The sequence below is a fragment of the Pseudomonas sp. P135 genome (assembly GCF_020312125.1).
Taxonomy (GTDB): Bacteria; Pseudomonadota; Gammaproteobacteria; order Pseudomonadales; family Pseudomonadaceae; genus Aquipseudomonas; species Aquipseudomonas fragariae.
Genome location: NZ_JAGPYR010000002.1, coordinates 1 through 57671, shown reverse-complemented (window position 1 = coordinate 57671; position 57671 = coordinate 1). Strand labels below are relative to the sequence as shown.

The following is a 57671-nucleotide window of genomic DNA, read 5'->3' as shown; positions in this document are numbered from 1 at the left end:
ACAGAACAGCCTGTGCGCTCGATCAGCCGACGAACCACGGCACTGCCCACGAAACCTGTCGCACCTGTTATTGCAACCAATGCAACATCACCGCTCATGCAAACACGCCCTTCCAAATCGACCAAATATTGCTCAAGTAACGCTTTTTGACAACTGAAATATCGTCAATCCATTTTATAACTTTCATGATGACGCTCAACGTGCACCAGGAACGATTCACAATAATCAGGCCCGGGCACTCACTTGCAAACATTCGATTATCGCGTCAGCCGACAACTAAGGTGCTCATCGTGCTTTTCAAGGGATGAGCAGTTCCAACGGGCGTTTTTCGAGCGAGTACTTACGACTCAGAATATTACCCAGCACCTTTTTCGCCACCGCCTCGCCATGCACCAAGCGAATCTGCGTCGGCCACTCTTTCATCCCCGTGACGAACTCGACCAGTTCGACCTGATCGGCGTGGGCAGAATAGCCTTTTGCGGTATGGACCCCCGCTTTTATATCAAAGCGCTCGCGATCCAGCTCTACATAGCCACCCGACGGGCCGTGCAACTGAATGGCCTCGCCCGGTGTTCCCTTGCCCTGATAGCCGACAAATACCACGTTATGTCGCGTGTCGCCGAGCATGGCTTTCAGGTAATTGACGATTCTGCCTCCGGCACACATACCGTTACCGGCAATCACGATGGCCGGACGCGCCGTGCTGGCCAGGTAGTTGACCGTGCGCAGGTGCTCCTCATGAGTATCGACGGTAACCAGTTGTTCGAAACCCAACGGCTTTCTGCCGACGTCGAGCCTCAGCCGGGCATCCTCATCCCAATAGTCTTCGAACGACTGATAGACCCTGGTAAAACGACTCGCCAGAGGCGAATCAAGGATGATCGGCAACCTCGACCAGTCTGCGCACGGTACGTCACCATCACCCAGGTGCTCACTGTTCCCGGCGCAATGATCCAACGGCATCTTGCGTCGCAGTATGTCTTCCAGCTCGTAGAGCAATTCCTGGGTTCGGCCGATGCTGAACGCTGGTATCAGGACGGTCCCGTTATCCTCCAGCGCCTTGTCTATGATGCGCTCCAGCCCTTGCTGACGAATGCTGCGATCTTCATGAATACGATTGCCATAAGTGCTTTCCAGGACCAGCACATCCGCGCGCTCGGGCGGCTTCGGCGCAGGCAGAAACGGTGTATGGCTTGCCCCCAGGTCACCGGAAAATACCACCCGCACAGAACGCCCTTGTGCAGGGTATTGAAGATCACACTCTATATAGGCCGAACCCAGTATGTGTCCGGCACGCTGCAAGCGGACCCGGCAATGCAGGGATTCGTTGTCGACCAGACTGAACCATTCATTGAATGGCAAAGCGATGATTCTCTTGTTGATGACGTCCAGGTAGCGCGCGACTTGCCCGGGGTCGTGTGCAAATTCGATTTTCAGGAGATCTTCCATGACCAGTGGCAACAGATGGGCACTGGGCTCACTGCACAGTATCGGCCCCTTGTAACCGGATGCCAGCAACTCGGGAATACGCCCGACATGGTCATTGTGTACATGGCTGATCAACAGCGCCCTGATAGCCTCGGGATCGAATCCGAATGAAGCCGTCCCGGACCGCCTGCCGCGCTCCTGCACCGACCCACAGTCAATCAGCAGGCTGCTCGATGCATTCATGTGCAGTTGATGACACGAGCCCGTTACTGTATCGACAGCGCCGTGATGAATGATTTGCGGGTAGGACATGCAGTCACCTTTTCTTGCCAGCCTGCTCTGAATATGCGGAACATCCGGTAGCAGGTCTGAACATTAAGTTTCGGCGCATTCTGCACTTGAACGATTCATTTTCAAGCCTTGACACAAGGCGGTCAGGGCAGCAGTAAACGACGCTGAAAATGAATATAACCCGCACCCCCTTTAAAATGGGTGCGCGAATTAAAAAAGCGAATATTCCTACACGGCGAAGTAACTACTCTTCATATAAGCGAAGAATAAACCGACAGAATTATAAGGCTATTTTTTCGAAAAAAATCGTTTGAAGACACAACGAAGCGCGCCAACTCAGCGGCAGCGCATGTTGCTTCATGAACAAAAGGGAGTAAAAGACGCGCGCTATCGTGTCGCCAGATCGATCTCCGACGACGAATATCATCAACGCTGCTCAGACAGAGCGAGGGGAAGGTGTGCGCTTTTTACGAAGGCTGGCTATCCACGCCAGTACCGGGCCGATGACCATGCCCACGAGCAAGGCAAGGACAACAGGCAATGCCAGAGGAAGCTGAGGCGCCGACCAACCGAAAAACGTCACGGCGACAGACTGCCGATTTTCAAGTACAAACACGGTCGTTGCCAAAACAACGAGCAACACGGCGACGATCAAAATGACTCGTTTGAAGATACGCATCTGGTGATCCTGTGGTGAATGGCTTTAAAAGCCCTCTTCTTCATCCTCGTTGACCCGATCCCGCAGCTCTTTGCCCGGCTTGAAATGCGGGACAAACTTGCCATCGAGACTGACCGACTGACCGGTCTTCGGGTTGCGCCCTACCCGCGGTGCGCGGTAATGCAGCGAGAAGCTGCCAAAGCCCCGAATCTCGATTCGGTCTCCGGTTGCCAGGCACTGGGACATTTGTTCAAGCATGGTCTTGATGGCCAGCTCGACATCCTTGGATGAGAGCAGCCCTTGATGGGTGACAATTCGTTCGATCAACTCCGACTTCGTCATATTTTTCCCTTCTTTTTCAAGCAGCTAGATCAGCGCTTGGAAGGTTTTAGCATGACCGGATGAATTTGAACAGCCCATCTATTGACTTATGTTCAACACCGTCTAACCAGGCATGAACAGATTACAGCGACATGACAGGAGAGCGGTACCGGAAGGGAGCTGGAGCAATAGACGAATAAGACGGCCTGAGAGGCCACTGGAGGCGTTTAATGACTCGGACTGTGCGTGAGAGCAAGCCAGAAGCATCCGAATCCGTAGGGCCTGAACGGCATAAACAAAAAAGGACGACCGAAGTCGTCCTTTTTTTGGTCAAGCAGAACTTAGTTCTGTTTTTCCATTTGCGCGCGCAGCAGGTCACCAATAGTGGTAGGACCAGTGCTTTCAGCGACTTCAGGCTTGCTACGCAGGCTCTGGATCGCTTCTTTCTCGTCTTCAACGTCTTTCGACTTGATGGACAAGCTGATTACGCGGCTCTTGCGGTCAACGCTGATGATCTTGGCTTCGATCTCTTCGCCTTCCTTCAGAACGTTACGCGCGTCTTCAACGCGGTCACGGCTGATTTCGGAAGCCTTGAGGGTCGCTTCGATGTCGTCGGCCAGAGTGATGATGGCGCCTTTGGCGTCAACTTCTTTAACGATACCGCGAACGATGGCGCCCTTGTCATTGACAGTGACGTACTCGGAGAACGGATCGCTTTCCAGCTGCTTGATACCCAGCGAGATACGCTCACGCTCAGGATCAACCGACAGGATCACAGTGTCGAGCTCGTCGCCCTTCTTGAAGCGACGTACGGCTTCTTCGCCCACTTCGTTCCAGGAGATGTCGGACAGGTGAACCAGACCGTCGATGCCGCCGTCCAGACCAATGAAGATACCGAAATCGGTGATCGACTTGATGGTGCCGGAGATTTTATCGCCCTTGTTGAACTGGCCAGAGAAATCTTCCCATGGGTTGGATTTGCACTGTTTGATGCCGAGGGAGATACGACGACGCTCTTCGTCGATGTCCAGAACCATGACTTCCACTTCGTCGCCAACCTGAACGACTTTCGAAGGGTGGATGTTCTTGTTGGTCCAGTCCATTTCGGAAACGTGTACCAGGCCTTCCACGCCTTCTTCCAGCTCTGCGAAGCAGCCGTAGTCGGTCAGGTTGGTCACACGCGCGGTAACGCGGGTGCTTTCCGGGTAGCGAGCCTTGATAGCAACCCATGGGTCTTCACCCAGTTGCTTCAGACCCAGGGAAACACGATTGCGCTCGCGATCGTACTTCAGGACCTTGACATCGATCTCGTCGCCAACGTTGACGATTTCCGATGGATGCTTGATGCGCTTCCAGGCCATGTCGGTGATGTGCAGCAGGCCATCGACGCCACCCAGATCGACGAATGCGCCGTAATCGGTGAGGTTCTTGACGATACCCTTGACTTGCTGACCTTCCTGCAGGGACTCGAGCAGAGCTTCGCGCTCGGCACTGTTCTCGGCTTCCAGGACACTGCGACGGGAAACGACAACGTTGTTGCGCTTCTGGTCCAGCTTGATGACCTTGAACTCGAGCTCTTTGCCTTCCAGGTGAGTCGTGTCACGCACAGGGCGGACGTCAACCAGAGAACCAGGCAGGAACGCACGGATGCCGTTAACGTCGACAGTGAAGCCGCCTTTAACCTTACCGTTGATAACGCCCTTGACCACTTCTTCAGCTGCGAAAGCCGCTTCCAGAACGATCCAGCACTCGGCACGCTTGGCTTTTTCGCGGGACAGCTTGGTTTCGCCAAAGCCATCTTCGACCGCGTCCAGCGCAACGTGAACTTCATCACCGATCTTGATGGTCAGCTCGCCAGCGTCGTTGTGGAACTGTTCCAGCGGGATGAGGCCTTCAGATTTCAGACCGGCGTGAACCGTAACCCAACCTGCCTGGTAGTCGATATCAACGATGATCGCGGTGATGATCGAACCGGCCTGAAGGTTGAGGGTCTTTAGGCTTTCTTCAAAAAGTTCTGCAAAGCTTTCGCTCATTTTAATTCCTGTTGATCAAGGGCGAAGGATACGCCCATCTGCCACGCTCCAGACAACGTGGGTTTCGTTCAAGTAAAAGAAAGCCTGCGGGACTATGACTGGTCTCCCACACGCCTCTTCGTCATCCGGCAATACCGCGAAGCGCGATTTCACTCAGAATGCGTTCCAGCACCTGTTCGATGGACAATTCAGTGGAATCCAGCTGTATGGCGTCGTGCGCCGGCTTCAACGGTGCTACCGCTCGCTGGGTGTCACGCTCGTCGCGTGCACATATCTCATCTAGCAGACTCGACAGACTAACATCATCGCCCTTGGCCTTCAACTGCAAGTAACGTCGACGCGCACGCTCCTCGGCACTGGCGGTGAGGAATATCTTCAGCGGTGCATCCGGGAAGACCACGGTGCCCATGTCTCGACCGTCCGCGACCAGGCCCGGCTCTTCCTGAAACGCGCGCTGGCGCAACAGCAACGCATCGCGCACCGCCGGCAGCGAGGCCACCTGCGATGCGCCGCTGCCGACCTGTTCGTTGCGAATGGCGTGGGTGACGTCCTCGCCTTCCAGAATGATGCGCTGCCCCTGCCCTGCCGCAGTCGCCTCGAACTGAACATCCAGATGAGCGGCCAGGAGCTTGAGCGCTTCTTCATTGGTCAGGTCGACACCGTGATTGCGCGCCGCGAAAGCCAGCAGGCGATACAACGCGCCGGAGTCAAGCAGGCACCAGCCGAGCTTTCTGGCCAGCAACCCGGCGACCGTGCCCTTTCCGGAACCGCTGGGTCCGTCGATGGTAATAACAGGAGCTTTGATTTTCACTTTTTGTCCTCTTGCGCTACACGCATGCCAACTTGAGCGCACAGCGCCAGAAAATGGGGAAACAATGCGGCGGCATCCGCGCACGCCTGAATACGGATGGGCGCCGAAGCCCTCAACGATGCAACGCGAAACGCCATGACGATACGCTGATCACCGCGAGCATCAACCTCGCCGCCACCCGGCACACCGCCTTCGATAATGATGCCATCCAGCACGGATTCGACCTCGATGCCGACAGCCAGCAAACCGTCAGCCATCAGCCTGACGCACTCTGCCTCATCGGCTTGCAGGGCCTGCGCGCCGCGCAGAATGGTACGCCCTTCTGCGCAGGCTGCGGCAACAAGAAGCACCGGAAATGCATTCAGCGCCAGAGGCACCAGCGCTTCGGGGATGTCAGCGCCTTTGAGCCGGGCCGAGCGAACGTGCAGGTCAGCGACCGTTTCATCCGCCAGCTTGCGGACGTTCTGCAGCACGATATCGCCGCCCATCAGGCGCAAGATATCGATCGCCCCCTCGCACGAGGAACTGACGGAAACGTCCTCTAGCAGCAGGTCACAGCCTTCACTGATCGACGTCGCGACCATGAACAGCACCGCCGACGTCACATCCACCGGCCCTTTGATGCGATGACTGACACCCTCCGCAGCCCCGCCGTGAATCGCACGAGGCTCGCCAGCTGCGCTATCGACACGGGCACGGCTGGCGAGGATTCTGCCAAAGTGCTCTCTCGCTGCGCGCGCGCGGGTAAATACGTCCATCAACTGCGCGCCGTCACCGGCATCCACTGCGTCGCGCAAGGCGTCGAGATCGGTGCGAAAGCTGTCCAGAGTGCGCAGTACAGCATCACGGTTGGCCATGAAAATGTCATGCCACATGGTCGGATCGCTGCCTGCGATGCGCGTGAAATCACGAAACCCGCCTGCGGCATACCTGAATATGTCCAGGTTTTCGTTGCGCTTGGCCAGCGAATCGACCAGACCGAATGCCAACAGGTGCGGCAGATGGCTGGTGGCAGCCAGCACCTCATCGTGGCGCTCGACCTGCATGCGCTCTACGTCAGCCCCCAGGGCAGACCACAACTGGTCGACAATCGCCACCGCATGAGGATCGGTTTCAGCCAGCGGCGTGAGAATGACCTTATGGCGACGAAACAGCGCCGCATTGGACGCCTCGACGCCGCTCTGCTCGGAACCGGCAATCGGATGGCCGGGCACGAAGCGCGACGGCATGTGCCCGAACGCCTGACGTGCAGCCCTCACCACATTGCCTTTGGCGCTGCCGACATCGGTCAGGATTGCCTGCCCCAGATCGATAGGCGCCAGCAGCGCAAGCAGCTTTTCCATGGCCAGTATCGGCACTGCCAGCTGAATCACGTCAGCGCCACGGCAGGCTACAGCAAGATCGGCCTCACAACGGTCCACGACCCCCAGCTCGACCGCAAGCCGTCGCGACTGTGGATCAAGATCGACACCGACCACCTCGCGACACAGCCCGCTTTCGCGTACGCCCTTGGCAAAGGAACCGCCAATCAGCCCAAGCCCGACGACCACCAGTCGACCGATCACCGGCCGTACTGAATGTTCTGCAATCACATCAACCACGCGAACATACCTGACAGCCCGGCAAGGTAAAAAACAAATGCATCATGGAGCGCGCCCTCAGAGAACCGCCTTCGGGTAGGAACCCAACACCTTCAAGGCCACCGCCTCACTGCTGATTTGCTCCAGCACGGCCTTGACCAGCGGATCCCTGTGATGCCCGACGAAGTCGATGAAGAACACGTAGGTCCACTTGCCACTGCGCGAAGGACGGGTCTCGATCCGTGTCAGGTCCAGGCCATTCTCGTGGAACGGCACCAGCAGCTCGTGCAGCGCGCCCGGCTTGTTGCTCATCGACACAATGATCGAGGTCTTGTCATCCCCGGTCGGCGGGACTTCCTGATTGCCGATAATGAGAAAGCGCGTGGAATTGTCCGGACGATCTTCGATCTTTTCCGCCAGCCGGGTCAGGCCATACAGACCTGCCGCCATATCGCCGGCGATGGCCGCCGAGTTCCACTCGCCCTTGACCCGTTTGGCAGCCTCGGCGTTGCTGGCAACGGCGACGCGCTCGACATTCGGGTAATGGGCATCCAGCCATTTACGGCACTGGGCCAGTGACTGAGCATGGGAATAGATGCGCGTGATGCTTTCGGTCTTGGTGCTTTCGCCCACCAGCAGATGGTGGTGAATGCGCAGTTCGACTTCGCCGCAGATCACCATGTCGTGCTCAAGAAAGCTGTCGAGGGTGTGATTGACCGCGCCCTCGGTGGAGTTTTCCACCGGAACCACGCCGAAATTCACGGCACCGGCGACCACTTCGCGAAACACTTCGTCAATTGCGGCCATCGGCAGACTGATGACTGCGTGCCCGAAATGCTTCATCGCGGCGGCCTGGGTGAACGTCCCCTCAGGGCCAAGATAGGCGACCTTGAGCGGCTGTTCCAGCGCCAGGCAGGAAGACATGATTTCGCGGAACAGACGCGCCATTTCTTCGTTGCTCAACGGTCCGCGATTGCGTTCCATGACTCGCCTGAGCACCGCAGCTTCTCGCTCCGGACGATAGAATACAGGCACCTCGCCTTCAGCCAGCGAGGACATCTTGACCCTGGCCACCTCCTGGGCACAGCGGGCACGCTCGCTGATCAGTTCCAGAACCTTCTCATCGAGGCTGTCGATACGGACGCGAAGCGCCTTGAGTTCTTGCTCGGACATCAGCCGTGCTCCTTCTCGAAGTCTTTCATGTAGGCCACCAGCGCATTGATGGCGTTGATATCGATCGCGTTGTAGATGGATGCACGCATGCCGCCTACCGAACGATGGCCCTTGAGGTTGAGCAGGCCGTTTGCATCGGCACCGGCCAGGAACGACTTGTCGAGACGATCGTCAGCCAGACGGAACGGGACGTTCATCCACGAACGATCAGGCTTGTTGATCGGGTTGCTGTACAGCTCGCTGGCGTCGATGAAGTCATACAGCGTGCGCTGCTTGATTTCGTTGCGCTTGCCGATCGCTTCGACACCGCCCTGCTCTTTCAGCCATTCGAAGACCAGCCCGGACAGATACCAGGCCAGGGTCGGCGGCGTGTTGTACATCGAACCATTGTCGGCCGCGACCTTGTAGTCGAGCATGGTCGGGCACAGCGAGCGAGCGCGGCCCAGCAGGTCTTCGCGAATGATCACCACCACGATACCGCTGGGGCCGATGTTCTTCTGGGCGCCGGCGTAAATCATGCCGAAACGCGAGATATCGAGCGGACGCGAGAGGATGTCCGAAGACATGTCGGCCACCAGGGGCACGTCGCCGGTTTCCGGAATCCAGTTGAATTCCAGGCCGCCAATGGTTTCGTTCGGCGCGTAGTGGACGTAGGCAGCGTCCTTGGACAGCTTCCACTCGTTCTGGCCGGGAATGGCGAAGTAATCGTAGGCCTTGGCGCTGGCCGCGACGTTGATTGCGCCGTAGCGCGAAGCCTCGTCGATAGCCTTCTGCGACCAGATGCCGGTGTCGATGTAATCGGCCTTGCCATTTTCAGGCAGCAGGTTCAGCGCAATCTGGGCGAACTGCTGGCTGGCACCGCCTTGCAGGAACAACACTTTGTAATTCGAAGGAATGGACAGCAGATCACGCAGATCCTGCTCGGCCTTGGTGGCAATGGAGACGAACTCATCACTGCGGTGGCTCATTTCCATGACGGAAAGGCCTTTGCCATGCCAGTCGAGGAGTTCCGCCTGGGCACGCAGCAGAACAGCTTCAGGAAGCGCAGCAGGACCTGCGCAGAAGTTAAAGGCTCGCTTGCTCATATCCACTCTCGTCAAATACGTTGGGTCTGTACGCGCTTGTTTCTGGTTACTTGCCACGAGCAGACAGACGCCGCAGCGACTGGCAGCTCCTTGCGGGAATCTTGATCCGGCCGCCGGGCTGGCCGAATGCCGCAAGGGCTGGACTTGCCTGGAATGCAGATGCATGCACAGACGAGCCAGCCCTTACCTGATTTACGTTAGCGCTTAGTTCTGTGGTTCGTCTTCGTCTGACGCAGCATCCGCCTGCAGGTCTTCACCGGCATCGTCCACTTCAGCGGCATCGACGATCACGCCGTCGACAAGCTCACCCTCAAGCTCTTCGCCTTCGACTTCCGACGGCTCCTGAACACGCTCCAGACCAACCAGCTTCTCGTCGCTGGCCAGCTTGATCAGGGTAACGCCCTGGGTGTTACGACCCAGACTGGACACTTCACCAACGCGGGTACGAACCAGCGTGCCCTGGTCGGAAATCAGCATGATTTCTTCGCCATCAAGCACCTGAACCGCGCCGACCAGACGGCCGTTACGCTCGTTGCTGACCATGGCGATAACACCCTGACCACCACGCTTGTACTCGGGGAACTCGGAAATCGCCGTACGCTTGCCGTAGCCGCGCTCGGAAGCGGTCAGAATCTGGCTGCCTTCTTCCGGGATCAGCATCGAAATCAGCTTTTGCCCTTCCGGCAGACGCATACCGCGAACACCGCGGGCGGTACGGCCCATGGCGCGGACGTCGGATTCCTTGAAGCGGGTCACCTTGCCGCCGTCGGAGAACAGCATGATTTCCTGCTCGCCATCGGTAATGGCTGCGGAGATCAGGATGTCGCCCTCGTCCAGCTCAAGGGCGATGAGGCCCGAGCTGCGCTGACGGCTGAATGCGACCAGCGGGGTCTTCTTGACAGTACCGTTGGCGGTGGACATGAAGATGAACGGCGCCTTCTTCTTGTCGGCAGCCTTGATACGGGCCTTGCGCTCTTCTTCGGTCTCGCTGCTGTTTTCCGCGTCGTCCAGCTCGCCTTCCAGGGCCTCGCCTTCTTCATCGGCACGCTTGCGCATGGCTTCGAGGTCGACCGGCAGCATGGTGGTGATGTATTCGCCATCGCTCAACGGCAACAGGTTGACCAGCGGACGACCACGAGCAGCGCGGGACGCTTCCGGAATCTCGTAGGTCTTGAGCCAGTAGACCTTGCCCTTGCTGGAGAACATCAGCAGCGTGGTGTGGCTGTTGGCGACCAGCAGGTGAGCGATGTAGTCCTCATCCTTGATGCCGGTGGCCGACTTGCCCTTGCCGCCGCGGCGCTGAGCCTGATAGACCGCCAAAGGCTGAGTCTTGGCATAACCGCCGTGGGAAATGGTGACCACACGCTCTTCTTCGGTGATCAGGTCACCCAGCGTCAGGTCCAGGCGCGCATCGAGAATTTCGGTGCGACGGGCATCGCCGTATTCGGAGCGGATCAGTTCCAGTTCTTCGCGGATCACTTCCATCAGGCGCGTTGCGCTGTTGAGGATGCGGATCAGCTCGCCGATCTGGTTGAGGATTTCCTGGTACTCGCCCAGCAGCTTCTCGTGCTCCAGACCGGTCAGGCGGTGCAGACGCAATTCCAGAATGGCCTGAGCCTGTTCCGGCGACAGGAAATATTTGCCTTCACGCAGACCGTATTGCGGATCGAGGTTCTCGGGGCGGCACGAATCGGCACCGGCACGCTCGACCATCTCGACCACTGCGCTCGACTCCCAAGGCGTCTTGATCAGCGCTTCCTTGGCTTCGGCAGGTGTCGGAGAGGCCTTGATGAGGGCGATGACCGGGTCGATGTTGGACAGCGCAACAGCCTGACCCTCAAGGATATGGCCACGCTCGCGCGCCTTGCGCAGTTCGAACACGGTACGGCGGGTCACCACTTCGCGGCGATGACGAACGAAGGCTTCCAGCAGGTCCTTGAGGTTCAGGATGCGCGGACGACCGTCGATCAGGGCAACGATGTTGATACCGAAAACGCTTTGCAGCTGGGTCTGGGCATAAAGGTTGTTGAGGATAACCTCAGGCACTTCGCCACGACGCAGCTCGATGACCACGCGCATACCGTCCTTGTCGGACTCGTCGCGCAGCTCGGTGATGCCTTCGAGTTTCTTTTCCTTGACCAGCTCGGCGATCTTCTCGATCAGACGTGCCTTGTTCAGCTGGTAAGGCAACTCGGTGATGACGATCTGCTGGCGACCGCCAACCTTGTCGATGTCTTCGACGATGGAGCGGGCACGCATGTAAATGCGTCCGCGGCCCGTGCGATAGGCTTCGATGATGCCGGCGCGACCGTTGATGATTGCCGCAGTCGGGAAATCCGGGCCGGGGATGTATTGCATCAACTCGTCGACCGTCAACTCGGGGTTGTCGATCAGCGCCAGGCAACCGTCGATGACTTCACCGAGGTTGTGCGGCGGAATGTTGGTCGCCATGCCCACGGCGATACCGCTGGAACCGTTGACCAGCAGATTGGGAATACGGGTCGGCATGACCGCCGGGATCATCTCGGTGCCGTCGTAGTTCGGCACCCAGTCCACGGTTTCCTTGTGCAGGTCGGCCAGCAGCTCGTGCGCCAGCTTGGTCATGCGCACTTCGGTGTATCGCATGGCGGCGGCGTTGTCGCCGTCGACCGAACCGAAGTTGCCCTGACCGTCTACCAGCAGGTAGCGCAGCGAGAATGGCTGAGCCATACGAACGATGGTGTCGTACACGGCGGTGTCGCCGTGCGGGTGATACTTACCGATCACGTCACCAACCACACGGGCGGATTTCTTGTACGGCTTGTTCCAGTCGTTACCCAGCTCGCTCATTGCGAACAACACGCGCCGGTGCACGGGCTTCAAGCCGTCGCGTGCATCGGGCAGTGCGCGACCGACGATTACGCTCATCGCGTAGTCGAGGTAGGACTGCTTCAGCTCGTCTTCGATATTGACCGGGAGGATTTCTTTGGCCAGTTCGCCCATGAGAAGCCTGATTCCTTTTTCTGGTGAAACCTCGCAAACCCATTCGGGGTATACGAAGCTCGCCGCTGCCAGCATGTGCGGGGCAGCGACTTACGACAAATCAACGAGTTATGCCATGAATCTACGCAGCGTGGGCGACCACAATCAGTGTCCCCGATAACCGCCGGATATTACCACAATCGCCGAGGCGCTCACATCCTTTGCAGGCGCTGAAAGCGAGCCGCAGACGCATAACACGCCTGAGAAACGCTTACAGGCCCGTCCAGCCGCATTGCACAACGGCGAAGGGTCGGGCCTGTCAGCCTCAGTGAAGGTGTTTACGGCTCATCAATTGAGCCATGCGCGCGGTATCGGGACGCTCGACAATGCCCTTTTCAGTCACGATGGCGTCGATCAGGTCTGCCGGCGTCACATCGAACACCGGGTTGAAAGCCTCGACCTCGGCGCCGACTCGCTGACCGCCTACTTCAAGCAGTTCGCGACCGTCACGCTCTTCGATGACGATGTCGTCGCCACTGGCCATTTCCATGTCGATGGTCGAACTCGGCGCGACCACCATGAAGCGCACCCCGTGGTGCATGGCGGCAACGGCGAGCTGATAGGTACCGATCTTGTTCGCCACATCACCGTTGGCGGTGATGCGGTCGGCACCGACGATGACCCAGGTGATGCCCTTGGTACGTATCAGGTGCGCCGCGGCGGAATCTGCGTTCAGGGTCACCGGGATGCCCTCGTTGGCCAGCTCCCAGGCGGTCAGACGCGAGCCCTGCAGCCAAGGCCGGGTTTCGTCGGCGTAGACCCGCTCGATCATGCCTTCCAGATGCGCCGCGCGAATCACCCCCAGCGCCGTGCCAAAGCCCCCAGTGGCCAGCGCCCCGGTATTGCAGTGGGTGAGCACCGTCTGCAGATTGCCCTGGTGCTTGCGGATCAGGTCGGCGCCCAGCTGCGCCATGGTCAGATTGGCCTCGCGGTCGCTCAGGTGAATCGCCACGGCTTCGGCCTCGAGGGCTGCCAGTGGGTCATCGCCATCCTTGACGCGCATCAGCCGATCACGCATCCGGTTCAGCGCCCAGAACAGGTTCACTGCAGTCGGGCGCGAATCGGCCAGCAACTGCATGTCCTCTTCCAGCGCCGGATACCAGTCTGCACCCTGCGCGATACGCGCACGTGCGGCCAGCACAGCACCATAAGCGGCACTGATGCCGATAGCCGGCGCCCCGCGCACGACCATCGTGCGAATCGCTTCGGCGACTCCCTCGGCGGTGGTATAGCGGTGCCAGACTTCCTCGAACGGCAGTACCCGCTGGTCCAGCAGGTACAGAGCGTCGTCCCGCCAATCGATGGCCTTAACTTTCTCCGCAGCCAACAGTCGATCGCGCATCGCCAACTCCATCTTGAACATCCGAAACCCAGCATCAAAAGCCGCTGATTATAGCGAGCCGCCTGCGAAGACGCTCGGGTATACTTCGTCATCAACGTAATAAACGATGGAAACCTTCTCATGCCGAACGCTACAGCACCGCTCGACCTTTTGCTCCTGCCCGCCTGGCTGGTGCCGGTCGAGCCCGCAGGCGTCGTGCTCAAGGACCACGGCATCGGCATTCGCGATGGCTGTATCGTCTATATCGGTCCCCGTGCCGAAGCGCTGCGGCAGAACGCCGTGCAGGTGCAGGAACTGCCCGGCATGCTGCTCAGCCCCGGCCTGATCAACGCCCACGGCCATGCGGCGATGACCCTGTTTCGCGGGCTGGCCGACGATCTGCCGCTGATGACCTGGCTGCAGGACCACATCTGGCCTGCCGAAGGCAAGTGGGTCGATGAAGACTTCGTGCGTGACGGCACCGATCTGGCCATCGCCGAGCAGCTCAAGGGCGGCATCACATGTTTTTCCGACATGTATTTCTACCCCAAGGTGGCCGCCGAACGCGTCCATGCCAGCGGCATGCGCGCGCAGATCACCGTCCCGGTGCTGGATTTTCCGATCCCAGGTGCCCACACCACGGCTGAAGCCCTGCACAACGGCATCGAACTGTTCAACGACCTCGCTCACCATCCTCGCATCAAGATCGCCTTCGGCCCGCATGCGCCCTATACCGTGAGCGATGAGAACCTGGAGAAGGTCCGGGTGATCGCCGACGAACTGGACGCCACGATCCAGATGCACGTGCACGAGACCGCATTTGAAGTCGAGCAGGCTGTCGAGCAGCGCCGGGAGCGCCCCCTCGCCCGCCTCAACCGGCTGGGCATGCTCGGGCCGCGCTTCCAGGCCGTGCACATGACGCAGATCAGCGACGACGATCTGGCCCTGCTGGTGGAAAGCAACACCAACGTCATTCATTGCCCGGAATCCAATCTCAAGCTGGCCAGCGGTTTCTGCCCGGTCGAACGACTGTGGCAGGCGGGTGTGAACGTTGCGGTGGGCACCGACGGTGCCGCCAGCAACAATGACCTGGACCTGCTCGGCGAAACCCGCACCGCCGCCTTGCTGGCCAAGGCTGTCGCCGGCTCGGCCACGGCGCTGGATGCACACCGCGCGCTGCGCATGGCAACGCTCAATGGCGCTCGCGCCCTGGGTATTCAGGCCGAAATCGGCTCGCTGGAGATCGGCAAGGCGGCGGACATGGTCGCTTTCGACCTGTCGGGCCTGGCCCAGCAACCGATTTACGACCCGGTGTCGCAGCTTATATATGCCACTGGCCGCGATTGCGTGAGTCATGTCTGGGTGGCCGGCAAGCAATTGCTCGACGCTCGCCGGCTGACCCGCATGGATGAGCCCGCACTGCGCGACACCGCGATTGCGTGGGGCCAGCGTATTTCCGGTAAAGCCGAATAATTCGATTCGGACCGAACACATGTCAGTCAGGCTTATCTATAAGCCTGACTGACGAAAAAGAATTTTGAGTTCAAGAGGGACACCCATGAGCAACGTCGACCGCGCAGAAATCGCCAAATTCGAGGCCCTGGCCCATCGCTGGTGGGACCGCGAAAGCGAATTCAAGCCGCTGCATGACATCAACCCGCTGCGCGTCAACTGGATCGACGAGCGCGTCGGTCTGGCGGGCAAGAAAGTGCTGGACGTCGGTTGCGGCGGCGGCATCCTCAGCGAGGCGATGGCCCTGCGCGGCGCAACGGTGACCGGCATCGACATGGGCGAAGCGCCGCTGGCAGTCGCACAGCTGCACCAGCTCGAATCGGGTGTCAGCGTCGAGTACCGGCAGATCACTGCCGAGGACATGGCCGAAGAAATGCCCGAGCAGTACGATGTGGTGACTTGCCTGGAAATGCTCGAGCACGTGCCGGACCCGTCCTCGGTGATCCGCGCCTGCTACCGCATGGTCAAGCCTGGCGGTCAGGTATTCTTCTCGACCATCAACCGTAATCCGAAAGCCTATCTGTTCGCTGTGGTCGGCGCCGAATACATCCTCAACCTACTGCCGCGCGGCACCCACGACTTCAAGAAATTCATCCGCCCTTCCGAGCTGGGCGCCTGGAGCCGTGACGCCGGCCTGCAGGTCAAGGACGTCATCGGCCTGACCTACAACCCGCTGACCAAGCATTACAAGTTGACCTCCGATGTCGGCGTCAACTACATGATCCAGACCCTGCGGGAGGCATGACAGATGCGCCTTAGAGCGGTTTTATTCGACATGGACGGCACTCTGCTCGACACCGCACCGGACTTCATCGCCATTGCCCAGGCGATGCTTGCCGATCGCAACCTGCCGGCGGTGCCGGACAAACTGATCCGCGACGAAGTTTCCGGTGGCGCCAGAGCCATGGTCGCGGCCACCTTTGCGATGTCCCCCGAAGATCCACAATTCGAGGCGTTGCGTCTGGAGTTTCTGGAACGCTATCAGCGTGACTGCGCCGTCCACAGCAAACTGTTCGACGGCATGGACGAATTGCTGGCCGACATCGAGAAGGCCGGCCTGATCTGGGGGGTGGTGACCAACAAGCCGGTGCGCTTCGCTCAGCCCATCATGGAGCGGCTCGGCCTGGCGGAACGCTCGGCGCTGCTGATCTGCCCTGATCACGTCACACACAGCAAGCCACACCCGGAACCGATGATCCTGGCCTGCCGGATGCTCGACCTGGACCCGGCCAGCGTTCTGTTCGTAGGCGACGATCTGCGCGACATCGAGTCCGGGCGCGACGCCGGCACAAAAACCGCCGCCGTGCGCTACGGCTACATCCACCCCGACGACAATCCCGATCACTGGGGTGCCGACGTGGTGGTCGATCATCCGCTGGAATTGCGCAAGGTGCTGGATAACGCACTGTGCAGCTGCTAAACGAGGCTTTACATGTTTGATTACTCCGCGCACCCGGAACTGCTCAAGGGCCGGATCATTCTGGTCACCGGTGCCGCTCGCGGCATCGGTGCCGCAGCCGCCAAAGCCTATGCAGCACATGGCGCCACCGTCTTGCTGCTGGGCAGGACCGACGCCAGCCTGGCTCAGGTTCATGACGAGATAAAGGCAGCAGGTCAGTTGCCGCCACTGGTCATACCCTTCGATCTGCAAAGCGCCGACCCGGCGCAGTACCACGCGCTGGCGGCCATGATCGAGCGCACAGTCGGCCGTCTAGACGGGCTGCTGCATAACGCCTCGATCATCGGCCCGCGTACTTCGGTGGAACACCTGCCCGGCGAAGACTTCATGCAGGTCATGCACGTCAACGTCAATGCCACCTTCATGCTCACCCAGGCACTGCTGCCGCTGCTTCAGCGTTCGGCGGATGCGTCGATAGCCTTCACCTCCAGCAGCGTAGGTCGCAAGGGGCGCGCACAATGGGGCGCTTACGGCGTGTCGAAGTTTGCCACCGAAGGCCTGATGCAAACCCTTGCTGACGAGCTGGAGGGCGTCAGCACGGTCCGCGCCAATAGCATCAACCCTGGCGCAACCCGCACAGGCATGCGCGCGCAGGCCTATCCGGATGAAAATCCACAGAACAATCCGGCGCCTGAAGAGATCATGCCGGTCTATCTGTACCTGATGGGGCCGGACAGCAAAGGCATCAATGGGCAGGCATTGAATGCCCAGTGACAGGGACAGGCTGTTGTGACGAAAAACCGTCACAACGGCCGTTCAAAACGGCTTTTTAAGTCAAGGAATTGCCGATTTTTCGCCACTGTCAGAGAGATGGCGTCAGCTAAACCACTGATTTTAATAAGTCTGGCCAAAAATGAACCGAATGGCACCGCGTCCCCTCTAACCCAGCCAAGCCAGCAATATGTGCTGAGGAGCGAAGAGATGAATTTTCCTACCCAGACCCATGCAATCGACTTCGATACGGCTGAACTGCAACGCCTCGGGTTTAGAAATCGACCTGACGCCGTGCTTCCACCCCCGTCACTGCCCGAGCTGATCTATCAGCTTGGGCGACAATTGCAGACCAGTCTGGAAGCCGAGCGGATACTGACCCTGTTTTTTCAGGGTGTACAACGCTTCCTGCCATTGAGCGGTCTGATGTATCGACATATCGAAAGCGACTTGCACCTGCGTCTGGGCGAGATGTCATCCGACAGCGCCAGTTTTCACCTGCGTCACGAAGGCAAATGCATCGGCGAACTGGAGTTTCAAGGCGCCAGGCCATTCGACACGCGGCAATTGAGCGACCTTGAATCGCTGCTGGTCTGCCTGGTGTACCCGCTGCTGAATGCGCTGCTATACCGCATTGCCACGCAAACTGCCCTGCGTGATCCGCTGACCAGCACCGGCAACCGCATCGCCATGGATCAGGGCCTGGCCCGAGAAATCGAAATTTCACGGCGCCACAAGCAACCGCTGTCACTGCTGATGCTGGATATCGACCACTTCAAGAAAGTGAATGATGAATACGGTCATCATACCGGCGACGATGTGCTGAAAACCGTTGCGCAGAGCCTGAAGGCGCAACTGCGCAATATTGATCGGGTGTTCCGCTATGGCGGTGAAGAGTTCGTTGTGATTCTGTCCAACACCGGCGCCGACTCTGCCGAACTGATTGGTCAGCGTCTGTGCCAGGCGGTGCGCAATCTCGAGTTTCGCGAACTCAGCCCGGCGTTGACCATGACCGTGAGCCTGGGTTGCTCGACACTGCTGCCGACGGAAACAGCCGACAGCCTGCTGCGCCGTGCCGATAATGCGCTGTACGTCGCCAAACGCGAAGGCCGTAACCGTATCGCCATGGCCAGCTAGCCCTCTCTCCCGCCTTTTCGCCCGCCCCTACGCCTCCAGCGCGGCAACACGTCCTCGCGGCTTGACCCTGTCCAGTTGCATGCAACGCTCAAGAAACAGGTACATGTAGTCGTAGCTTTTGGTAACGGCCTGACGCAGCTCGGTCTGCAATTGCACACTCGGCTTGTTGCCCACCAACGTACAAATGATCTCGAGCGCCTCCCAAGGGTGAGCGTCGTCGTATTGCGCATGCATCTTGAGCCACTTCATGGCCTTCTTGCGGGTCTCTTCAGGAAACGCTTCAGCGTACGCACCAGTGGAACAGACCACGGCCGACCATTCGCCCGTCGCCCCTTCAATAGCGTAGTTGGTAGCCGCCATCGCCACGGCCAGCGAATCCGACGAGCTGGTCTGCCAGCACCAGTGGCTCAGCGCGTGCAACTCGGGCGCTACCCGCTGATCGTGCAAGTCCTCAAGCGTCACCTCATGCGCCGCACACCAGTTGACCCAGTAGTCGGCATGATTGAGTTCGACGCGAATATTGCGCATCAGCCAGCGGCGCGCCATGTCTTCACCCGGGTGACGACCGAAACGGGTCTTGGTGAGGTTCTTGGCCATGTACACCGCGAATTGTTCGACGACTGGCCATCCGCCGATCAGGTAGTGGCGCATGATCTGCGGACTCAGCGTCGCGTCACGCATCTGCTGGTACAACTCGTGCTCGACCACCCGTGCTTTTGCAGCGCTGCAATCCTTGATCAACTGCTGCGCCCAGGCCGGATAACTGCTGGCTTCCATGAGCGGACCGGTTCTATCGAAAGCATCGATCACTGGGGTATCTCCTTATGAGGGTTTCAACTGATTAACGTAGCGTTCCTGGCGCGCCGAACATCAGGGGGTCAGGCCGTACGGGCTGAATATAAAGACTCTCGCAAGTGAACAATTCAGGGCGGGAAATCAGATAGCCTTGTGCAAAATCCACGCCCATTTCCTGCAACGCAGATTCAATCTGCGGCGTTTCAACGTATTCAGCAATAGTGCGCTTGCCCATGACATGACCGATATTATTAATCACCTCGACCATAGCCTTGTTGATCGGGTTGTCGAGCATGTCCTTCACAAAACTGCCATCGATCTTCAGGAAATCCACCGGCAAGTGCTTGAGGTAGGCAAAAGACGACATACCCGAGCAGAAATCATCAAGGGAAAACTGACACCCCAATGCCTTCAACTCGTTAATGAATCTGATCGCACTTTGCAGGTCGGCAATCGCACTGGTCTCGGTGATCTCGAAGCAGATCATCCCGGGCGATACGTCAAACGTCTTGAACTGCTGTTTCAGGTATTCGAGGAACGTATCATCCCCGATACTCGATCCAGACAAATTTATAGCACATAGTGCCTGCGGCACCTGATGCCGATCATCACTCTGGCACTGGGCAATGACTTTGAACACATTGTGTACCACCCAGCGATCGAGGGTGGTCATGAGGCCGTAGCGTTCGGCGGCCGGAATGAAATTGTCCGGTACGACCATTCGTCCAGACTCGTCGCGCAGGCGCAAGAGGATCTCAATGTGTCGTACTTCGCCCACTTCGCCCTTTATTGAGGCGATTTCCTGCGCATAAAGGCAAAAGCGATTCTCGTCCATTGCCATGTGCAGCCGCTGTATCCAGGCCATCTCGCCGAAACGCATCGACAGCGTCAGGTCATCCACACTGTAGGCCTGGACTCGGTTGCGACCTCTTTCCTTGGCCATATAACAGGCCATGTCTGCAGCAGACAATGATCCTTCCAGAGACGCAGGTGTATCGCCGAGGTGTACCAGGCCAATACTGACGGTAGTCATGAATGGCCGACCTTTCCACATGAAATGCAGACGCTGCACCACTTCGCGCAACGCCTCGGCCATATCGAGCGCCGTTTCGGCAGGACAATCGACCAGCAACACACCGAACTCGTCGCCTCCCAGCCGGGCCAGCGTATCCCCGTCACGCAAGCCCTGCGGCAAGGCCCGGCACAGCTGGCGCAGCAGTTCATCACCCGCCGCATGACCACCGGTATCATTGACCAGCTTGAACTGGTCCAGATCGAGAAACATCAGGCAATGGCTCCGGCCCTGACCGCAGTCTTCGTCGAGCACTCGCTGCAAACGGCGTTCGAACTCGCTGCGGTTGACCAGGCCGGTCAGAGGATCATGGGCAGCCTGCCACGACAGATCGGCGATGTACTGCTGCTCCTGGGTCATGTCATGCAGCACCAGCACCGCGCCACTGATCACGCCTTCGGTGTAGATCGGCGTGCCGACCAGCGCGACCGACACCGTGCTGCCATCAAGGCGCTGGATCAGCTTGCTGTTGGCGCTGCCACCCTTGAGCTTGCCGGTGATGATCTGCTCGACCAGCGTTGACTGGTCCTTCTGATCGTTTTCATCCAGCAGATTGAACAGCGCAGCCAGCGGAAGCCCGCTGGCCTGAGTGCCTTTCCAGTGGGTGAGGCCCTCGGCGGCCGGGTTCATGTAGACGATGGCGCCGGCCACATCGATGGTGATCACCCCGTCGCCGATGGACTCCAGCGTGATCTGCGCCCGCTCCTTCTCCAGTTGCAGGGCGTCGGCAAACACGCGGCGCTGGACGATCAGACGGCGCACCCGCAGCAGTGCCAGAAGAATCAATACCACGGCGGTGATCAGATTGACCGCTATCAACAGGTTGAGGATCAGCCTTGAGCCTTCGCCCAGCGCATCACTGAACGCACGCGCAGCAGGCGTGACGCCTTCATTGATGACATTGATCTGCTCGCGCCATTGATCGACCTCGGCGGCGCTCACAGCCCCCTGACCGACCCGGTCGTGGATGTGCCGGGCAAGTTCGTCGAGCTGCATGAGGTAGCCATCACCCACTTCCCAGAAATGAATGGCCTGTTTCATGAAACTGAAGTTGTGGAAGTTCAGGTACATCCAGATGATGCCATTCACATCATCCGGGTGATTGCCACCCTGAATGATTCCGCCTCTGGCATCCGCCAGGGACGGGATGGGCTGATCGAGCGCCTTGCGCAGCGCATGGCCGCCCTGAGGTACGGAAAAGGCTTTTTGATACTTGAGGTAGTCACGCTCATCATGCCGATTGGCGTACAGGCTCAGGTAGTGGATAGCGTCCTTCTGCCCCTTGGACCAGAGACTCTCCCCGGCCACATAGCTGCGCACGGCAGACATGGTGTAGAGACTGACGCATCCCAGCAACGCCTGAAACAGCGCGACGGCAATGAAAGGCCATACGATGCCCAACAGACGGGGCTTGGAGAAGGTCCATGGTTGCTTCATGGGTTTCACGTCACCACATGCCTGAATAAACGTCTAGCGCAGAGACTAGGCTAAATTCGCCCATGATGGCAGGTGAATCTCCCGCAATCGAGCCAACCTGTGCGCTGATCGAGGCTTGGCACATCAGATTTGTTGCAAATGTCCGTACAGTTTTGCGTACAGACCTCCATCGGCAATCAACTGCTGATGGTCACCGTCCTCCGCAATACGCCCGCCATCAAATACCAGTACCCGGTCAGCCTGCTTCACGGCCGACAGGCGGTGGGCAATGATCAACGTCGTGCGGCTGCGCAGAAAACGTGCGAGTGCCTGATGCAGGTTGTACTCGGTGGCAGCATCCAGCGCCGAGGTGGCCTCATCGAGGATCACCACCTTGGGGTCGGACAGGACCATGCGCGCGATTGCCATGCGCTGGCGCTGGCCACCCGACATTCTGACTCCGGAGCGTCCGACCACGCTGTCCAGACCCTGTGGCAGATCGCGGATCGCGGAATCGAGTTGCGCAACTTCCAGTGCACGCCAGCAGGCTTCATCGCTGCAGTCGCGGCCCATGGTCAGGTTGGCGCGTACGGTGTCGTTGAACAGGGCCGGATGCTGCAGTACCACGGCGACGTTTTCGCGCACGGTCTCCAGGCCGATATCCTGCTGGCTGACGCCGCCAAAACGGATCACGCCGGTGCGCGCCGTATAGAGTCCCAGCAGCAACTGCACCAAGGTGCTCTTGCCACCCCCGCTGGCACCGACGATGGCGACTTTTTCTCCCGGCGCGATGTTCAGGTTCAACTGGTCCAGCACCAGGTCTTCGCCATAGCCAAAGGTCAGGCCACGGACCTCGACCCCCACGGTTTCCTTGCCCTCGAACGGGTCGGTGCCGCCGGCATATTGCGGCTCGTCGGCGCGCGCCAGCAACTCGTTGATGCGCGTCAGCGCCCCGCCTGCCGCGTAGTAGGCGTATTGCAGGTTCAGCAGTTGCTCAACCGGCGTCATCATGAACCACAGGTAACTGAACACCGCGAGCATCTGCCCGATGGACAGGTCCGAGAACAGCACGGTAAGCATTGCCGCGGCGCGAAAGATATCGATACCGAACTGGAACAGCAGCCCGCTGGCACGGCCCGAGGCGTCGCTTTTCCATTGTGAATTGATTGCGTAGTCACGCACTTCCTGCGCGCGTACGCCCAGGCGTCCCAGAAAGAAGCCTTGTCTGTTCCCGGCCCGGACTTCCTGAATCGCATCCAGCGTTTCGCTCAGTGCCTGGGTGAACCGCGACGTACTGTCGTTCTCCAGCTTCTTGAGGTGCTTGACGCGCTTGCCCAGTTTCACCGTGAGCAGGATGACCAGCGGGTTGAACAGCATGATCAGCAGCGCCAGTTTCCAGTGCATCCACATCAGAATGCCTGCAGTACCTGCCAGGGTCAGCGTGGCCACCAGCAGGCGGCTGAGGGTTTCACCGACGAACTTGTCCAGCGTGTCCAGATCGGTCACCAGATGCGTGGTTACCGTACCGCTGCCCAGGCTTTCGTATTCACGCAGGGAAATGCGCTTGAGCCGCTCGATCAGCCGCAGCCGGATACGATAGACGATGTCCTTGGCCAGCCCGGCGAACAGCCGCGCCTGCAACACATTGAACACCAGCGCCCCGACCCGCAGCACCAGCGTCAACGACAGCATCAGGCCAATGTAGCCCGCTGCCTTTTGCCAGTTGCCAGGTAGCAGGTGATCCATGACCTTGAGCGCAGCATCGCCACGGCCCAGCAACACCTCGTCGACCAGCAACGGCAGCAGCAACGGGATAGGCACACTGCACAGCGTGGCCAGCACCGCGACACCGTTGGCCAGCCACAAGGATTTTTTATGCCGCAAGGCAAGACGACGGATCTCGGCCCAGCTCAATGCGTCGCTGCGTGTGGCGTGCGGCTGTCGGGCAGCCTCAGGCACTTCATCATGCACTGGCTGCACGCTCCAGCCATCGACCCAGCAAGGGCGAAAGGCTGCTCAATGGCTGATAACCGTTGGTCAGCAGCGCCAGCTGACCGTTGCGCTCTGCCAGCAGGGTCGGGAAGCCGGCAATCCCCAGATCCTGTGCCCAGGCGAAATCGGCGGCGGTGGCCGCCTGGCGCTGCGGACTTTCGAACTCATCGGCAAATGCCTGACGCGACAGCCCTGTCTGCTCCGCGAGCTCAGCCAGCACCGACGGACGCGTCACGTCACGGGCCTCGTTGTAGAACGCCCGCTGGATGAGCCCGACCAGTTCCCAGGCGCGGTCCGGGTCCAGCTGCCGTGCCGCAGTGACGGCAAGGCAGGCAGGCGTAGTGTCGTAGACAAACCCTTCCGGCAGCGCCCCTTCGCGAAGAAACGGCTGGCCGGTAGCCTCTTCGACCGCCTGCCAGTGCTCAAGAATGTAACGACGCTTGGCAGGCTCCAGCGCAGCACCTTCAGAGCGCAGACCGCCCATGACCAGATGCAGCGGCACGCCCGCCGCCCGAGCCTGTTGCACCAGCGCGTCGGCAACCGGAGCAAAGCCCCAGCACCAGGAGCACATCGGGTCCATGACATAGATCAGGCGGGCAGACATGGCTCAGGCCTCGGAGGGTAAACGATAGTTGCGACCGATCGGATGCGGCTGATTACGTGCCTTGGCCAGTTCGATCTGCTTTTGCCGGTCGATGGCGCTGCGACGCGTCTTCTCGCTCAGCGAATCCCAGCAATGCGGGCAACTGACGCCAGGCGAGTAATGCTCGCTGGCGCGGTCCTCGGCACTGATGGGCGTGCGGCAAGCGTGACACTGATCATAATCGCCTTCGGTCAGGTCGTGGCGCACCGTGACCCGATTGTCGAACACGAAACACTCGCCGCGCCAGTGACTTTCCTGCTCGGGGACTTCTTCCAGATACTTGAGAATGCCGCCCTTGAGGTGATAGACCTCTTCGAAGCCCTCGCCGAGCATGTAGCTCGAGGCTTTTTCGCAACGGATGCCACCGGTGCAGAACATGGCGACTTTCTTGTGCACCGCCGGGTCGAAATGCGCCTTGATGTATTCCGGAAACTCTCGAAACGACGTGGTCTTCGGATCGATGGCGCCCTCGAAGGTGCCGATCGACACTTCGTAATCGTTGCGGGTATCGATCAGCAGCACTTCAGGATCGCTGATCAGGTCGTTCCAGTCCTTGGGCTCGACGTACGTACCGACGCTCTTGTTCGGGTCGACGCCTTCGACGCCAAGGGTCACGATCTCTTTCTTGAGCTTGACCTTGGTGCGATAGAACGGCTGCTCGTCGCAGTAGGATTCCTTATGGTCGATATCGATCAGGCGCGGGTCGCTCTTCAACCACGCCATCAGGCCATCGATGCCTTCGCGACTGCCGGACACCGTACCGTTGATGCCCTCGTCGGCAATCAACAGCGTGCCCTTGATGCCGTTGTCGACCATCGCCTGCAACAGCGGCTCGCGCAGTTCCACGTAATCGCTGAGGGTGACGAACTTGTACAGCGCAGCCACGACGATCGGCTGAGTCATCGGCTCTTGAGTCATGTATCTCTCCAGTGGCGACCCTCGCAAAGGGCCTACCGGGTAAAAAAATGCGGACCAAAAAAACGCACCGGCCAGGCGGCGCGGTGCGGATTCTAGCAAAAACCGGAGTGCAGCAGACAGCTCGGCGGGGCAATAGCCCCCGGCAAGGGGGCCGGATCAGTAAAAAGCCATGATCAATGCCCGCCGGCACAGGTCGGTGAAGCAGGCGCTATACCGACCTTCGACCATTCTTCAGGCGTGTAGGTGTGCAACGCCAGTGCATGAAACTCGCCCATGAGCGGGCCCAGCGTGGCGTAGACCTTCTGGTGCCGCTTGACCGAGTTCAGGCCCTGAAACTGGTCACTGACCAGAACCGCCTTGTAATGGGTCTGCTGACCACGACTGTGCATATGACTCTCGTCGAGTACTTGCAGGTGGTGCGGTTGCAGCAGCGCAAGCGCCGACTCGATTCGTTGTTGCATGGTCATGATGGAAATCGCCTGTCAGGGCTTTTTGGCCGGAGCCGGAGCAGCTGCCTTGGCAGGTTCCAGTTCGGCAGTCATGTCAGCCAGCAGCTTGTTGACCACCGGAACAGCGCTTTCCAGCTTGCTCTGGGTCAGCTGGGCCGACTGCTGAGCCAGCTCAGGCATCTTGGTCATCACTTTCTTGCCCAGTGGCGACTGGTAGAACGCGACCAGATCCTTCAGCTCGCTTTCGGTGAAGTTTGCGGTGTACAGCTTGACCATCTCGGGCTTGAGCTTGTTCCAGCCAATGGCTTGGTCCAGAGCGGTGTTGGCCTTGGCCTGATAGGTTTCAAGCAGGGCTTTCTTCGATGCAGGTGCCTTGGTTTCAGCGAAACGCTGAGCGAACATCTGCTGAACCTGAGCGTAGACCGGAGCGCCCAGGCGATCGGCGTTGGCAAGCTTCAGGAACGTTTCGGCGCTCGCGTTGTGACTGGCGGTGTCGGCGAAGACCTGGCCGCTGGCACAGACCAGGGCTACCGCGGTACAAATGGCACGAAGACGGGTCATCGAGTTTCCTTATCTAGCAAACGAGGCATTACCCCAGGGCCGACCATTCTGCGCTTATCTGGGCTTTTGGCTCAACCCCCGGTTCACCCAGCGGTTAAAAAGCACTGCGCGGGAACCCTGTGGGCATATGGACACCTAACCCTGCAACGCACTTAAAGGAGTAAGACCAGTGAGCCGCACCGAAACCGATAGCATTGGCCCGATCGAAGTCCCCGAAGATGCCTACTGGGGCGCGCAGACCCAACGCTCACTGATCAATTTTGCGATTGGCGACCAGCGAATGCCGCTGCCCGTCCTGCACGCACTGACCCTGATCAAGAAAGCTGCCGCACGGGTCAACGATCGAAATGGCGACTTGCCTGCCGATATCGCCCGCCTGATCGAACAGGCCGCCGACGAAGTGCTCGACGGTCAGCATGACGCGCAATTTCCGCTGGTGGTCTGGCAGACCGGCAGTGGCACACAGAGCAACATGAACGTCAACGAAGTGATCGCAGGCCGCGCCAACGAACTGGCTGGCCAGGGGCGTGGCGGCAAGTCACCGGTTCACCCCAACGATCATGTCAACCGCTCGCAAAGCTCCAACGACTGCTTCCCGACGGCCATGCACATTGCCACTGCCCAGGCGGTCAAGGCGCAGCTGCTGCCGGCCATCGCCGAACTGTCCAGCGGGCTGGCCGAACAGGCCGCGCGGCACATGAAGCTGGTCAAGACCGGGCGCACACACATGATGGACGCGACGCCGATCACCTTCGGCCAGGAGCTGTCCGGGTTTGTCGCGCAACTCGATTACGCGGAAAAAGCCATTCGCGCCGCCCTGCCCGCCGTCTACGAGCTGGCTCAGGGCGGGACGGCAGTCGGCACCGGGCTCAATGCGCCCAAAGGCTTTGCCGAGGCCATTGCCGCAGAACTGGCGGCCCTGTCCGGACTGCCATTCGTCACCGCACCCAACAAGTTCGCCGCGCTGGCCGGTCACGAGCCACTTGCAGCGCTGTCCGGCGCACTGAAGACGCTGGCCGGCACACTGATGAAAATTGCCAACGACCTGCGTCTGCTGGGCTCAGGCCCGCGTGCCGGTCTGGCAGAAGTCAGACTGCCTGCCAATGAGCCCGGCAGTTCGATCATGCCCGGCAAGGTCAACCCGACCCAGTGCGAGGCCTTGTCGATGCTCGCCTGCCAGGTCATGGGCAACGACGTGACCATCGGTTTCGCCGCCAGTCAGGGCCACCTGCAACTGAACGTGTACAAGCCGGTGATCATCCATAACGTTCTGCAGTCGATTCGCCTCTTGGCCGACGGCTGCAGCAATTTCAACGAACACTGCATCGCGGGCATGGAGCCGGATGGCGAAAAAATGGCCGAACACCTGGAGCGCGGCCTGATGCTGGTCACCGCACTCAATCCGCATATCGGCTATGACAAGTCGGCGCAGATTGCCAAGAAAGCCTACACCGAAGGTCTGACCCTGCGCGAAGCGGCATTGGCGCTGGGTTACCTGACCGATAAAGAGTTTGATGCCTGGGTGCGGCCGGACAAAATGCTCGAGGCAGGCAGTAATGGCTGATGCCAGAAGCGGCGCAACGCCACTGGAAGGCAATGGCAAACGAATCCTGATGGTCTACGGCACGCCGAAGGCCATCAGTTTCTGCCACGCCCTGGGTGACGCCTACGCGCAAACGGCGCGTGGCGAAGGGCATGTGGTGCGGGTCATCAAGCTGGGCGAACTGGACTTCGATCCGATTCTGCATAACGGCTACGATCAGACTCAGACACTTGAGCCCGACCTGCTCGAAGCCCAGCGCCAGATTCACTGGGCCGAGCATCTGGTCTTCGTCTATCCGGTCTGGTGGGGCGGCTTGCCGGCGTTGTTGACGGGCTTTTTCGACCGGGTGTTGACGCCCGGTTTTGCGTTCAAGGTCCACGGCCGCAAGCACTCATCCAATGAACTGCTTCGCGGCCGGACAGCTGAGCTGCTGGTCGCCATGGACACGCCGCCGCGCTACTTTCACTGGATCTACGGCGCGCCGGCTCACCGCCAGATGGTAAGGACCATACTCGGCTTTTGCGGGATAAAGACCAAACGCCTGACCGAGTTTGCTCCGGTACACAGCGCCAGCGAACAGCAGCGCCAGGAATGGATTATTCAGGCGCAGGGGCTGGGCAGACGCTGATCTGCCCCGCCACCCGCCAGTCAGGCCTGCGCCAGCCGGGCCTTGCGTGCCCTGAGGCCGGCGACCAGCGAAGGGCCAAGCGCAGTCAGCGCCGACCCGGCCACCACCAGCAGCGCACCGCCATAACCCAGCACGTTCAACTCTTCAGCCTGCACGTAATCCGGCCACAGCCAGGCGGCAGCCGCCACGGCGGTCAGCGTGACCAGAGGCGTCAGCGCAAGCGTCGCACTGACCCGCGAGGCCTCCCAGTGCGCCAGCGCTTCGGCAAAGGCGCCGTAGGCCACCAGCGTGTTCAGACAGCAGGCCAACAGCAGCCAGCCCTGCATCGGGCTCAACAGCAATGCCTCGGCAGGGTGCGCCCACGGCGTGAGCAACAGGGCGCAAAACAGGTAGATCACCATCATCACCTGCAGCGAATTCCATACCGTCAGAAGCTGCTTCTGACTCAGCCCGTAGAACGTCCAGATGGTCGAGGCCAGGAGCACTACCAGCACGCCCAGGGTGTAGTCGCCCAACGAGGTGAAAAGCTCCACCAGACGCTGATTGAAAAAGAATCCGAAGCCCACCAGCAGCACCATCAGGCCGATGCCCTGCCCCAGACTGAAACGCTCCTTGAACAGAAAGATGCTGCTGATCAGCAGAAAAATCGGACCGACCTGAACCAGCAATTGCGTGGTGCCCGGGCTCAGCAGGCGCAAGCCAATGAGGTACAGCACATAGTTGCCGACCAGACCGAACACGGCCAGCCCGACCAGCACCCTGCCCTTGCGCCCCAGCACCTTGAAGCTGGGCAGGCGCTTGACCGAGGCCAGCCAGATGAACAACAGCGCCCCGGACACAGCCAGGCGGAACCAGGTCACGGTCACCGGATCCATCACCTGCAGCACCTGCTTGAGCTTGATCGGCAAAATGCCCCACAGCAGTGCGGTCAACAGTGACAGGCAGAGGCCATAGACCCAACGACCAGACGAGATGTGCATTGCAACTTCCGCGAGAGATAGAACAGAACACCCATTCTAGGCGCTGATCGGCAAAGCAACAGTTACAGCTGGATGCAGTTAACGACGCGAATTGTGTTCCTTACCCCTGGCCGCCGTGGTTGCGCTGGTAGGTCTCACTGCCCATGGCCTGAATCTGACCTTCGATCAACGCATCGAACGGCTTGAGCAACGCCTCGAACGAGGCAGGTGCTTCCAGCGTCTGCAAGGTGTGCACGATGGCCTCGAGCGTCGACAAGGCATCAGGGCCCGGCGCCTTGCGCAAGCGATAACGCGAAACAGGCGCGGCGCCCGGCGTCACCCTTGGCAGCTCGGCGAGCAAAGGGTTGAGGTGCAGCAATTTGCGCGCCTTGCGCCAAGTGCCATCCGGCACGACCAGCAGCATGGGCAGCGAATCCTGTGCATAAGAAGTCAACGTCTGCGCAGTGTCCCCCGGAAACAGCAATCGCGCTTGATAGCCAGGCGGATTCAAAAGCGCTTGCAGATCGTCGAACACTTCGCCCACCAACAACTGCGCATTGACCAGACCGAGCGAGGCCAGTCGGGCGGTGTTCAAGGCATGACCGACTTCATCCGGATGCTGCAGGATCAACACCCGCGTGCGGCTGTCCAACTGCGGAATCAGGGCGCACAGACAATGCGTGGCAGGACGCAGGCAACGTTCACAACGGGCACGGGGCATCGATGGGTACTCGATCAATCTCACATGGTCAAAAAGGCTGCGCTGCGCGACGAATCAGCGTTGCCGCAAACCGCCTGTCGAACAGCCGTGCATTTTAAACAAATCAGCACCGCAACGGCGCGGCAATCCACAGCCGCAACGGCGATTTGAGCTAGCCTCATGGGTCTGGGCTGGAGAAATGAAGTACGCCTGCTGTATCTGACAAGATCCACATCAGGGGCTTTCATGAATCGCGAAGAGATCAGGCAAAAGGTGTTCGACGCCCTAGGCATCATTCTAGTAGACAAGAGCGCCATTCAGGATGACGCCACCTTCGTCGATCTGACCCTTGATGACGATGATATCGAGCTGTTTTTCCTCGCACTGGAGGAAGCCTTCGATTTCACCCTCCCTGAAGCCATCAGAACACAGGCAATCACCAGACCAGAGCAGTTTGCGCTGCACAGGATCATCGAGCTGATTTTTTTATTGCAGGAGGCGAAAAAGGGATCAGCAAAGCCGGGGGAAGAGACAGGACACCAGCATTGAACGCCAGCCCTTGTATCGGGACGCCCTGTGCGCCCCGACGAAACTCAACATGCGCATTACCCTGTGGCCAGGGTCAGGCGAGAAGCTTACCGGCGTTGGCGGCGACGATCATCGTCGGCACGAACCGGAATGGGTTGCAGTTTTGGGCGTTCTATCAAACCCAATGCAACGCCTACATCGTGGAGCCATTCTTGCAGTTTGCTATTCATAGAGCCCCCTTGAGGGAAATACTCGGCAGTCGATCCGTACTCATCACTCACTAGAGATCATAGAAGCAAATGAACTGTTAGCCGAGTGCAACGGGAAACAATTTTCCCGATGGAGTCAATGTGACATTTGTGCAGCGTAGCTTCTAGTCTTTGCGACGGACGGCCTGTTACTGAACATTACGCCGGGCAGTCGTACGGCTCAGTCAGGCGGGCTGATCAGGCCATCATTATCGGTCATCGCCCGCTCCAGCAAATCGGCAGGCAGACTCTTGCTCGCGCGCGCGCCCAGCAGTTTGAGTTGTTCGCTGCGGCTGATCAGGTTGCCGCGCCCTTCCGTCAGCTTGTTGCGCGCCGCCGAATAGGCCTTGTCCAGCTGTTGCAGGCGGTTGCCGACCTCATCCAGATCCTGAATGAACAACACGAACTTGTCGTACAGCCAGCCTGCCCGCTCAGCGATCTCACGGGCGTTCTGGCTCTGACGCTCCTGCTTCCACAGGCTGTCAATCACCCGCAAGGTAGCCAGCAGGGTCGTAGGGCTGACAATCACGATGTTGCGGTCGAAGGCTTCCTGGAACAAATTCGGCTCGGCCTGCAGGGCGGCGGAAAAGGCGGCCTCGATAGGCACGAAAAGCAGAACGAAATCCAGACTGTGAAGCCCCTCGAGACGCTTGTAATCCTTGCCCGACAAGCCTTTGACATGGTTACGCAACGACAGTACGTGCTGCTTCAGCGCAGCCTGACCAATGACTTCATCATCGGCAGACACATATTGCTGGTAGGCCGTCAGGCTGACCTTGGCGTCGACCACCACCTGTTTGTCGCCCGGCAACATGATCAACACGTCAGGCTGAAAGCGTTCGCCGTCCGGCCCCTTGAGGCTGATTTGCGTCTGATACTCACGACCCTTTTCAAGCCCGGCATGCTCGAGCACACGCTCCAGGATCAGCTCGCCCCAGTTGCCCTGGGTCTTCTGCCCCTTCAAGGCGCGTGTCAGGTTGGTCGCCTCATCACTCAAACGCTGATTCAACTGCTGCAGACGCTCCAGCTCCTTGGCCAGGGAAAAGCGTTCGCGCGCTTCGTTCTGGTAACTTTCCTCGACACGCTTTTCGAACGACTGGATACGCTCCTTGAGCGGCGTGAGCAATTGGCCCAACTGCTGCTGGCTGGTTTCGGCGAAGCGCTGCTCGCGCTCATCGAAAATCTTGCCCGCCAATTCGGCGAACTGTGCACGCAGCTCATCACGGGAACCCTGCAGATCGTTCAGGCGCTGCTGATGGCCATCCTGCTGTTCACGCAGCTCAGCGTTAAGCGCCGCACACTGCGCATCAAGACGACGCAGTTCTGCCTCTCTGGCGGCACGCTCATGATTCCAGTCCTGGGCCGTTTCGCGCGCGTTATCGCTTTCCTGACGCAGCAACTCGACCTCGCGGCGTAACGCGGCAAGATCAGCCTGCTTGGCCGCATTGGCCTGACTGAGGTCGCTGACCTCGTCACGACACGCATCCAACTGGGCATTGAGACCTTCCTGCGCCATTTGCGCCATGCTCAGACGCTCATCGAGCAGCGCGCTCTCGGCCTGACGAGCGGCCAGACGGCGCTGCAGATGCCAGAGCAGAGCCAGCAAGGGCAGCGCTGCTGCGGCGAGCCCCAGTAACAGGCTGTTCAGGTCCAGTGCCATAAAGACTCCATGCGGGCTGAATAATAACGGCCAGCGGCAGTTTGGGTAGGGCGTGCGGATAGTGCAGCAGAAACACCGTCTCGGGCGAGACGAAATCAACAGGCGGGCATAAATCGGGGGAACGGATTGTACGCGTTTTCAGCGCAGCGCACAGCCCCTATTAGGGGGACATTTTCCTCGGGACAATCCACAGAAGCTGTGGATAACTCAGTGGACAACCCCCCTTTAACTTGCGCAAACGCAAGCAGCATGGGGCCTGCGCTCAAACTGACGATTTTTTCACCAGCTAAAAAAAACGATGTTTTTCATTGACTTAATAATTCACCATCATAAATCAAACCCTTAGCTTCGCTTGTGACAGTGATGTGGCAGCTTGTGCCGCTAATGTGCACAACTCCTCATCAAGGCCGTTTTTGGTCATTTCATGCATCATATTTTGCGTTCCCGAACGCATCGCATTCTCAATGAATACAAGGCTTTCAGCAGGTTTTCAGGTGCTGGACCGACATGACTGACGACCCATTTCGCGCATTATTCAGGGCAATGAAAGCGACGCAGGCGACAAATTGCACAAGTTGCGGTCCAAGCACTGGCAAAAATGCACCTCACTCTAATTTACCAACGATTCAGTGAAGGGACCCATGAAGGAGATCGCCAAGTTCTTCCTGCTGTTGTTGGCCGTTTGCCTCGTCGCCCTGGCAGTCAGTATCGTCCTGCCACCCCCGGACGGCGGCGTGTTCGCCTACAGCGTGCTGCTGTCAGCGATCGCCCTGATGCTGATCATCTGCGGTGACCTGAGCAACGGGCGTATCAACGCGACAGGCGATATCATGCGCGCCATCGAAAGCCGCAGGTCGCTGCGGCTTACCGTCGCCGCCTATCTGCTGGGCTGCTCGATGGTGGCGTCAGTCACCGTACTGATTTATCGGCTGGCCGGACACTGGTGAAGATTTGTTCACTGCCACTTGCAATGTTCTGATGGGGCGAGTAATATCGCCGCCGTTAGTACCAAGCTGAAAATCAATTCCGGTCGACAAGTCCCCCGACAGACACTCCTCCATGCGACGAGAATGTTGGCAACAAGGGATCGACCACCTCGATGGTTTCCAGACATGAACCTTTCGCGCTGATTCACCATTTGGGGTGACAGTGCAGTCATGGCTCTCATGCTCTGCTTCAACCAGCCTGCAATTGATCAGGATCTTCACCCGGAGCGTAGAACCTTTGCTCCTGTTGTGTTGCCTGCCCTCCTAAGTACCTACCGGTCAGCCAGAGCGCCATACGATAAAGCGCGCTTCAACTGCCTGTCTTTGTTCCAGTCAGGTTCTCCGCCCAGCCAGGCTTTTGTATCAAATGTCGGCCCGCGTTTACTGGAATCTTTATTTTTGCACGGTATTGTTCCGTGTTGCTTCAGGAAACACCTTGAATATGAATACTCAGACTCAACATGCAATTCACACATTGACCAACGCTTTTGCCCCGATGAACTGCCTGATCATGGCCGCTCGCAAAGGCTGCTTCAGTTTCACCATCGTCAATGAACACGGCATCGCCCGCCACAGCGAACGCCTGTACCCCGATCAGTACGCCAGCGCCGAACCGCTGCAGGCCGTGATCGAGCGTACCCGTCAGGCCCTCATCGCCTGACGAAAACGCTGCACCGCAAGCCGAAAGCCCCGCACTGCAAAGGCGGGGCTTTTTTATGCGCGCTTTATAACGGCGGCATTACGCAAGGATAAGGCTCTGGGCCTGCGCTAATTCGCAGGTCCTACTCCTGCGGCGGGATTGTCCTACAAGAATAGCTCTAAATCGGGCTCCTCAGCCTATAGCGCGCCATCGAAAATGTTGGTAATTTTCGAGCGGTGAACAACAAGGAGTTCTAATAATGAAAATAATGACAAAAGCACTGAACCGGACAACGCTTGGACTCGCACTGGGTCTGGCTTCTTCTCAACTGCTCGCTGCCGGCTTTGCCCTCAACGAACAAAGCATCAGCGGCATGGGCACCGGCTTTGCAGGTCGCTCCTCGTCAGCCGATGACGCAAGCACCGTATTCGGCAACCCTGCCGGTATGTCCCGCATCAAACGCGAACAAATCAGCGTCGGTGCAGCTGCCGTGATCGCCAAGACCGATATCGACAATGGTCGTGGCACATTTGGCGGCAGCAACGACGGCGATATGGTTCCGGTGGTCGGCGTACCCATGGGCTATTACGTCAAACCAATCGATGATCACTGGGCATTTGGTCTGGGCGTGTACGTACCGTTCGGCCTGGTCACCGATTACGAAAAAGGCTTCGCTGGCCGCTACTGGGGTGACAAGAGTCACGTCCAGGTCGTGACCTTCCAGCCGACCGTCAGCTATGCATTCAACGACAAGGTGTCCATCGGTTTCGGCCCGACGATCAACCGTATCGACGGTGAACTGACCTCGGCAACATTGAACGCCGCAACACCGGGCCGTAACGACGGCAAAGTGAAGATCGAAGGCGATGACACCGCAATCGGCTTCAATGCCGGTATTTTGGTGCAGGCTACCGACACCACTCGCCTGGGCCTGACTTACCACTCCAAGGTCGATTACAAGCTCAAGGGCAAGACCAAGATCGAAGGTTCGGGTTTCGGTCCTTTCGGCGGCCAGAAGTATGACGCTTCGCTGGATATCTCCACACCCGAGTCCGTGGACTTCTCCATCACCCAGCAGATCGACGAAAACTGGACGGTCTATGCCGGCAGCACCTGGACTCGCTGGAGCCGCCTGCAAGACATCACCGTCAACAACGATGGCGTCCCTGCCTTACTGGGCGGTTCTGCCGGCCCAATCGGCACCATTACTGAAGAGCAGAACTGGCACGACACCTGGGCGCACGCCATCGGCGCCTCGTACAAGGTCAATAAAGAGTGGACGCTGCGCACCGGTTTCTCCGTTGATCAGTCGCCGACCAACAACGTCAACCGCTCCCCACGCATCCCGACCGGCGATCGCAAGATCATCAGCTTCGGTGCAGGCTGGAGCCCGACCGACGACCTGACCATCGACGTGGCGTACTCGTACCTGCGTGAAGACGAAACCAAGATCCGCGATTCCAGCGCGACCAAAGGTTCGTACAGCGCCGACTACCGTAACACCGCTCACGGCCTGGGCACTTCGGTTACCTATCGCTTCTGATAAGCAACTGCCAGGCTGAAAAAAAGCCCGCAACCCGTAATGGTTGCGGGCTTTTTAATTGGGCGCCTTGAGCTCTCAGACCTGCATTGATTGACTAGCGTGCAGATACTCCGCGTCATTAGCTGACTATCGTGCCAATGCTCCGCGCCATTGATTGACTATCGTGCCGATGCTCCGCGTCGGCATGCAGTTCTGGACGCTCTGCGTCCTCTATGTGGCGCTCTGCGTCACACAAGGGTTCTGCGATGCCAGGTCGATTCAGACAAGACTCAAGCCGCCCTTTTTTGCCCCCTAAGGCTTAGACGCAATCGCCTTCTCAATGGCTGCGATCAGCTCCGGATCATCCGGCTTGGTCATGCTGGAAAAGTTGGCGATGACCTTGCCCTGACGATCGACCACGTACTTGTAAAAGTTCCAGCGCGGCGCACTGCTCTGCTCGGCCAGCACCTTGAACAAATGGGTCGCATCGTCGCCGCGCACGGCCTGCGGCTCGGTCATGGTGAAAGTCACGCCATAGTTGACGTAACAGACCTTGGCGGTCTCCTCACCATCCTTGGCTTCCTGTTTGAAGTCATTGGACGGCACGCCCAACACCTCCAGCCCCTGCCCCTTGTAGCGCTAACTCAGCGCTTCAAGGCCTTTGAACTGCGGGGCGAAGCCGCAGAAACTGGCAGTATTGACCACCACCAGCGGCTTGCCGGCGAAGCGCTTGCACAGGTCGATGTTTTCCTTGGCGCGCAGCTTGGGCAACTCGCCTTGCAGCAACGGCGGGCAGTCGGCAGCCATGGCAGCACCGCTCATGGCCAGCAGCAAAAGAGGGATCGAAAAAAAGCGAAGTTTCATCATGGCGGCCCTGGATATTGTTGTCTTCTGCCGACACGCTACCGCATGCCGGAGCGTCTGCCTAGCAAGCGCCCATTCCCAGTTGCAATGCGGCCAGCCCGACATGCTGCCAGGCCCACAAGAGCAATCCCAGCACCACCGCGCCCACCAGCAGCGCCGCCAGCAACGGCCAGCGCCGACTCATGCCAGACTGCCCTGCGCCTGCAAGCGTGCCACCGGGCGCTCGCGCACCGGCCAGTTGAGTGCCGCAGCGAGCAGACTCAGGAGTATCGAGACTTGCCAGATCAGGTCGTAGCTGCCGGTACGGTCATATACCAGCCCGCCCAGCCAGCCACCGAGGAAGGCGCCTAACTGGTGAAACAAAAAGACAATGCCGCCCAGCATCGACAGGTTGCGCACACCGAACAGTGTCGCGACCGTACCGTTGGTCAGCGGCACGGTGGACAGCCACAGCAAGCCCATCGCCACGCCGAACAGATACGCCGTGGTCTGGCTCAAGGGTATCCACAGAAACAATACGATTACTACCGCGCGCAACAGGTAAAGCACGGTCAGCAGCCGGGGCTTGGACATGCGCCCGCCCAGCCAGCCTGCGGTGTAGGTGCCGAAGATATTGAACAGGCCGATCAGGGCCAGCACTGTAGTGCCGACCTTGGCGGGCAGGTGCTGATCCACCAGATACGCCGGTAAGTGCACGCCAATGAATACCACTTGAAAGCCGCAGACGAAGAACCCCAGTGCCAGCAGCCAGAACCCCGAATGCGAGCACGCTTCACGCAGCGCCTCGCCGAGGGTCAGCTCGACGCCGGTGGATACGCTCGGCGCATCCTTGAGCATGCCCACCAGAGGCAGGATCAACGCCGCCATCACGCCCAGCACCAGCAAGGCGCCGGACCAGCCCAGCCAGCTGATCAGGCCCAATGTACCGGGCAGCATGGCGAACTGACCGAATGAGCCGGCTGCGCTGGCGATACCCATGCCCATACTGCGTTTTTCCGCAGGCAGCGCACGCCCCACGACCCCCAGGATGACCGAAAACGATGTGCCGGACAGACCGATACCGATCAGCAGACCGGCGCTCAATGAAAGGCTGAGGGAAGAATCGGCGGTACTCATGCACAACAGACCTGCGGCATACAGCACACCGCCGACGAAGACGACTTTCGCCGCCCCGAATCGATCTGCCAGCGCCCCGGCGAAGGGCTGTGCCAGGCCCCACATCAGATTCTGCAGAGCGATGGCAAAGGCAAAGACTTCGCGTCCCCAGCCAAACTCGGCGCTCATGGGCGCCAGAAACAGACCGAAGCCGTGCCGCGTACCCAACGAAAGCGCAAGAATCAGCGCACTCCCCAGCAGAACCCAGCCACTGGTACGCCAGATCGATGTCATGGTTGAGCTCCCTGCGCTGTGTGTTACATGGTTTTACCCGCGATTGGCGAAGCTACGCGCTGCCGGTAAAAGCTGTCAACAAAGCGTTGCGCAGGGTCTCAAAGCAGCGCCAGCGTCAGCAGCACCGCCAACTCCAGCAGCTCGAGCAATGCCCCGGCTGTATCACCGGTGCATCCGCCCAGACGGCGCATCATCAGTTGCCGCAGCCAGAAGAAACAGACGGCGCAGACCAGCAATACGGCTACCCCCGACCAGCCGGCGAGCAGCACGCACGCAATGGCGGTGGCGAGCAAAACCTTGCGTCCAGGGCCGCGCGGCAGGTGATCGGCCAACGCCTGCCCCAGCCCGCCGGAACGCACATACGGCGTCCCCAGAAACAGCCCAAGCATGGCCGCGCGCCCGATCACCGGTGCCAACAGCAGCCAGACGCTGGCATGGCTCTCGATCAGCGCCAGAATCGCAGCAAACTTGAGCAGCAGCACCAGGACCAGCGTGACCACGGCGATAGGCCCGCTGCGTGGGTCTTTCATGATCTTCAAGGTGCGTTCACGGTCACCGAAGCCGCCCAGCCAGGCGTCAGCACTGTCGGCCAGACCGTCCAGATGCAGGCCGCCGCTGAGCAACACCCAGGCAGTGAGTACCAGCGCGGCGTGCAGCATCAGCGGCGCACCACTGAGCAGCGTGTTGAAGCCCAGCAGCAGCGTGCCGAACACCGCCCCCACCAACGGGTAAAACAGCAAGGAACGCCCCAGCTCTTCAGGGCGCGGCATGCCAGGCAGTCTGATCGGCAGGCTGCCGAGAAATTGCAGGGCGATCCAGAACGGCAGCATCTCAGACCTCCGTGAGTACGCGATCAGCAGCGACCTGAATCGACAACAGCGCGCCATGCCCGACCACCACCTGCAACAGTTGCTCACGCGGCAGGCCACGCGCCTGCGCCAACAGCAGGCGCATGACACCGCCATGACTGACCAGCAACACGCGCTCACCGGCATAAGCCTGATGCAGACGCTCAACGGCACTCAATACCCGGTTCGAGAAATCCACTACCGGCTCGCCATTGGGAGGTGTGAAGGCATAAGGATCCGCCCAGAACAGACCCAGGCCCTCAGCATCGGTTTCCATGAGTTGCGCAGGGCTGTGCCCTTCCCAGTCGCCGAAATGCAGCTCCTGCAAGCCGGGCTCCAGGTGCAGGGGCAACGACAAGCGCTGCGCCAGCTCTTCGGAGAAACGTGCGCAACGTTGCAGCGGCGAGCTGACAATCCGCGTCCACGGTCCGCCACCGGCCACTGCCGCACGCATCTGCTGCCAGCCAGGCTCGGTCAGGGCGTCGTCGATGCTGCCGCGCAGGCCGCCGCCCCGTTCGGTTTCGCCGTGACGCAACAAGTCCAGGTGCAAGGTCATGCGGGGCGGTCCGCCACAGCCGCTTCGGCAAATGTCGCCATGCCGTTGTGCAGCTCGCACGCCAGGCGCACCAGCGGTACTGCCAGTGCGGCACCACTGCCCTCGCCCAGACGCAAACCGAGGTCCAGCAACGGTTCGGCCTGCAGCGTTTCCAGCAGATGCCGATGGCCCGGTTCGGCGCCCCGATGACCGAACAGCAGCCAGTTGCGGCAGGAAGGGTTCAGGCGTACCGCCACCAGCGCGGCCACGCTGCAAATGAAACCGTCGACCAGTACCGCAATTCCTTCCTGCGCGCAGGCCAGGTACGCACCGGCCAGTGCGGCGATTTCGAAGCCGCCCAGGCAGAACAGGCTGTTTAACGGGTCACCGGCCTGCTCGGCGTGCAAGGCCAGTGCGCGCTCAATGACGCGCGTCTTGTGCTGAATACCCTCGGCGTTCAGCCCGGTGCCCGGCCCGACCAGCAATGGCGCGGCGCACTCCAGCAGCGAGCAGGCGACTGCGCTGGCGGCTGTGGTGTTGCCGATGCCCATCTCGCCACCGATGAACAGTTCAGTGCCGACAGCCTTGGCGCGCAATACGCTGTCACGCCCGGCCTGCAGGGCGGCGAGTCCCTGCTCGACACTCATGGCCGGCCCCTGTACAAAATTGGCGGTGCCCGCGCCAATGCGCAGATGGCGCACCCCGGGCAGGTCCATTGGCGACACGGTGCCCAGATCGACCACGTCCAGTTGTGCGGAGAGCTGACGCGCCAGCACGCTGATCGCGGCGCCGCCATTGACGAAGTTGTGCAGCATCTGCCCGGTGACTTCCTGTGGGTACGCCGACACGCCCTCTGCGACGACCCCATGATCAGCGGCAAAAATCGCGATCCACAGTTGATCGACGGCCGGACGCTCACGTCCCTGCAGACCGGCCAGTTGCACCGCCAGGCGCTCCAGTTGCGCCAGTGATCCGGCGGGTTTGGTCAGTTGCTGCTGACGGGCCAGTGCCGCCTCGCGCATCGGCACATCAATAGCCTGTGCAGGCTTGAGCCACCAGGAATTACTCATAGCGCGGTTCCTTTCAACGTCAGGGGCAAGCCGGCAACGGTCAACACGACACGCTGGCAACGCTCGGCCAGCGCCTGATGCAACAGGCCGGCTTCATCGACATAGCGACGGGTCAGTTCGCCGAGCGGCACGACGCCAAGCCCGGTTTCGTTGCTGACAAAAATGATTTCACCCGGCAGCCCGGCGAGGCTGTCGAGCAGGGATTCACGTTCTTGAAGCAAGCGCTCGGGGTTGTCGAGCATCAGCAGATTGGTCAGCCAGAGAGTCAGGCAATCGACCAGCAGGCAGCAATCGGGCGCCGCCTTTTCGCGCAGCACCCGCGCCAGCTCGATCGGTTCTTCGACCAATCCCCAGTGCTCGGGACGGCGTGCGCGATGGCTGGCAACACGCTGATTCATTTCGCCGTCCAGCGGCTGACTGGTAGCGATGTAGGTCACCTTCAGCGCACTGTCGGCGGCCAGTTTTTCCGCCAGGCGACTCTTGCCGGAACGCGCGCCGCCGAGGATCAATTGCAGCATTCAGTTCGCCTCCAGGCCACACAGTTCGCGAAGCAATGGGCCGTCCAGATGCTTTTCCACCAGGTCCGCCAGACGTTCGATGTCACGCTCGCGCAGGGCGTGATAATCGACGGACTGCACGTTCGCCAACCCCGCCCAGCGCAGCAACGCGCTACACGCAGCAGGTGATTCGAACAGGCCGTGCAGGTAAGTCCCCAGCACCTGCCCGTCGGCACTCTGCGCGCCATCGCAACGCCCATCGTCCAGTTGCACGGCAGCCTGCTCCAGCGCCGGCCCTGTCGTTACGCCGGCATGAATTTCGTAACCGCTGACCTCGGCATCTTCCAGGGTCAGACGACCGCGCACATTGCGCAGTTGCTTTTCCGCTTCCAGCACCGTGCTCATGGCCAGCAAGCCGAACCCGGCACTGGACCCGGCTGCGCCTTCCAGCCCGAGTGGATCGTGTACCTGCTCACCGAGCATTTGCAGGCCGCCGCAGATGCCCATCAGCTTGCCGCCGTAACGCAAATGCCGAGCGATGGCGGTGTCCCAGCCATTGTTGCGCAGGTAGTTCAGATCGCTGCGCACGCTCTTGGAGCCGGGCAGAATGATCAGGTCCGCAGGAGGAATCGCCTTGCCGGGGCCGATGAATTGCAGATTGACCTGAGGGTGCAGGCGCAACGGGTCGAAGTCGGTGTGATTACTGATGCGAGGCAGCACCGGGACCACCACGTTCAGCACATGCTCGACCTTGTCGGCCTGACGCTGGTCCAGGCCGTCTTCGGCCTCCAGGTGCAGATCCATCACATAGGGCAGCACGCCAACCACCGGCTTGCCGGTGCGTGCTTCCAGCCAGTCCAGGCCCGGCTGCAACAAGGCGATGTCGCCACGAAAACGGTTGATGATGAAACCCTTGACCCGCGCCTGCTCGCTGGGCGACAGCAACTCGAGCGTGCCGACCAGATGGGCGAACACCCCGCCACGATTGATGTCGGCAATCAGCAGCACCGGGCAGTCGACCGCCTCGGCAAAACCCATGTTGGCGATATCGTTGGCGCGCAGGTTGATCTCGGCCGGAGAGCCCGCGCCCTCGACCACGATCACCGGATAGCTTTCACCCAGGCGCCGATGCGATTCCAGCACCGCCTGCATGGCGATCTCTTTATAGCCGTGATACGCCACCGCGTTCATGGTGGTCACGGCGCGGCCGTGAATGATCACCTGCGCGCCGGTGTCACTGTTGGGCTTGAGCAGCACCGGGTTCATGTCGGTGTGCGGTTCGAGGTAGCACGCCTGCGCCTGCACGGCCTGTGCGCGGCCGATCTCGCCGCCGTCTGCGGTCACCGCGCTGTTGAGCGCCATGTTCTGCGGCTTGAACGGCACGACCTTGACGCCCTGGCGGGTCAGCCAGCGGCACAGGGCCGTCACCAGGGTGCTTTTGCCGGCATCGGAGGTGGTGCCTTGTACCATCAGCGTGCTCATGGGTATTCCTTGCGGTATTCAAGCAGAACATCGTGCAGCCGCAGCCAGTCGGCCTCGTCGCAGGGCAGGCCAAAACGCAGACTGGACGACTCGGGGGAATCACCCTTGAACAGGCGCAGCAGCACGCCACGCAGCGCACAAAACTCATAGAGCGTCTGCGCTTCAGGGGTCACCAGCCATTGAAACAGCGCACAGCCGCCTTGCGGGGTCAGGGCGTACTGGTCGAGCAGCGCCACCAGCCGGTCGCGGGCCTGCTCACAGCGCTCACGCTGACGCGCCTGCCCCTGCTGATCGCTGAGGCACACCTGACCGATGATCCGGGTTGGCCCACTGACCGACCAGGGGCCGATTTCCTGCGCCAGCATCCTCAACAACACCGGTTCGGCCATGACAAAACCGAGCCGGACGCCGGCCAGGCCGAAAAACTTGCCAAACGAACGCAGGACGATCAGCCCGGTGCGCCACGTCTCGGCCGCCAGGCTCACGCCCGGCGTGTTATCCATGAACGCTTCATCGACGACCAGCCAGCCACCGCGCTCGGCCAGTCGCGCATGCCACTCCAGCAGGCGCTCGGCGCTCAGGTGCAGGCCGGTCGGGTTGTTGGGGTTGACCACCACCAGCACGTCCAGGCTGTCGAGGAAGTATTCGACCTCCTGCTCACCTACCTCACGCACCACGAAACCGTTCTTGCGCCAGGCATGCGCGTGCTCTGCGTAGCAGGGCGACAGAACGCCGACCCGCCCTCCGCTGCGCACCCGCGGCAGCGCCTGAATCGCAGCCTGCGAACCGGACACCGGCAATAACCGGGTCACGCCGTAATAAGTGCAGGCCGCCGCTTCCAGACCATCGTCGGTCTCGGGCAACCGCGCCCAGGCACGCGTCGGGATCTCCGGGATGGGCCACGACCAGGGTGCGATCCCGGTGGACAGGTCCAGCCAGTCGGCCAGATGAATACCGTAATGCTGCGCCGCCGCGCGCAACCGCCCGCCGTGCTCAAGCATAAAATTCAGCCGCCACGCAGATGACCAGCAGCCATAACCACACGCCGCGCTGCACCAGTTGCCAGCCGCGATCGATCGAGTCCGCATCGGCAGGCGCACCCTCGCCCAGTTGCGGACGCTGATGCAGCTCGCCGTGATAGATCGCCGCGCCACCCAGCTCGACACCCAGCGCGCCTGCGCCAGCGGCCATCACCGGACCGGCATTCGGACTGTCCCAGGCCGGAGCCTGTGTGCGCCAGCAACGCAGCGCCAGTCGGGTCTTGCCCAGCAAGGCGTAAGTCAATGCCACAAGACGTGCGGGAATATAGTTGAGCAGATCGTCGATCTTCGCCGCAGCCCAGCCAAAACGCTCAAAGCGCTCGTTGCGATAGCCCCACATGGCGTCCAGCGTATTGCTCAGCCGGTACAGCACCACGCCGGGCGCACCGGCCACCATGAACCAGAACAGCGCAGCGAACACCGCATCGCTGCCGTTCTCCAGCACCGACTCGGTGGCTGCGCGGGCGACTTCGGTAGCGTCCAGCTCAGTGGTCTGGCGACTGACCAGATAACCGACGCGCTGACGTGCTTCGATCAGATCATCACTGCGCAGCGCTTGCGCCACCGGCTGAACGTGCTCGCCCAGGCTGCGCATGCCCAGCGCGCAATACAGCGCCAGAATCTCGAGCAGCCAGCCCACGCCAGGCAACCAGCTCAGCAGCGTGGCCAGCAACGTCAGCGGCACAACAGTGATGACCCAGGCGGTAACGCCGTGACTGCGCCAGCCACGGCCGCCACTGTTGAAACGCTGCTCGACCCGACTGGCGAAGTTGCCGAACGCCACCAGCGGATGCCATCGTTTCGGCTCACCGAGCAGCGCATCCAGCGCGACTCCGGCGACGCTCAGCAGCGCCACACTCATTGACTCACTCCCCATTGATTCTCGTACAGCAACTCATGCAGCGGACGCGCCTGCGCCCAGCCTTCCATCACCAGCATTGGCGCGGGATAAAATTCCTTGACCGGGCCCAGGCAAATGATCGCCAACGGCTTGGCGCCGTCAGGCATGCCCAGCAGTTCGGCCAGCGCCTCGGGGTCGAACAGCGACACCCAGCCCATGCCCAGGCCTTCTGCACGCGAGGCCAGCCACAGGTTCTGGATCGCGCAGGACAGCGAAGCCATGTCCATTTCCGGCAAGGTGCGCCGGCCGAAAATGTGTTGCTCACGCCCTTCCATCAGCGCGGCGACCAGCACTTCTGCACAGTCGTTGATGCCTTCGACCTTGAGCTTCATGAATTCGTCGGTGCGCTCACCCAGCGCCTCGGCGGTCCGGATACGCTCTTGCTCTACCTGCGCCTGCATCCTGCCGCGCAATAGCGGGTCGCTGATGCGGATGAAGCGCCACGGTTGCATCAGCCCGACGCTGGGGGCCTGATGCGCGGCCTCCAGCACACGTGCCAGCAGCTCGGGCGCGACCGTGCCGCCGATGAAGTGGCGCATGTCGCGACGTTCGGCGATGGCGCGGTACACCGCAGCCCGCTCTTCGGGGCTGAACGCTTGCTCGGTCATGGTTTGAACAGCGCCGCGATCGCCTGAGGGCAGGAAGGAAAATAGAAATGCACGTAGGACGCGGTCAGGCGACCCAGGCGATAGACCGCTTCTGCGCCGCGCCCGCCATTGGGGCTGACGCCACGCGCAATCGGCTGCAGCTCGGTGCTGGTCAGCGAATGGTGATAAGTGTGACCGTGCAGCGTGCCCTCGGGCAGCTCGACGGCTTGCAAGGCCAGCGCGGCCAGACGCTTCTGCATGACCGCTTCACCGGACAGCAAGCCGACCAGTTCGGCGCGCACGCCCTCGACATCGGTCAAGGCTTCGAGCAAATAGAGCATGCCGCCGCACTCGGCGAGAATCGGCTTGCCGGCAATATGGTGAGCCCTGATCGAAGCCTGCATCGTGCCATTGGCGGCCAGCGCGACGTGGTGCAGCTCCGGGTAGCCGCCTGGCAGGTACAGGCTGTCGGCGTCGGGCAGCTCGCGATCATGGATCGGCGAGAAGAAGCTCAGTTCGGCGCCCATGTTCCTCAGCAGGTCCAGGCTCGCGCCATACAGAAAGGCAAAGGCTTCGTCGCGCGCGATGGCGATGCGGATGCCGCGCAGCAGCGGCTCGACCTGCACCGGGTCGGGCGCAGTAAAGGTCACGGCCGGCGGCAAGGCCACTTCGCAGGTGCTGGCCAGCGCCGCAGCCGCCATGTCCAGACGCACGTCCAGATCATTGAGCTCACTGGCCTGGACCAGCCCCAGATGGCGGCTGGGCAATTCGAAGCCGACCTCCCGGGACAGGGCGCCGTACCAGCGCAGGCCTTCGGTCAGGCTGTTCTCCAGCAACTGCGCATGGCGTACCGTGCCGACGCGATTGGCCAGCACGCCGGCGAACGGCAGATCAGGCTGATAGCGCGCCAGGCCCAGCGCCAGTGCGCCAAACGTCTGCGCCATGGCCGTGCCGTCGATCACACCGAGTACCGGCACGCCAAAATGCCGGGCCAGGTCGGCGCTCGACGGCGTGCCATCGAACAGGCCCATGACCCCTTCGATCAGAATCAGGTCGGCCTCGTCAGCCGCTTCCCACAACAGGCGACGGCTTTCATCGGCACCGACCATCCACATGTCGAGTTGATAGACCGGCGCGCCACTGGCCCGCTCGAGAATCATCGGGTCGAGAAAGTCCGGGCCGCACTTGAACACCCGGACCTTGCGCCCCTGGTTGCGGTGCAGGCGTGCCAGTGCAGCGGTCACCGTGGTTTTGCCTTGCCCGGAGGCAGGCGCAGCGATCAGTACCGCCGGGCAATCACGCGGGGCTCTCATTGCAATGCGCTCAATGATGAAGGGTTCACAGCTCGATACCTTTCTGCGCACGAATACCGGCCTGAAACGCGTGCTTGACCACGCCGATCTCGGAAACGGTATCGGCCAGGTCGATCAATTCGGCCTTGGCACCGCGGCCAGTCACCAATACGTGCTGCATCGGCGGACGTGCCTGCAGATCGCTCAGCACCTGTTCGAGGTCGAGGTAGCCATGTTTGAGGGCGATGTTCAGTTCGTCGAGCACCACCAGACCAATGGCCGGATCGCGAAGCATTTCCTGAGACACGGCCCAGGCGGCCTCAGCGGCCGCGATGTCACGCTGGCGATCCTGGGTTTCCCAGGTGAAGCCTTCGCCCATCACGTGATAGCGCACCTGCTCGGGGAAACGGCGGAAAAACATTTCTTCGCCCGTGCTGTTGCGGCCCTTGATGAACTGCACCACACCACACTGCATGTCGTGGCCCATGGCCCGGGCGAGCATACCGAACGCCGAGCTGCTCTTGCCCTTGCCATTGCCGGTCAACACCAGCAGCAGGCCGCACTCGTTGGGCGAGCTGGCAATACGCTGGTCCATGAAGGCTTTCTTGCGCTGCATGCGCGCCAGATGGCGTTCGTCGCGTTCGGGGGATTCGTTCATCTGGGCTCTCCGCTCGGGGCAGGCGACAACAGACGGAAGGACAGCACTGGACAGCACGGCAACGCCCTGCACAGAACATCACCCTCCGTGATGTCATTGAGTGATTCAGGCCGGTCTCCGGGCTCATGAGCGGGTCACCCCGGCTGCGCGCCTTCCCATGTCGAAACACAGTGGCGTCAGGCACAGCCTTGACTCATTTACCGTTGCGGGGGCAGCGCCGGGATCGGATCTGTCGACCCACACCGGCTTCCCTGTTTCACTCTGCCAATCGAGGATTGCAGAGCACCTGAAACAAACCGCGAAGGGTAGAGGGTTGGACCGGGAGCGTCAATCGACACCGTCGCTGCGGAACGTGATTGAACCTAGCGGGTTGGCGGCGCCTCTATCAGTTACTGGACCACGCCCTTGTTAATGGAGATCGACAATGTTCAAACTCAGACCCCACTACGCAGTGTTGCTGCTGGTCGCCGGCGGCCTCGCTGCCTGCGGCGAGTCGTCGAGCCTGCAAGTCTCGGATGGAACAGGCCCCTCGCCCAAGCTGCCGGAGCCCAACAAGACGCTGATTCCGACCGTCAACATCGCCCCTGCCGTAGGCTGGGAAAAAGGCGCCAGGCCGGTCGCCGCGCCGGGCACACAAGTGGCTGCGTTCGCCGAGAACCTCGACCACCCGCGCTGGCTGTATGTGCTGCCCAACGGTGACGTGCTGGTAGCAGAAACCAATTCGCCCGCCAAACCGGATGATTCCAAAGGCATTCGCGGCTGGGTGATGGAAAAAGTCATGGGCCGCGCCGGTGCCGGTGTGCCCAGCGCCAACCGCATCACTTTGCTGCGTGACGTGGACAAGGACGGTGTGGCAGAGACCCGCACGGTTTTCCTGCAAAACCTCAATTCGCCGTTCGGCATGACCCTGGTGGGCAATAAGCTGTATGTCGCCGACACTGACCGCCTGATCAGCTTCCCGTATGAATCCGGGCAGACCTCGATCAGCGCGCAAGCGACCAAGGTCGTCGACCTGCCGGGTGGCACGCTCAATCACCACTGGACCAAGAATGTCATCGCCAGCAAGGATGGCAGTAAGCTGTACGTGACCGTGGGCTCCAACAGTAACGTGGCCGAGAACGGCATGGACAAGGAAGAAGGTCGTGCGGCGATCTGGGAAGTGGACGCGGCTACCGGTAACCACCGGATCTTCGCGTCCGGCCTGCGCAACCCCAACGGCATGGATTGGGAACCGAAGACCGGCAAACTGTGGACGGCGGTCAACGAGCGCGACGAGATCGGCAGCGATCTGGTGCCTGACTACGTGACCTCGGTGCAGGACGGCGCATTCTACGGCTGGCCTTACAGCTACTACGGCCAGCACGTCGACGAGCGCGTCAAGCCGCAGAACCCGGCACTGGTCGCCAAGGCGATTGCCCCGGATTACGCAGTCGGTCCGCACACCGCTTCGCTGGGCCTGGTGTTCGCCGACGGCAAGACACTGGCTGCACCGTTCAACGAAGGCTTGTTCATTGGCCAGCACGGCTCCTGGAACCGCAAACCGCACAGCGGCTACAAAGTGGTGTTCATTCCATTCAGCGGCGGCAAACCCAACGGCACCCCGGTCGATGTGTTGACCGGCTTCCTCAACAAGGATGAAAAAGCCATGGGTCGCCCGGTTGGCGTGGTCAATGACCAGCGCGGCGGATTGCTGGTGGCCGACGATGTCGGCAACAAGATCTGGCGCGTGACATCCGCCAAGGCTGCTCAGTAACGCCGAGCGTAGAGGTTTGACGCAGAGCGTTGCACGATAGTTGAGATCATCGTTCCCTACGCTCCAGCACTCGGCGTTACACACAAGTCCTGGAGAGCCCGGAATACGTGCCTTTCAGGGTTCTGCCCGAAGGGCGTAGGAGCGAACTTGTTCGCGAAGGCGGTGTTTCAGAAGATGCATTTTCGGCGATCATACCGGCCCTTTCGCGAACAAGTTCGCTCCTACGGCCTACGGCCAGAATCTAAAGTAACGTTGAGCGCTCCGCGTGGGCGTGGGCATGCAGTTCTGGACGCTCTTGAGTGCGCGCAGAGCAATCAGCGCGAAGCGCTTAAGGCCGATTCTGCGCCAGGCTGGACGGCTGAATCACGCGTTTGGCGTTGAGATAGGCTCTCTGCCAGTAAGGCTTGTCGAGGCTGTCGAGCTTGACCGTGCCGCCGGTGGCCGGCGCATGCACGAAGCGGCCTTCGCCGACATAGATCCCGGCGTGGGACACCTGAGAACCGCCCGATGTGGCGAAGAACACCAGATCACCTGACTGCAATTGCTCGCGACGAATATTCGGTGCGCCCATCACGATCATCTCGCGTGTGGAACGCGGCAGGGAAATGCCCGCCGCATCACGATAGACATAGCCTATAAGACCGCTGCAATCGAAACCGGAGTCAGGCGTGTTGCCGCCCCAGCGATAAGGCGTGCCAACCAGCCCCAACGCACGAAACAGCACGTCTTCGGCAGCCGGAGAAAGAATCTGGGGAGGTGCAGTGACCACCGGACGCTGAACGATCCGGGGCGCTTTGGGCGGAGGCGGCGCGCTGGCGCAGGCACCTAGCAACGCAGCAACAGAGATGACTAACAGGCGCAACGCAATCGACATAACCACAACAACCTATCCGGATGCGGCTTACGCTGCCGAGAAGCTCAAAAACGCATAAAGACCCGAAGGTCTTGTGCTGCGCGTTCTATTTATTTACGCCGCTTGGGCGCGGTCTTGACTGTAGTCGAAGTCATCGCCGTTGTCTGCGTGACTTCAGGTGTCGATTTTACTGCAACAGTACCCGGGGCCATCGCCAGAGGCCGCTTGGCCTCGATGAAGGTCTTGCTCCAGTAGGCGTCATCGAGGCTGTCGATGCGCACACCGCCGCTGCGGCGACTGCTGGAGTGGATGAACTGCCGATTACCGGCGTAAATCGCTGCGTGGCTGACCTGACCACGACCGCGAGTACTGAAGAACAGCACATCACCCGGCTGAAGCTTGTTGCGCGCTACCAGAGGTGCGTTGACGTTGATCATTTCACGCGTGGAACGTGGCAGGCTCATGCCGGCCTCTTCGCGAAACAGATAACCGATGAAGCCGCTGCAATCGAAACCCGAAGAAGTCGACGTGCCGCCGAACTTGTAGCGGGTGCCGATCAGCGACTTGCCACGCTCCAGGATGCTGTCGGCCAGGGCCGGCAGTTGGTAAGACTTGTTATCAGCGAACTGGGACAGTTCGTCTTCGGTAGCGAGCTCGTCCTGCAGGACTGCCGCGTCGGCGCGACGGGCTGCGGACTGGGCATTGGCATTGATTGCGCTCTGATAGCGTGGAACTGGCTGGGCCTGTTCCTGCTGTGCGACCGGCATATTGGCCGAGCAACCGAAGAGAAATGTAACGAGTGCGAGAGGCACGAGGGGTGCGAAGCGAACAACTTGCATGGGCACAACCGTGGCTGACTAGTTAAGATGGCGAGACTATGCCTTTTATGAAGGTGATTTGCAAATTCAATCGAACTAGATGTGACTTATGAGTTCTGCCATGACATGTGCCGCGCGGTACGGCAAAAAGACGTCCATCTGCGCGCTGTGATCCGTCGGCTGCGGATTGATTTCTGCGGTAAAACCCCCGGAAACTCTGGTGCGAATGACCGGTTCGTGAATGTAGGGGAAGCTTGCGGTGGTGCCGATACTCAACACTGCGTCATAGCCTTTAGCCAGCTGTTCATGCAGTGTTTCCAGCGCTTTTTCGGGAAGCATTTCCTGAAAAAGAACGACGGACGGTCGCAAAATGCCACTACATGCCGGGCATAAGGGGGGCAAAGGACGCTGCAAGTGCTCACTCAATTGCGAATCCTCAGCACCGCAGGATTGGCAAAACAGTGGCGAGAGTTGCCCGTGAATTTCGATCAGGCGCTCCGGCGGACTGCCTGCCGCGCGATGGTAACCGTCGACGTTCTGGGTCAGTACCCAGCACTCGGGTTTGATGCGCTGCAACTGGGCGATGGCGTAATGCGCGACATTCGGCTCGCCACCCAGGCACGCCTTGCCCAGTTCGGCGATGTATTTCCAGCACAGCTCAGGATCACGACGCAGCATGGGCCCGGACAGGGCCATTTCGATAGGCAGGCCATCGTCGGTCTTGCCATTGTAGAGCCCGCCTACACCTCGATAGGTCGGCAGCCCCGAATCGGCAGACAGCCCCGCCCCGGTGATCACCAGAATCCGTTTTGCATGGCGCAAGGCAGCCGCCGTCTGCATCAACAGCGCCTGATCTACCACCCGAGGGTCTCTTTAAGGAAGGGAATGGTCAGCTTGCGCTTTTCCTGGAGTGACGCCTGATCGAGGCGCTCGAGCAATTCGAACAACGCGCTCATGCTGCGTGTACCACGCGTCAGGATGAAATGCCCGACATCGTCGGTCAGGTGCAGGCCGCGCCGTGAAGCACGCAGTTGCAGGGCACGCAGCTTGTCCTCGTCGGACAGCCCGCGCATCTGGAACACCAGCGCCATGGTCAGGCGCGATTTCAGGTCGGGAAGCTTTACCGGCAGTTCGCGGGGCGATTTGGACGCGGCAATCAGCAGACGACGGCCGCTGTCACGCAGGCGATTGAACAGATGAAACAGCGCTTCTTCCCAGTCCGGCTTGCCGACGATCGCCTGCAGGTCGTCCAGACACACCAGTTCGTACTGCTCCAGATGATCGAACAGCTCGATGCCTTCATCTATGACTTCGGCCAGCGGCAGATACACCGCAGGCTCGCCCAACTGTTCGAAACGCAGGCAGGCAGCCTGCAGCAGGTGCGTGCGCCCTACCCCGTCCTTGCCCCACAGATAGATGAGGCTTTCGGTCCAGCCAGCGTCGGCTTCGCACAGCCGCTCGACATAGCCGAGTGCAGCGGCGTTGGCGCCTGGATAGTAATTGACGAAAGTGGCGTCATCACGCAGACGCACACTCAGGGGCAGCTGAATCGGTTTCATGCTGACTAACGGCTCATGCAAACCGTCAAGGGCCTCTGTGTAAAGAGCGCAAAGTTTATACCCGTGACGCTGGTCGCACAATGCGACAGACCTCAAGCAAAATCAAAGGTTTGCGTCAGGGTGAGTGAAGCGCCGCCCAGTACGGGGCGTTTGAAGGGGCGCATACCCTCAAGGCATGAGCCTCTTCACCGGGCGGCGAAGAGGCTTGCGTCGACCTTACAGCTCCGGATCTTCCGCGCCTGCGTAGATTTCCGAGTCCTTGTACAGATCATGCATGTGCCGCACCAGCACCATGATCACCGCCGCCACCGGCAGGGCCAGCAGAATGCCGGTAAAACCGAACAGCTCGCCACCCGCCAGAATCGCGAAAATGACCGCGACCGGGTGCAGGCCGATGCGATCACCGACCAGCAAGGGCGTCAGCACCATCCCTTCGAGGGCCTGACCGATCATGAACACCGCCACGATCCCCATCATCGGGTACAGGTCACCGCCAAACTGGAACAGCCCTGCCACCAGCGCAGAACCGATACCGATCACGAACCCCATATAAGGCACGATGGCCGCCAGACCGGCAATGACGCCGATCAGCAGGCCCAGCTCCAGTCCGACCAGCATCAGACCGGCCGCGTAGATCACGCCAAGGCCGACCATCACCAGCAACTGACCGCGTATGAACGCGCCCAATACTTCATGGCACTCGCCCGCCAGCTTGACGATTTGCGCTTCACGCTGACGCGGCAGCAGGCCGCGGATCTTGCCGGTCATGATGTCCCAGTCACGCAGCAGGTAGAAACACACCACGGGAATCAGTACCAGGTTGGTCAGCCAGCCGATCAGCGCCAGGCTGGAAGCCGTCGCCTGGGACAGCACGATAGAGACGATGTCCCCGGCCTGGCCCATATGCTCGGAGATGGCGGCCTTGATCTTGTCGAACTTCCAGAACCCGTCTGCCAGCCCGAACTTGGCCTGGACCCACGGCAACGCCGCGTGTTGCAGCCAGTCGAGAATCTGCGGCGCCAGCTCGTAGAGCCGGAATAACTGCTTGGCCAGCATCGGCACCAGAATCAGCAGTAACGCCATCAGCACCAGCGTGAACAGCCCGAACACGACTACGACGCTCAGGGTTCTGGACAGTCCGGCGCGCTCCAGGCGATCCACCAGCGGATCGCCCATATAGGCCAGTAGCAGCGCCACCAGAAAAGGAGTGAGGATCGGGTGCAACAGCACCACGAATGCGACCAGCAAGGCCAGGCCGCCGATCCAGAACCAACGCCGCATATCAGTCATCAACATCCCTCAAGCCAATGGAAAAGCGTTCTTGCCGGGTTACCAGCGGAAATAAAGTTGTGGCGCGGACGCCGGAACAATCATCGGTGCGGGCGCAGGTGCCGGAACAGCAGCGGCTCCATTGGCTGGCGCAACCGGCGCAGTCGCATCGACAGGCGCAGCAGGCGGCGTTGCGGTAGCGGCTGCTTCGGCTGCGGGCACTTCCTGCAGTTTGGCCAGCGACAACTGCGAGCGTAGCTGATCGGTGCTGCCGCTGACCTCAAACACCACTTTGTCGCCTTCGACAGAACTCAGACGCACGCCGAACGGTTCGAGTAACTGAAGCAGTTGCGCATAGCGCTCAAGCGTCATGCCCTGAACCTGGATCAGCATGCCGGTCGACGCACCGGGCTTGGCAACGAAGCGCGGCGCCAGACGCTCGCTTACCGACAGCAGCACCGCATCGGCCAGCGCCTCGGAGCTGGCACCGGTCGCGCTGCCCTGTTCACGCTGATCACCCAGCCACAAGCGCCATTTGCCCTGCCACTGACCGCCATCTTCCTTAGCATGCACAGCCAGTATCGCGTCGGCGCCATAGCGCTCGGAGGCTTCCTTGAGCGGTGCAGGGTCAGTGCCCTCCAGGGTCTTCGCATTACCGATGCCCTGCTCGCTCAAATCAGCCAGCGGCAGACGCAGCGGCAGTCCGCGGTGCTGAGCGGCCTGGCGCAAGGGTTCGGCGGCGGCCTGACCGTCGCCGACCAGATTCGAGCCTTCCACCGAATCATTCAGCCACCAGCCGAGAATCGACGGACGATTGCTGCCCCAGATCGACAGACCCGCATCGCGCAACGCGCGTTCGGTGGTTGCCGGATCGAAGTCGACCAGCAGGGTCTCCGGCGGTCCGGCCTCGTAACCGTACTGGCTGATGATCTGCTGCGGGTCCTTGCGCAGCGCGGCGATGGCCGAACCCTGCACGGCCTTGGCGTCGCCGGTCAGGCGCAGCGCCAGGGTGTCGACGGCGGCCTGCGTGGCCCGCGTGCGCTCATCGGGCGACTGGCCATTGACCGGTTCGCGAACCTGATAAAGGTTGCTGACCGTTTCGGCAAGGCTGGGAAGGCTGATCAGGGACAGACAGCCGATTAGAAGAATTCTGGAAAAACGCATGGACAGTTCCCGAACGGAAAAAAGTGAAAAGAAGCTGTTTCAGCAGGTATGCAAGTCTGGGACAGACGTGAGCCACCCATCATTCAGTTCGCGCATAAAGTACACCCTAAACGTCCAGGCTCGCACTCACAGGCCGCCGGGTTGAGTTTATTTGGTGCAACACCGCCCTGTTGTCGGCGCAAGGATGGCCCCTGATGAGCAAGCCTGATAAAATCGCGCGCCTTCGCAGACCGGCAATCGCCATGGCCCCAACATTACCACCGCATGACAGCGCGGTGCTGAACGGGCCCTAACGCAGCGGTCGATACCTCCGAATCCCCCCTAAAGGCCTGGATTTTCTATGAGCAAGCAACCCTCCCTGAGCTATAAAGACGCCGGTGTAGACATCGACGCCGGTGAAGCATTGGTCGAACGCATCAAGAGCGTCGCCAAGCGCACCAAGCGTCCGGAAGTCATGGGCGGCCTGGGAGGCTTCGGCGCCCTCTGCGAAATCCCGGCCGGCTACAAGCAACCGGTTCTGGTTTCCGGCACTGACGGCGTGGGCACCAAGCTGCGTCTGGCGCTGAACCTGAACAAGCACGACACCATCGGCATCGATCTGGTCGCCATGTGCGTCAATGACCTGGTGGTCTGTGGTGCAGAACCGCTGTTCTTCCTCGATTACTACGCCACCGGCAAGCTCAACGTCGACACCGCTGCTCAGGTCGTCACCGGCATCGGCGCCGGCTGCGAACTGGCCGGTTGCTCGCTGGTGGGTGGTGAAACCGCTGAAATGCCGGGCATGTACGAAGGCGAAGACTACGACCTGGCAGGCTTCTGCGTCGGCGTGGTGGAAAAGGCCGAGATCATCGACGGCTCGAAAGTCGCTGCCGGTGATGCCCTGCTCGCCCTGCCATCGTCCGGCCCGCACTCCAACGGCTACTCGCTGATCCGCAAGATCATCGAGGTGGCAGGTGCCGATATCGAAAACATCCAGCTGGACGGCAAACCGCTGACCGAACTGCTGATGGCACCGACCCGCATCTACGTGAAGCCGCTGCTCAAGCTGATCAAGGAAACCGGCGCGGTCAAGGCCATGGCCCACATCACCGGTGGCGGCCTGCTTGACAACATCCCACGCGTACTGCCGCAAGGCGCTCAGGCTGTGGTCGACGTCGCCAGCTGGCAGCGTCCGGCTGTGTTCGACTGGCTGCAGCAGCAAGGCAACGTTGCGGAAAACGAGATGCATCGCGTGCTGAACTGCGGCGTTGGCATGGTCATCTGCGTCGCTCAGGAGCACGTCGAAGCGGCCCTGAAAGTACTGCGTGACGCAGGCGAGCAGCCTTGGGTGATCGGCCAGATCGCCAGCGCTGCCGAAGGCGCCGCACAAGTAGAGCTGAAAAACCTCAAGGCGCATTGATGCCAGCCATCTGCGAAGTCGTGGTGCTGCTGTCCGGCACCGGCGGCAACCTGCAAGCGATGATCGACAGCTTCAAGGACGGGGCCAGCCCCGTCCGCATCCGCGCGGTGATATCCAACCGCGCAGATGCGTTCGGCCTGCAACGCGCCCAGGACGCAGGCATCGAAACCTGCGTACTGGATCACACCGCGTACGACGGCCGTGAGGCCTTCGATGCAGCGCTGATCGAACGGATCGACGCCTTTCAGCCACAGTTGGTGGTACTGGCCGGGTTCATGCGCATTCTCAGCGCAGGGTTCGTTCGCCACTATCATGGCCGTCTGCTGAATATCCACCCTTCCCTGCTGCCGCGCTACAAAGGCTTGCACACGCACAAGCGTGCGCTGGAGGCCGGCGACGCCGAGCATGGCTGCAGCGTGCATTTCGTTACCGAGGAACTCGATGGCGGCCCACTGGTCGTACAGGCAGTTATTTCGGTACAGTTGCACGACACGCCCGCAACGCTCGCGCAACGGGTCCATGTTCAAGAGCACCGTATTTACCCACTGGCCATTCGCTGGTTTGCCGAAGGCCGACTGAGCCTTGGTGAACAAGGTGCGTTACTCGATAGCCAGTTACTCCCGGCCAGCGGCCATCTGATTCGACATTAGGAGATACTATGCGTCGCGCTCTGCTCTTCGCTTTCGCTCTGCTCGCATTGCCTGCCGTACAGGCCGCAGACCTTCAACCCTTCTCCGCCAGCTACACCGCCGACTGGAAACAACTGCCCATGAGCGGCACGGCTGAACGCAGCCTGGAAGCCGGCGCAAATGGCACCTGGACCCTGAGCTTCAAGGCCTCGATGATGATCGCCAGCCTGACTGAAGTCAGCACGCTGAAGGTCGACAAGGACACCCTGCTGCCACAGACCTACAACTTCGAGCGCAGCGGCCTGGGCAAATCCAAGAAGGTCGATCTGGCGTTCGACTGGAACACCAAGTTCGTCACCGGCACCGACCGTGGCGATGCGATCAAGCTGCCGCTCAACCGTGGCATTCTCGACAAGTCCACCTATCAGCTGGCGTTGCAACATGACATCGCTGAGGGCAAGAAGAGCATGAGCTATCAGGTTGTCGACGGTGATGAAGTGGACACCTACGACTTCCGCGTGCTGGGTTCGGAAAAAGTCACCACCAAGACAGGCCAGGTCGATGCGATCAAGGTCGAGCGCGTACGTGACCCGACGCAAAGCAAGCGCACCACCGTGCTGTGGTTCGCCAAGGATTGGGATTACCTGCTGGTCCGCCTGCAACAGGTCGAAACCGACGGCAAGGAATACAACATCGTCTTGCTGGACGGCACCGTCAACGGCAAGGCCGTCAAAGGCAGCTGATTGCCCTGACCGCCCGCACCACAGAGCCCCGCTTTTCAGCGGGGCTTTTTATTGGCTGAAGGCATGCGACGCACGATAGTTACGATCATCGTTCCGCACGCTCCGGCGTGGGAATGCAGGTCTCGACGCTCTGCGTCGTCAAGAGGACGCGGAGCGTCCGGAACAGCATGCGACGCGGAGCACCGCACGATAGTTGCGATGATCGTTCCTCACGCTCCAGCGTGGGAATGCAGGTCTCGACGCTCTGCGTCGTCAAGAGGACGCGGAGCGTCCGGAAAGGCATGCGACGCGGAGCGTCGCACGATAGTTGAGGTTATCGTTCCTCACGCTCCAGCGTGGGAATGCAGGTCTCGACGCTCTGCGTCGTCAATGAGGACGCGGAGCGTCCAGAACGGCATGCGACGCAGAGCGTCGCACGATAGTTGCGATGATCGTTCCTCACGCTCTGGTGTGACCCCCGAAGGTTGGATGCAACCTTTGGAGGCGTCATGGGTAAATATACAGAGCAGGCAAAACTCGC

The 57671-nt window shown here is 60.4% G+C and carries 55 protein-coding genes, 1 pseudogene and 1 riboswitch (1 of these 57 running past the window's edge); of the genes and pseudogenes, 15 read left to right on the top strand and 41 right to left on the bottom strand.

The window, feature by feature from the left end; genetic code table 11:
* The 11 genes from KBY08_RS02725 to mtnA form a co-directional block, all read right to left on the bottom strand.
* On the bottom strand, positions 1-98 hold the 5' end (the start) of the coding sequence (locus KBY08_RS02725; RefSeq protein ID WP_011268560.1) for a UDP-glucose 4-epimerase family protein. Its footprint begins 883 nt before the window's first position; only the first 98 of its 981 coding nucleotides appear in the window; the start codon lies at positions 96-98; its stop codon lies off the left edge, out of view.
* Between the two features lie 199 nt (positions 99-297).
* Positions 298-1740, bottom strand: a complete 1443-nt coding sequence (locus KBY08_RS02720) for an MBL fold metallo-hydrolase RNA specificity domain-containing protein (protein ID WP_024640832.1) — start codon at positions 1738-1740, stop codon at positions 298-300.
* Positions 1741-2155: 415 nt separating this feature from the next.
* Entirely contained in the window at positions 2156-2398 is a 243-nt protein-coding gene (locus tag KBY08_RS02715; protein WP_003404230.1) for a lipopolysaccharide assembly protein LapA domain-containing protein, read from the bottom strand.
* Between the two features lie 24 nt (positions 2399-2422).
* A complete protein-coding gene (ihfB, locus tag KBY08_RS02710) occupies positions 2423-2719 on the bottom strand; it encodes an integration host factor subunit beta (RefSeq protein ID WP_002554561.1) in 297 nt (98 codons plus the stop codon).
* 320 nt (positions 2720-3039) lie between these two features.
* Entirely contained in the window at positions 3040-4731 is a 1692-nt protein-coding gene (gene rpsA, locus KBY08_RS02705; protein ID WP_002554562.1) for a 30S ribosomal protein S1, read from the bottom strand.
* 121 nt (positions 4732-4852) lie between these two features.
* Positions 4853-5542: a (d)CMP kinase gene (cmk, locus tag KBY08_RS02700; RefSeq protein WP_002554563.1), complete on the bottom strand. Its 690-nt coding sequence runs from the start codon at positions 5540-5542 to the stop codon at positions 4853-4855.
* Entirely contained in the window at positions 5539-7143 is a 1605-nt protein-coding gene (locus tag KBY08_RS02695; RefSeq protein ID WP_111522428.1) for a prephenate dehydrogenase/arogenate dehydrogenase family protein, read from the bottom strand. The genes cmk and KBY08_RS02695 overlap by 4 nt, the downstream gene beginning before the upstream one ends.
* Before the next feature lie 57 nt (positions 7144-7200).
* Positions 7201-8295 carry a prephenate dehydratase gene (gene pheA, locus KBY08_RS02690; protein ID WP_032653389.1) on the bottom strand — a complete coding sequence of 365 codons (1095 nt, stop codon included), beginning with the start codon at positions 8293-8295 and terminating at the stop codon, positions 7201-7203.
* Positions 8295-9380, bottom strand: coding sequence for a 3-phosphoserine/phosphohydroxythreonine transaminase (gene serC, locus KBY08_RS02685; protein WP_024638884.1), 1086 nt, complete (start codon positions 9378-9380; stop codon positions 8295-8297). The genes pheA and serC overlap by 1 nt, the downstream gene beginning before the upstream one ends.
* 204 nt (positions 9381-9584) lie before the next feature.
* Positions 9585-12362, bottom strand: coding sequence for a DNA gyrase subunit A (gyrA, locus tag KBY08_RS02680; RefSeq protein ID WP_003314654.1), 2778 nt, complete (start codon positions 12360-12362; stop codon positions 9585-9587).
* 304 nt (positions 12363-12666) lie between these two features.
* The gene (gene mtnA / locus KBY08_RS02675) at positions 12667-13743 is read right to left on the bottom strand and encodes an S-methyl-5-thioribose-1-phosphate isomerase (protein ID WP_225651078.1); all 1077 of its coding nucleotides are present in this window, start codon (positions 13741-13743) and stop codon (positions 12667-12669) included.
* 120 nt (positions 13744-13863) lie between these two features.
* Here mtnA and KBY08_RS02670 point away from each other — a divergent pair, with 120 nt between their 5' ends.
* The 5 genes from KBY08_RS02670 (at position 13864) to KBY08_RS02650 (ending at position 18541) form a co-directional block, all read left to right on the top strand.
* On the top strand, positions 13864-15195 hold the full coding sequence (locus KBY08_RS02670) for a TRZ/ATZ family hydrolase (protein ID WP_032653395.1): 1332 nt from the start codon (positions 13864-13866) through the stop codon (positions 15193-15195).
* Positions 15196-15280: 85 nt separating this feature from the next.
* On the top strand, positions 15281-15979 hold the full coding sequence (gene ubiG, locus KBY08_RS02665) for a bifunctional 2-polyprenyl-6-hydroxyphenol methylase/3-demethylubiquinol 3-O-methyltransferase UbiG (RefSeq protein WP_003369710.1): 699 nt from the start codon (positions 15281-15283) through the stop codon (positions 15977-15979).
* 3 nt (positions 15980-15982) lie between these two features.
* Positions 15983-16654 carry an N-acetylmuramic acid 6-phosphate phosphatase MupP gene (gene mupP / locus KBY08_RS02660; RefSeq protein WP_024638882.1) on the top strand — a complete coding sequence of 224 codons (672 nt, stop codon included), beginning with the start codon at positions 15983-15985 and terminating at the stop codon, positions 16652-16654.
* Positions 16655-16666: 12 nt separating this feature from the next.
* Complete coding sequence (locus KBY08_RS02655) at positions 16667-17407, top strand: YciK family oxidoreductase (protein WP_003404242.1); 741 nt, start codon at positions 16667-16669, stop codon at positions 17405-17407.
* Positions 17408-17614: 207 nt separating this feature from the next.
* Entirely contained in the window at positions 17615-18541 is a 927-nt protein-coding gene (locus KBY08_RS02650) for a GGDEF domain-containing protein (RefSeq protein ID WP_024660914.1), read from the top strand.
* 27 nt (positions 18542-18568) lie between these two features.
* On the opposite strand, the gene KBY08_RS02645 is transcribed toward KBY08_RS02650, so the two are convergent.
* The 7 genes from KBY08_RS02645 to KBY08_RS02615 all read right to left on the bottom strand — a co-directional run bounded on the left by KBY08_RS02645 (position 18569) and on the right by KBY08_RS02615 (position 26387).
* Entirely contained in the window at positions 18569-19351 is a 783-nt protein-coding gene (locus KBY08_RS02645) for a TenA family transcriptional regulator (RefSeq protein ID WP_011268568.1), read from the bottom strand.
* 31 nt (positions 19352-19382) lie between these two features.
* Entirely contained in the window at positions 19383-21845 is a 2463-nt protein-coding gene (locus tag KBY08_RS02640) for an EAL domain-containing protein (protein WP_011268569.1), read from the bottom strand.
* A gap of 123 nt (positions 21846-21968) precedes the next feature.
* The gene (locus tag KBY08_RS02635) at positions 21969-23795 is read right to left on the bottom strand and encodes an ABC transporter ATP-binding protein (protein WP_011268570.1); all 1827 of its coding nucleotides are present in this window, start codon (positions 23793-23795) and stop codon (positions 21969-21971) included.
* Positions 23788-24420, bottom strand: a complete 633-nt coding sequence (locus KBY08_RS02630; protein ID WP_003404247.1) for a DsbA family protein — start codon at positions 24418-24420, stop codon at positions 23788-23790. The genes KBY08_RS02635 and KBY08_RS02630 overlap by 8 nt, the downstream gene beginning before the upstream one ends.
* Positions 24421-24423: 3 nt before the next feature.
* Positions 24424-25377: a rhodanese-related sulfurtransferase gene (locus tag KBY08_RS02625; RefSeq protein ID WP_003404248.1), complete on the bottom strand. Its 954-nt coding sequence runs from the start codon at positions 25375-25377 to the stop codon at positions 24424-24426.
* Positions 25378-25550: 173 nt separating this feature from the next.
* Positions 25551-25844: a BolA family protein gene (locus KBY08_RS02620; protein WP_057457136.1), complete on the bottom strand. Its 294-nt coding sequence runs from the start codon at positions 25842-25844 to the stop codon at positions 25551-25553.
* 15 nt (positions 25845-25859) lie between these two features.
* Positions 25860-26387, bottom strand: coding sequence for a DUF2059 domain-containing protein (locus KBY08_RS02615; protein WP_003314637.1), 528 nt, complete (start codon positions 26385-26387; stop codon positions 25860-25862).
* Between the two features lie 169 nt (positions 26388-26556).
* Between KBY08_RS02615 and KBY08_RS02610 the strand changes: the two genes are divergently transcribed.
* On the top strand, positions 26557-27951 hold the full coding sequence (locus KBY08_RS02610) for a class II fumarate hydratase (protein WP_024640839.1): 1395 nt from the start codon (positions 26557-26559) through the stop codon (positions 27949-27951).
* A complete protein-coding gene (locus KBY08_RS02605) occupies positions 27944-28558 on the top strand; it encodes an NAD(P)H-dependent oxidoreductase (protein WP_011268572.1) in 615 nt (204 codons plus the stop codon). Before KBY08_RS02610 ends, KBY08_RS02605 begins: the two co-directional genes overlap by 8 nt.
* Before the next feature lie 20 nt (positions 28559-28578).
* Here the strand turns inward: KBY08_RS02605 and KBY08_RS02600 are convergent, their stop codons facing one another.
* Positions 28579-29538, bottom strand: coding sequence for a DMT family transporter (locus tag KBY08_RS02600; protein WP_057457137.1), 960 nt, complete (start codon positions 29536-29538; stop codon positions 28579-28581).
* A gap of 100 nt (positions 29539-29638) precedes the next feature.
* On the bottom strand, positions 29639-30238 hold the full coding sequence (locus KBY08_RS02595; protein ID WP_003404257.1) for a tRNA-uridine aminocarboxypropyltransferase: 600 nt from the start codon (positions 30236-30238) through the stop codon (positions 29639-29641).
* A gap of 225 nt (positions 30239-30463) precedes the next feature.
* Between KBY08_RS02595 and KBY08_RS02590 the strand changes: the two genes are divergently transcribed.
* On the top strand, positions 30464-30766 hold the full coding sequence (locus KBY08_RS02590; RefSeq protein ID WP_024638875.1) for a hypothetical protein: 303 nt from the start codon (positions 30464-30466) through the stop codon (positions 30764-30766).
* Between the two features lie 86 nt (positions 30767-30852).
* Here the strand turns inward: KBY08_RS02590 and KBY08_RS26475 are convergent, their stop codons facing one another.
* Both KBY08_RS26475 and rmuC read right to left on the bottom strand, forming a co-directional pair.
* The gene (locus KBY08_RS26475) at positions 30853-30975 is read right to left on the bottom strand and encodes a PA1414 family protein (RefSeq protein WP_003418154.1); all 123 of its coding nucleotides are present in this window, start codon (positions 30973-30975) and stop codon (positions 30853-30855) included.
* A gap of 199 nt (positions 30976-31174) precedes the next feature.
* Positions 31175-32539 (bottom strand): DNA recombination protein RmuC, encoded by a 1365-nt coding sequence (gene rmuC / locus KBY08_RS02585; RefSeq protein ID WP_161429162.1) that lies wholly within the window; start codon positions 32537-32539, stop codon positions 31175-31177.
* Between the two features lie 755 nt (positions 32540-33294).
* Here rmuC and KBY08_RS02580 point away from each other — a divergent pair.
* The 3 genes from KBY08_RS02580 to KBY08_RS02570 all read left to right on the top strand — a co-directional run bounded on the left by KBY08_RS02580 (position 33295) and on the right by KBY08_RS02570 (position 35822).
* Positions 33295-33600 carry a hypothetical protein gene (locus KBY08_RS02580; RefSeq protein WP_003404260.1) on the top strand — a complete coding sequence of 102 codons (306 nt, stop codon included), beginning with the start codon at positions 33295-33297 and terminating at the stop codon, positions 33598-33600.
* 481 nt (positions 33601-34081) lie between these two features.
* The gene (locus tag KBY08_RS02575) at positions 34082-34300 is read left to right on the top strand and encodes a hypothetical protein (protein WP_002554588.1); all 219 of its coding nucleotides are present in this window, start codon (positions 34082-34084) and stop codon (positions 34298-34300) included.
* Positions 34301-34538: 238 nt separating this feature from the next.
* On the top strand, positions 34539-35822 hold the full coding sequence (locus KBY08_RS02570; RefSeq protein WP_011268576.1) for an OmpP1/FadL family transporter: 1284 nt from the start codon (positions 34539-34541) through the stop codon (positions 35820-35822).
* A 291-nt stretch (positions 35823-36113) separates the two neighbouring features.
* Here KBY08_RS02570 and KBY08_RS02565 read toward each other — a convergent pair.
* The 13 genes and pseudogenes from KBY08_RS02565 to cobO all read right to left on the bottom strand — a co-directional run bounded on the left by KBY08_RS02565 (position 36114) and on the right by cobO (position 46964).
* Positions 36114-36665: pseudogene (locus tag KBY08_RS02565) on the bottom strand (glutathione peroxidase).
* Positions 36666-36726: 61 nt separating this feature from the next.
* Positions 36727-36849 (bottom strand): hypothetical protein, encoded by a 123-nt coding sequence (locus KBY08_RS26375; RefSeq protein ID WP_032611050.1) that lies wholly within the window; start codon positions 36847-36849, stop codon positions 36727-36729.
* Entirely contained in the window at positions 36846-38054 is a 1209-nt protein-coding gene (locus KBY08_RS02560) for an MFS transporter (protein ID WP_024641142.1), read from the bottom strand. The genes KBY08_RS26375 and KBY08_RS02560 overlap by 4 nt, the downstream gene beginning before the upstream one ends.
* 98 nt (positions 38055-38152) lie before the next feature.
* Positions 38153-38884, bottom strand: coding sequence for an adenosylcobinamide-GDP ribazoletransferase (locus KBY08_RS02555; RefSeq protein ID WP_024659854.1), 732 nt, complete (start codon positions 38882-38884; stop codon positions 38153-38155).
* A gap of 1 nt (position 38885) precedes the next feature.
* On the bottom strand, positions 38886-39458 hold the full coding sequence (gene cobC, locus KBY08_RS02550) for an alpha-ribazole phosphatase family protein (protein ID WP_003404266.1): 573 nt from the start codon (positions 39456-39458) through the stop codon (positions 38886-38888).
* Positions 39455-40507 carry a nicotinate-nucleotide--dimethylbenzimidazole phosphoribosyltransferase gene (gene cobT, locus KBY08_RS02545; RefSeq protein ID WP_024659855.1) on the bottom strand — a complete coding sequence of 351 codons (1053 nt, stop codon included), beginning with the start codon at positions 40505-40507 and terminating at the stop codon, positions 39455-39457. The genes cobC and cobT overlap by 4 nt, the downstream gene beginning before the upstream one ends.
* Complete coding sequence (cobU, locus tag KBY08_RS02540) at positions 40504-41025, bottom strand: bifunctional adenosylcobinamide kinase/adenosylcobinamide-phosphate guanylyltransferase (protein WP_003404268.1); 522 nt, start codon at positions 41023-41025, stop codon at positions 40504-40506. Before cobU ends, cobT begins: the two co-directional genes overlap by 4 nt.
* Entirely contained in the window at positions 41026-42486 is a 1461-nt protein-coding gene (locus KBY08_RS02535; RefSeq protein ID WP_032653409.1) for a cobyric acid synthase, read from the bottom strand. It abuts the gene before it with no gap.
* The gene (gene cobD, locus KBY08_RS02530) at positions 42483-43487 is read right to left on the bottom strand and encodes a threonine-phosphate decarboxylase CobD (RefSeq protein ID WP_011268580.1); all 1005 of its coding nucleotides are present in this window, start codon (positions 43485-43487) and stop codon (positions 42483-42485) included. Before cobD ends, KBY08_RS02535 begins: the two co-directional genes overlap by 4 nt.
* Entirely contained in the window at positions 43480-44388 is a 909-nt protein-coding gene (gene cbiB / locus KBY08_RS02525; RefSeq protein WP_111522427.1) for an adenosylcobinamide-phosphate synthase CbiB, read from the bottom strand. Before cbiB ends, cobD begins: the two co-directional genes overlap by 8 nt.
* Positions 44385-45035 carry a 5,6-dimethylbenzimidazole synthase gene (gene bluB, locus KBY08_RS02520; protein ID WP_003404272.1) on the bottom strand — a complete coding sequence of 217 codons (651 nt, stop codon included), beginning with the start codon at positions 45033-45035 and terminating at the stop codon, positions 44385-44387. The genes cbiB and bluB overlap by 4 nt, the downstream gene beginning before the upstream one ends.
* Positions 45032-46327: a cobyrinate a,c-diamide synthase gene (locus tag KBY08_RS02515; protein WP_024659858.1), complete on the bottom strand. Its 1296-nt coding sequence runs from the start codon at positions 46325-46327 to the stop codon at positions 45032-45034. The genes bluB and KBY08_RS02515 overlap by 4 nt, the downstream gene beginning before the upstream one ends.
* A 25-nt stretch (positions 46328-46352) precedes the next feature.
* On the bottom strand, positions 46353-46964 hold the full coding sequence (gene cobO / locus KBY08_RS02510) for a cob(I)yrinic acid a,c-diamide adenosyltransferase (RefSeq protein WP_003393737.1): 612 nt from the start codon (positions 46962-46964) through the stop codon (positions 46353-46355).
* A 90-nt stretch (positions 46965-47054) separates the two neighbouring features.
* A riboswitch (cobalamin riboswitch) is annotated at positions 47055-47269 on the bottom strand.
* Positions 47270-47388: 119 nt separating this feature from the next.
* Here cobO and KBY08_RS02505 point away from each other — a divergent pair.
* The gene (locus tag KBY08_RS02505; protein WP_011268583.1) at positions 47389-48717 is read left to right on the top strand and encodes a PQQ-dependent sugar dehydrogenase; all 1329 of its coding nucleotides are present in this window, start codon (positions 47389-47391) and stop codon (positions 48715-48717) included.
* Between the two features lie 328 nt (positions 48718-49045).
* Here KBY08_RS02505 and KBY08_RS02500 read toward each other — a convergent pair whose 3' ends face one another.
* The 6 genes from KBY08_RS02500 to KBY08_RS02475 form a co-directional block, all read right to left on the bottom strand.
* Complete coding sequence (locus KBY08_RS02500) at positions 49046-49591, bottom strand: C40 family peptidase (protein ID WP_003369637.1); 546 nt, start codon at positions 49589-49591, stop codon at positions 49046-49048.
* Between the two features lie 89 nt (positions 49592-49680).
* Complete coding sequence (locus tag KBY08_RS02495; protein WP_011268584.1) at positions 49681-50409, bottom strand: C40 family peptidase; 729 nt, start codon at positions 50407-50409, stop codon at positions 49681-49683.
* Positions 50410-50484: 75 nt separating this feature from the next.
* Positions 50485-51249 carry an NAD-dependent deacylase gene (locus KBY08_RS02490; protein ID WP_024641811.1) on the bottom strand — a complete coding sequence of 255 codons (765 nt, stop codon included), beginning with the start codon at positions 51247-51249 and terminating at the stop codon, positions 50485-50487.
* Complete coding sequence (gene hda / locus KBY08_RS02485; RefSeq protein ID WP_003369632.1) at positions 51243-51947, bottom strand: DnaA regulatory inactivator Hda; 705 nt, start codon at positions 51945-51947, stop codon at positions 51243-51245. The genes KBY08_RS02490 and hda overlap by 7 nt, the downstream gene beginning before the upstream one ends.
* 216 nt (positions 51948-52163) lie before the next feature.
* The gene (locus KBY08_RS02480) at positions 52164-53237 is read right to left on the bottom strand and encodes an AI-2E family transporter (protein WP_003404282.1); all 1074 of its coding nucleotides are present in this window, start codon (positions 53235-53237) and stop codon (positions 52164-52166) included.
* A 39-nt stretch (positions 53238-53276) separates the two neighbouring features.
* Complete coding sequence (locus KBY08_RS02475) at positions 53277-54380, bottom strand: DUF2066 domain-containing protein (protein ID WP_057457589.1); 1104 nt, start codon at positions 54378-54380, stop codon at positions 53277-53279.
* Between the two features lie 340 nt (positions 54381-54720).
* On the opposite strand from KBY08_RS02475, the gene purM reads away from it, so the two are divergent.
* From purM to KBY08_RS02460, 3 genes are read left to right on the top strand one after another with little or no spacing between them, the layout of a single operon-like run.
* Complete coding sequence (gene purM, locus KBY08_RS02470; protein WP_011268588.1) at positions 54721-55779, top strand: phosphoribosylformylglycinamidine cyclo-ligase; 1059 nt, start codon at positions 54721-54723, stop codon at positions 55777-55779.
* The gene (purN, locus tag KBY08_RS02465) at positions 55779-56429 is read left to right on the top strand and encodes a phosphoribosylglycinamide formyltransferase (RefSeq protein ID WP_011268589.1); all 651 of its coding nucleotides are present in this window, start codon (positions 55779-55781) and stop codon (positions 56427-56429) included. Before purM ends, purN begins: the two co-directional genes overlap by 1 nt.
* A gap of 8 nt (positions 56430-56437) precedes the next feature.
* Positions 56438-57151, top strand: a complete 714-nt coding sequence (locus KBY08_RS02460) for a DUF3108 domain-containing protein (protein ID WP_003369623.1) — start codon at positions 56438-56440, stop codon at positions 57149-57151.
* Positions 57152-57671 lie beyond the last annotated feature (520 nt).

Coding starts and splice junctions, on each gene's coding strand:
- KBY08_RS26375 (WP_032611050.1), bottom strand. CDS start 36,849: ATGAGTCGGCGCTGGCCGTTGCTGGCGGCGCTGCTGGTGGGCGCGGTG.
- KBY08_RS02640 (WP_011268569.1), bottom strand. CDS start 21,845: ATGAAGCAACCATGGACCTTCTCCAAGCCCCGTCTGTTGGGCATCGTA.
- KBY08_RS02475 (WP_057457589.1), bottom strand. CDS start 54,380: ATGCGTTTTTCCAGAATTCTTCTAATCGGCTGTCTGTCCCTGATCAGC.
- KBY08_RS02570 (WP_011268576.1), top strand. CDS start 34,539: ATGAAAATAATGACAAAAGCACTGAACCGGACAACGCTTGGACTCGCA.
- cobO (WP_003393737.1), bottom strand. CDS start 46,964: ATGAACGAATCCCCCGAACGCGACGAACGCCATCTGGCGCGCATGCAG.
- bluB (WP_003404272.1), bottom strand. CDS start 45,035: ATGACCGAGCAAGCGTTCAGCCCCGAAGAGCGGGCTGCGGTGTACCGC.
- KBY08_RS02615 (WP_003314637.1), bottom strand. CDS start 26,387: ATGACCCGTCTTCGTGCCATTTGTACCGCGGTAGCCCTGGTCTGTGCC.
- hda (WP_003369632.1), bottom strand. CDS start 51,947: ATGAAACCGATTCAGCTGCCCCTGAGTGTGCGTCTGCGTGATGACGCC.
- KBY08_RS02620 (WP_057457136.1), bottom strand. CDS start 25,844: ATGACCATGCAACAACGAATCGAGTCGGCGCTTGCGCTGCTGCAACCG.
- KBY08_RS02595 (WP_003404257.1), bottom strand. CDS start 30,238: ATGCCCCGTGCCCGTTGTGAACGTTGCCTGCGTCCTGCCACGCATTGT.
- KBY08_RS02495 (WP_011268584.1), bottom strand. CDS start 50,409: ATGCAAGTTGTTCGCTTCGCACCCCTCGTGCCTCTCGCACTCGTTACA.
- KBY08_RS02460 (WP_003369623.1), top strand. CDS start 56,438: ATGCGTCGCGCTCTGCTCTTCGCTTTCGCTCTGCTCGCATTGCCTGCC.
- cobU (WP_003404268.1), bottom strand. CDS start 41,025: ATGCTGCAATTGATCCTCGGCGGCGCGCGTTCCGGCAAGAGTCGCCTG.
- KBY08_RS02605 (WP_011268572.1), top strand. CDS start 27,944: ATGGCTGATGCCAGAAGCGGCGCAACGCCACTGGAAGGCAATGGCAAA.
- KBY08_RS26475 (WP_003418154.1), bottom strand. CDS start 30,975: ATGAATAGCAAACTGCAAGAATGGCTCCACGATGTAGGCGTTGCATTG.
- KBY08_RS02480 (WP_003404282.1), bottom strand. CDS start 53,237: ATGACTGATATGCGGCGTTGGTTCTGGATCGGCGGCCTGGCCTTGCTG.
- KBY08_RS02560 (WP_024641142.1), bottom strand. CDS start 38,054: ATGACATCGATCTGGCGTACCAGTGGCTGGGTTCTGCTGGGGAGTGCG.
- KBY08_RS02670 (WP_032653395.1), top strand. CDS start 13,864: ATGCCGAACGCTACAGCACCGCTCGACCTTTTGCTCCTGCCCGCCTGG.
- serC (WP_024638884.1), bottom strand. CDS start 9,380: ATGAGCAAGCGAGCCTTTAACTTCTGCGCAGGTCCTGCTGCGCTTCCT.
- purM (WP_011268588.1), top strand. CDS start 54,721: ATGAGCAAGCAACCCTCCCTGAGCTATAAAGACGCCGGTGTAGACATC.
- gyrA (WP_003314654.1), bottom strand. CDS start 12,362: ATGGGCGAACTGGCCAAAGAAATCCTCCCGGTCAATATCGAAGACGAG.
- KBY08_RS02505 (WP_011268583.1), top strand. CDS start 47,389: ATGTTCAAACTCAGACCCCACTACGCAGTGTTGCTGCTGGTCGCCGGC.
- KBY08_RS02575 (WP_002554588.1), top strand. CDS start 34,082: ATGAATACTCAGACTCAACATGCAATTCACACATTGACCAACGCTTTT.
- mtnA (WP_225651078.1), bottom strand. CDS start 13,743: ATGCGCGATCGACTGTTGGCTGCGGAGAAAGTTAAGGCCATCGATTGG.
- rpsA (WP_002554562.1), bottom strand. CDS start 4,731: ATGAGCGAAAGCTTTGCAGAACTTTTTGAAGAAAGCCTAAAGACCCTC.
- KBY08_RS02600 (WP_057457137.1), bottom strand. CDS start 29,538: ATGCACATCTCGTCTGGTCGTTGGGTCTATGGCCTCTGCCTGTCACTG.
- ubiG (WP_003369710.1), top strand. CDS start 15,281: ATGAGCAACGTCGACCGCGCAGAAATCGCCAAATTCGAGGCCCTGGCC.
- KBY08_RS02655 (WP_003404242.1), top strand. CDS start 16,667: ATGTTTGATTACTCCGCGCACCCGGAACTGCTCAAGGGCCGGATCATT.
- KBY08_RS02630 (WP_003404247.1), bottom strand. CDS start 24,420: ATGTCTGCCCGCCTGATCTATGTCATGGACCCGATGTGCTCCTGGTGC.
- KBY08_RS02590 (WP_024638875.1), top strand. CDS start 30,464: ATGAATCGCGAAGAGATCAGGCAAAAGGTGTTCGACGCCCTAGGCATC.
- KBY08_RS02535 (WP_032653409.1), bottom strand. CDS start 42,486: ATGAGCACGCTGATGGTACAAGGCACCACCTCCGATGCCGGCAAAAGC.
- KBY08_RS02650 (WP_024660914.1), top strand. CDS start 17,615: ATGAATTTTCCTACCCAGACCCATGCAATCGACTTCGATACGGCTGAA.
- KBY08_RS02715 (WP_003404230.1), bottom strand. CDS start 2,398: ATGCGTATCTTCAAACGAGTCATTTTGATCGTCGCCGTGTTGCTCGTT.
- pheA (WP_032653389.1), bottom strand. CDS start 8,295: ATGTCCGAGCAAGAACTCAAGGCGCTTCGCGTCCGTATCGACAGCCTC.
- ihfB (WP_002554561.1), bottom strand. CDS start 2,719: ATGACGAAGTCGGAGTTGATCGAACGAATTGTCACCCATCAAGGGCTG.
- purN (WP_011268589.1), top strand. CDS start 55,779: ATGCCAGCCATCTGCGAAGTCGTGGTGCTGCTGTCCGGCACCGGCGGC.
- cobC (WP_003404266.1), bottom strand. CDS start 39,458: ATGACCTTGCACCTGGACTTGTTGCGTCACGGCGAAACCGAACGGGGC.
- KBY08_RS02625 (WP_003404248.1), bottom strand. CDS start 25,377: ATGACTCAAGAGCCGATGACTCAGCCGATCGTCGTGGCTGCGCTGTAC.
- KBY08_RS02555 (WP_024659854.1), bottom strand. CDS start 38,884: ATGCTGCCGTTCTGGATCGCCCTGCAATTTCTCGGCAGCCTGCCGATC.
- cbiB (WP_111522427.1), bottom strand. CDS start 44,388: ATGAGTGTGGCGCTGCTGAGCGTCGCCGGAGTCGCGCTGGATGCGCTG.
- KBY08_RS02500 (WP_003369637.1), bottom strand. CDS start 49,591: ATGTCGATTGCGTTGCGCCTGTTAGTCATCTCTGTTGCTGCGTTGCTA.
- KBY08_RS02515 (WP_024659858.1), bottom strand. CDS start 46,327: ATGAGAGCCCCGCGTGATTGCCCGGCGGTACTGATCGCTGCGCCTGCC.
- cobD (WP_011268580.1), bottom strand. CDS start 43,487: ATGCTTGAGCACGGCGGGCGGTTGCGCGCGGCGGCGCAGCATTACGGT.
- cobT (WP_024659855.1), bottom strand. CDS start 40,507: ATGAGTAATTCCTGGTGGCTCAAGCCTGCACAGGCTATTGATGTGCCG.
- mupP (WP_024638882.1), top strand. CDS start 15,983: ATGCGCCTTAGAGCGGTTTTATTCGACATGGACGGCACTCTGCTCGAC.
- KBY08_RS02720 (WP_024640832.1), bottom strand. CDS start 1,740: ATGTCCTACCCGCAAATCATTCATCACGGCGCTGTCGATACAGTAACG.
- KBY08_RS02580 (WP_003404260.1), top strand. CDS start 33,295: ATGAAGGAGATCGCCAAGTTCTTCCTGCTGTTGTTGGCCGTTTGCCTC.